The 57,671-nt window shown below is 69.6% G+C and carries 52 protein-coding genes and 3 rRNA genes (1 of these 55 only partly in view); 10 read left to right on the top strand and 45 right to left on the bottom strand.

Annotation, left to right across the window (positions count from 1 at the left end; translation table 11 throughout):
- Positions 1-306 precede the first annotated feature (306 nt).
- Positions 307-1,284, bottom strand: a complete 978-nt coding sequence (locus F4560_RS22345) for an ABC transporter substrate-binding protein (protein ID WP_312869417.1) — start codon at positions 1,282-1,284, stop codon at positions 307-309.
- A gap of 278 nt (positions 1,285-1,562) precedes the next feature.
- Here F4560_RS22345 and F4560_RS22350 point away from each other — a divergent pair, with 278 nt between their 5' ends.
- The gene (locus F4560_RS22350; RefSeq protein WP_312869862.1) at positions 1,563-2,720 is read left to right on the top strand and encodes a 4-hydroxybenzoate 3-monooxygenase; all 1,158 of its coding nucleotides are present in this window, start codon (positions 1,563-1,565) and stop codon (positions 2,718-2,720) included.
- Between the two features lie 544 nt (positions 2,721-3,264).
- On the opposite strand, the gene F4560_RS22355 is transcribed toward F4560_RS22350, so the two are convergent.
- The 11 genes from F4560_RS22355 to F4560_RS22405 form a co-directional block, all read right to left on the bottom strand.
- Positions 3,265-4,146, bottom strand: coding sequence for an ABC transporter ATP-binding protein (locus F4560_RS22355; protein ID WP_184922874.1), 882 nt, complete (start codon positions 4,144-4,146; stop codon positions 3,265-3,267).
- Positions 4,143-4,946: an ABC transporter permease gene (locus tag F4560_RS22360; protein ID WP_184922876.1), complete on the bottom strand. Its 804-nt coding sequence runs from the start codon at positions 4,944-4,946 to the stop codon at positions 4,143-4,145. The genes F4560_RS22355 and F4560_RS22360 overlap by 4 nt, the downstream gene beginning before the upstream one ends.
- Positions 4,943-5,710 carry an ABC transporter permease gene (locus F4560_RS22365; RefSeq protein ID WP_184929308.1) on the bottom strand — a complete coding sequence of 256 codons (768 nt, stop codon included), beginning with the start codon at positions 5,708-5,710 and terminating at the stop codon, positions 4,943-4,945. The genes F4560_RS22360 and F4560_RS22365 overlap by 4 nt, the downstream gene beginning before the upstream one ends.
- Positions 5,711-5,830: 120 nt before the next feature.
- Entirely contained in the window at positions 5,831-6,607 is a 777-nt protein-coding gene (locus F4560_RS22370) for a pseudouridine synthase (protein ID WP_246477869.1), read from the bottom strand.
- Positions 6,600-7,292 carry an SMC-Scp complex subunit ScpB gene (scpB, locus tag F4560_RS22375; protein WP_184929309.1) on the bottom strand — a complete coding sequence of 231 codons (693 nt, stop codon included), beginning with the start codon at positions 7,290-7,292 and terminating at the stop codon, positions 6,600-6,602. The genes F4560_RS22370 and scpB overlap by 8 nt, the downstream gene beginning before the upstream one ends.
- 308 nt (positions 7,293-7,600) lie before the next feature.
- Positions 7,601-8,428 (bottom strand): segregation and condensation protein A, encoded by an 828-nt coding sequence (locus tag F4560_RS22380; RefSeq protein ID WP_184929310.1) that lies wholly within the window; start codon positions 8,426-8,428, stop codon positions 7,601-7,603.
- A 47-nt stretch (positions 8,429-8,475) separates the two neighbouring features.
- Entirely contained in the window at positions 8,476-8,820 is a 345-nt protein-coding gene (locus F4560_RS22385; RefSeq protein ID WP_184922880.1) for a hypothetical protein, read from the bottom strand.
- Complete coding sequence (locus F4560_RS22390) at positions 8,817-9,641, bottom strand: ParA family protein (RefSeq protein WP_246478671.1); 825 nt, start codon at positions 9,639-9,641, stop codon at positions 8,817-8,819. The genes F4560_RS22385 and F4560_RS22390 overlap by 4 nt, the downstream gene beginning before the upstream one ends.
- A 246-nt stretch (positions 9,642-9,887) precedes the next feature.
- Positions 9,888-10,253, bottom strand: a complete 366-nt coding sequence (locus F4560_RS22395) for an ArsR/SmtB family transcription factor (RefSeq protein WP_184922885.1) — start codon at positions 10,251-10,253, stop codon at positions 9,888-9,890.
- Between the two features lie 100 nt (positions 10,254-10,353).
- A complete protein-coding gene (xerD, locus tag F4560_RS22400; RefSeq protein ID WP_184922887.1) occupies positions 10,354-11,235 on the bottom strand; it encodes a site-specific tyrosine recombinase XerD in 882 nt (293 codons plus the stop codon).
- Between the two features lie 86 nt (positions 11,236-11,321).
- On the bottom strand, positions 11,322-11,468 hold the full coding sequence (locus F4560_RS22405) for a hypothetical protein (protein ID WP_184922889.1): 147 nt from the start codon (positions 11,466-11,468) through the stop codon (positions 11,322-11,324).
- Between the two features lie 91 nt (positions 11,469-11,559).
- Here F4560_RS22405 and F4560_RS22410 point away from each other — a divergent pair, with 91 nt between their 5' ends.
- The gene (locus F4560_RS22410) at positions 11,560-12,198 is read left to right on the top strand and encodes a DUF1707 domain-containing protein (protein WP_184922891.1); all 639 of its coding nucleotides are present in this window, start codon (positions 11,560-11,562) and stop codon (positions 12,196-12,198) included.
- On the opposite strand, the gene F4560_RS22415 is transcribed toward F4560_RS22410, so the two are convergent.
- The 14 genes from F4560_RS22415 to F4560_RS22480 form a co-directional block, all read right to left on the bottom strand.
- Entirely contained in the window at positions 12,187-12,573 is a 387-nt protein-coding gene (locus F4560_RS22415) for a DUF2752 domain-containing protein (protein WP_312869419.1), read from the bottom strand. The genes F4560_RS22410 and F4560_RS22415 overlap by 12 nt on opposite strands.
- Before the next feature lie 268 nt (positions 12,574-12,841).
- The gene (locus tag F4560_RS22420) at positions 12,842-13,459 is read right to left on the bottom strand and encodes an NUDIX domain-containing protein (protein WP_312869420.1); all 618 of its coding nucleotides are present in this window, start codon (positions 13,457-13,459) and stop codon (positions 12,842-12,844) included.
- Positions 13,456-15,144 (bottom strand): CTP synthase, encoded by a 1,689-nt coding sequence (gene pyrG, locus F4560_RS22425; RefSeq protein ID WP_376775331.1) that lies wholly within the window; start codon positions 15,142-15,144, stop codon positions 13,456-13,458. The genes F4560_RS22420 and pyrG overlap by 4 nt, the downstream gene beginning before the upstream one ends.
- Before the next feature lie 416 nt (positions 15,145-15,560).
- On the bottom strand, positions 15,561-16,499 hold the full coding sequence (locus F4560_RS22430; RefSeq protein WP_184922895.1) for a copper transporter: 939 nt from the start codon (positions 16,497-16,499) through the stop codon (positions 15,561-15,563).
- Positions 16,496-17,680, bottom strand: a complete 1,185-nt coding sequence (gene steA / locus F4560_RS22435; RefSeq protein ID WP_184922897.1) for a putative cytokinetic ring protein SteA — start codon at positions 17,678-17,680, stop codon at positions 16,496-16,498. The genes F4560_RS22430 and steA overlap by 4 nt, the downstream gene beginning before the upstream one ends.
- A gap of 150 nt (positions 17,681-17,830) precedes the next feature.
- Positions 17,831-18,496, bottom strand: a complete 666-nt coding sequence (locus F4560_RS22440; RefSeq protein WP_184922899.1) for a hypothetical protein — start codon at positions 18,494-18,496, stop codon at positions 17,831-17,833.
- Positions 18,497-18,542: 46 nt separating this feature from the next.
- Positions 18,543-19,163, bottom strand: coding sequence for a hypothetical protein (locus F4560_RS22445; RefSeq protein WP_184922901.1), 621 nt, complete (start codon positions 19,161-19,163; stop codon positions 18,543-18,545).
- Positions 19,160-19,795 (bottom strand): hypothetical protein, encoded by a 636-nt coding sequence (locus tag F4560_RS22450; RefSeq protein WP_184922903.1) that lies wholly within the window; start codon positions 19,793-19,795, stop codon positions 19,160-19,162. Before F4560_RS22450 ends, F4560_RS22445 begins: the two co-directional genes overlap by 4 nt.
- Positions 19,792-21,573 carry a DNA repair protein RecN gene (recN, locus tag F4560_RS22455; RefSeq protein WP_184929313.1) on the bottom strand — a complete coding sequence of 594 codons (1,782 nt, stop codon included), beginning with the start codon at positions 21,571-21,573 and terminating at the stop codon, positions 19,792-19,794. Before recN ends, F4560_RS22450 begins: the two co-directional genes overlap by 4 nt.
- 79 nt (positions 21,574-21,652) lie before the next feature.
- Positions 21,653-22,534 (bottom strand): NAD kinase, encoded by an 882-nt coding sequence (locus tag F4560_RS22460; RefSeq protein WP_184929314.1) that lies wholly within the window; start codon positions 22,532-22,534, stop codon positions 21,653-21,655.
- 65 nt (positions 22,535-22,599) lie between these two features.
- Positions 22,600-23,406, bottom strand: coding sequence for a TlyA family RNA methyltransferase (locus F4560_RS22465; RefSeq protein WP_184922905.1), 807 nt, complete (start codon positions 23,404-23,406; stop codon positions 22,600-22,602).
- A 3-nt stretch (positions 23,407-23,409) separates the two neighbouring features.
- On the bottom strand, positions 23,410-23,583 hold the full coding sequence (locus F4560_RS22470; RefSeq protein WP_179118254.1) for a hypothetical protein: 174 nt from the start codon (positions 23,581-23,583) through the stop codon (positions 23,410-23,412).
- A 5-nt stretch (positions 23,584-23,588) separates the two neighbouring features.
- Positions 23,589-24,374: an HAD-IIA family hydrolase gene (locus tag F4560_RS22475; RefSeq protein WP_184922907.1), complete on the bottom strand. Its 786-nt coding sequence runs from the start codon at positions 24,372-24,374 to the stop codon at positions 23,589-23,591.
- 154 nt (positions 24,375-24,528) lie between these two features.
- Positions 24,529-25,392, bottom strand: coding sequence for a tetratricopeptide repeat protein (locus F4560_RS22480; RefSeq protein ID WP_246477870.1), 864 nt, complete (start codon positions 25,390-25,392; stop codon positions 24,529-24,531).
- Between the two features lie 192 nt (positions 25,393-25,584).
- Here F4560_RS22480 and F4560_RS22485 point away from each other — a divergent pair, with 192 nt between their 5' ends.
- A complete protein-coding gene (locus F4560_RS22485; protein WP_184922909.1) occupies positions 25,585-26,940 on the top strand; it encodes a hypothetical protein in 1,356 nt (451 codons plus the stop codon).
- Positions 26,941-27,029: 89 nt separating this feature from the next.
- Here the strand turns inward: F4560_RS22485 and rrf are convergent.
- The 4 genes from rrf to tyrS all read right to left on the bottom strand — a co-directional run bounded on the left by rrf (position 27,030) and on the right by tyrS (position 34,051).
- Positions 27,030-27,146, bottom strand: a 5S ribosomal RNA gene (gene rrf / locus F4560_RS22490).
- 106 nt (positions 27,147-27,252) lie between these two features.
- Positions 27,253-30,334 (bottom strand): 23S ribosomal RNA (locus tag F4560_RS22495).
- 356 nt (positions 30,335-30,690) lie between these two features.
- Positions 30,691-32,207 (bottom strand): 16S ribosomal RNA (locus F4560_RS22500).
- Together the 16S, 23S and 5S rRNA genes form the textbook arrangement of a ribosomal RNA operon.
- A 569-nt stretch (positions 32,208-32,776) precedes the next feature.
- Positions 32,777-34,051 carry a tyrosine--tRNA ligase gene (gene tyrS / locus F4560_RS22505; protein WP_184922911.1) on the bottom strand — a complete coding sequence of 425 codons (1,275 nt, stop codon included), beginning with the start codon at positions 34,049-34,051 and terminating at the stop codon, positions 32,777-32,779.
- 99 nt (positions 34,052-34,150) lie between these two features.
- On the opposite strand from tyrS, the gene F4560_RS22510 reads away from it, so the two are divergent.
- On the top strand, positions 34,151-34,603 hold the full coding sequence (locus F4560_RS22510) for a hypothetical protein (RefSeq protein ID WP_221483611.1): 453 nt from the start codon (positions 34,151-34,153) through the stop codon (positions 34,601-34,603).
- 205 nt (positions 34,604-34,808) lie between these two features.
- On the top strand, positions 34,809-35,330 hold the full coding sequence (locus F4560_RS22515; protein WP_184922913.1) for an EF-hand domain-containing protein: 522 nt from the start codon (positions 34,809-34,811) through the stop codon (positions 35,328-35,330).
- Between the two features lie 6 nt (positions 35,331-35,336).
- On the opposite strand, the gene F4560_RS22520 is transcribed toward F4560_RS22515, so the two are convergent.
- Genes F4560_RS22520 through F4560_RS22565 form a run of 10 tightly spaced genes read right to left on the bottom strand, consistent with a single transcriptional unit; the run spans position 35,337 to position 44,820 of the window.
- Positions 35,337-35,999: a DNA-3-methyladenine glycosylase gene (locus F4560_RS22520; RefSeq protein ID WP_184922915.1), complete on the bottom strand. Its 663-nt coding sequence runs from the start codon at positions 35,997-35,999 to the stop codon at positions 35,337-35,339.
- Positions 35,983-37,374, bottom strand: a complete 1,392-nt coding sequence (argH, locus tag F4560_RS22525) for an argininosuccinate lyase (RefSeq protein WP_184922917.1) — start codon at positions 37,372-37,374, stop codon at positions 35,983-35,985. The genes F4560_RS22520 and argH overlap by 17 nt, the downstream gene beginning before the upstream one ends.
- A complete protein-coding gene (locus tag F4560_RS22530; protein WP_184922919.1) occupies positions 37,371-38,567 on the bottom strand; it encodes an argininosuccinate synthase in 1,197 nt (398 codons plus the stop codon). The genes argH and F4560_RS22530 overlap by 4 nt, the downstream gene beginning before the upstream one ends.
- Positions 38,560-39,096: an arginine repressor gene (locus F4560_RS22535; protein WP_184922921.1), complete on the bottom strand. Its 537-nt coding sequence runs from the start codon at positions 39,094-39,096 to the stop codon at positions 38,560-38,562. Before F4560_RS22535 ends, F4560_RS22530 begins: the two co-directional genes overlap by 8 nt.
- A complete protein-coding gene (gene argF / locus F4560_RS22540) occupies positions 39,093-40,019 on the bottom strand; it encodes an ornithine carbamoyltransferase (RefSeq protein WP_184922923.1) in 927 nt (308 codons plus the stop codon). Before argF ends, F4560_RS22535 begins: the two co-directional genes overlap by 4 nt.
- Positions 40,019-41,194, bottom strand: coding sequence for an acetylornithine transaminase (locus F4560_RS22545; RefSeq protein WP_184922925.1), 1,176 nt, complete (start codon positions 41,192-41,194; stop codon positions 40,019-40,021). Before F4560_RS22545 ends, argF begins: the two co-directional genes overlap by 1 nt.
- Positions 41,191-42,066 (bottom strand): acetylglutamate kinase, encoded by an 876-nt coding sequence (gene argB / locus F4560_RS22550; protein ID WP_184922927.1) that lies wholly within the window; start codon positions 42,064-42,066, stop codon positions 41,191-41,193. Before argB ends, F4560_RS22545 begins: the two co-directional genes overlap by 4 nt.
- A complete protein-coding gene (gene argJ, locus F4560_RS22555; RefSeq protein WP_312869421.1) occupies positions 42,063-43,217 on the bottom strand; it encodes a bifunctional glutamate N-acetyltransferase/amino-acid acetyltransferase ArgJ in 1,155 nt (384 codons plus the stop codon). Before argJ ends, argB begins: the two co-directional genes overlap by 4 nt.
- Positions 43,218-43,231: 14 nt before the next feature.
- A complete protein-coding gene (gene argC, locus F4560_RS22560) occupies positions 43,232-44,248 on the bottom strand; it encodes an N-acetyl-gamma-glutamyl-phosphate reductase (RefSeq protein WP_184922931.1) in 1,017 nt (338 codons plus the stop codon).
- Positions 44,249-44,280: 32 nt separating this feature from the next.
- Complete coding sequence (locus F4560_RS22565; RefSeq protein ID WP_184922933.1) at positions 44,281-44,820, bottom strand: hypothetical protein; 540 nt, start codon at positions 44,818-44,820, stop codon at positions 44,281-44,283.
- An 88-nt stretch (positions 44,821-44,908) separates the two neighbouring features.
- Between F4560_RS22565 and F4560_RS22570 the strand changes: the two genes are divergently transcribed.
- A complete protein-coding gene (locus tag F4560_RS22570) occupies positions 44,909-45,556 on the top strand; it encodes a hypothetical protein (protein WP_184922935.1) in 648 nt (215 codons plus the stop codon).
- Between the two features lie 78 nt (positions 45,557-45,634).
- On the opposite strand, the gene F4560_RS22575 is transcribed toward F4560_RS22570, so the two are convergent.
- Positions 45,635-46,825, bottom strand: a complete 1,191-nt coding sequence (locus F4560_RS22575) for a cytochrome P450 (RefSeq protein WP_221483612.1) — start codon at positions 46,823-46,825, stop codon at positions 45,635-45,637.
- A 114-nt stretch (positions 46,826-46,939) separates the two neighbouring features.
- Between F4560_RS22575 and F4560_RS22580 the strand changes: the two genes are divergently transcribed.
- Together F4560_RS22580 and F4560_RS22585 are read left to right on the top strand one after the other, a co-directional pair.
- A complete protein-coding gene (locus F4560_RS22580; protein WP_246477871.1) occupies positions 46,940-47,578 on the top strand; it encodes an HAD family hydrolase in 639 nt (212 codons plus the stop codon).
- Positions 47,579-47,611: 33 nt separating this feature from the next.
- On the top strand, positions 47,612-48,457 hold the full coding sequence (locus F4560_RS22585) for an alpha/beta fold hydrolase (protein WP_184922937.1): 846 nt from the start codon (positions 47,612-47,614) through the stop codon (positions 48,455-48,457).
- Positions 48,458-48,466: 9 nt separating this feature from the next.
- On the opposite strand, the gene sthA is transcribed toward F4560_RS22585, so the two are convergent.
- The 4 genes from sthA to pheS form a co-directional block, all read right to left on the bottom strand.
- Positions 48,467-49,879 carry a Si-specific NAD(P)(+) transhydrogenase gene (gene sthA / locus F4560_RS22590; protein ID WP_184922939.1) on the bottom strand — a complete coding sequence of 471 codons (1,413 nt, stop codon included), beginning with the start codon at positions 49,877-49,879 and terminating at the stop codon, positions 48,467-48,469.
- A 76-nt stretch (positions 49,880-49,955) separates the two neighbouring features.
- Positions 49,956-50,447 carry a hypothetical protein gene (locus tag F4560_RS22595; RefSeq protein ID WP_184922941.1) on the bottom strand — a complete coding sequence of 164 codons (492 nt, stop codon included), beginning with the start codon at positions 50,445-50,447 and terminating at the stop codon, positions 49,956-49,958.
- Positions 50,448-50,753: 306 nt separating this feature from the next.
- Complete coding sequence (gene pheT / locus F4560_RS22600; RefSeq protein WP_184922943.1) at positions 50,754-53,231, bottom strand: phenylalanine--tRNA ligase subunit beta; 2,478 nt, start codon at positions 53,229-53,231, stop codon at positions 50,754-50,756.
- Between the two features lie 3 nt (positions 53,232-53,234).
- A complete protein-coding gene (pheS, locus tag F4560_RS22605) occupies positions 53,235-54,302 on the bottom strand; it encodes a phenylalanine--tRNA ligase subunit alpha (RefSeq protein WP_184922945.1) in 1,068 nt (355 codons plus the stop codon).
- A gap of 361 nt (positions 54,303-54,663) precedes the next feature.
- Between pheS and F4560_RS22610 the strand changes: the two genes are divergently transcribed.
- Both F4560_RS22610 and F4560_RS22615 read left to right on the top strand, forming a co-directional pair.
- Positions 54,664-56,421, top strand: coding sequence for an HSP90 family protein (locus F4560_RS22610; protein WP_184922947.1), 1,758 nt, complete (start codon positions 54,664-54,666; stop codon positions 56,419-56,421).
- 7 nt (positions 56,422-56,428) lie between these two features.
- Positions 56,429-57,671 carry the 5' portion of a hypothetical protein gene (locus F4560_RS22615; protein WP_184922949.1) on the top strand. The gene runs 1,595 nt beyond the window's last position, so the window shows 1,243 of its 2,838 coding nt (coding positions 1-1,243); it begins with the start codon at positions 56,429-56,431; its stop codon lies beyond the right edge, outside the window.

Raw genomic sequence — 57,671 nt, forward strand, 5'->3', positions numbered from 1 at the left:
TGAATCCGCTCCGGATCTCTCCCGGAGGCGTGGTCGTCATGACCGCGCACCGTCAGCACACTCCCCAGCCCCCCAGCCAGTGATATCGACACTTCCCTGCAAACCCGGTGGATCTTGGTGGAAATTTCCCCCGAGTCATACCGCCGTTCGGACGACTAAGCCGGTAGTTCGCAAATCAACCATTGTCGCGCACGCCACAGTCGGACGCGCTAAACGATCGCTAACCGGCGTTCACTGATTTGTCATGCGTCCGACCCGGACGGGAAACACCGGAGGGGGGAGCCCGACCGGACTCCCCCCGTCCGATCAGCTACCCGACGCCCCGACCAACATCGTCTTCACGTCGAACTCGTTCTCGAGCAGCTTGTAGGTTCGCATCAGGTCCGCGACGCGCTGCAACCGGGTGGCGTCCAGGGTCGTGGGGAACTCACCGAAGTGCACGAGGCTGGCGGTTTCCTTGTCGACCTTGGCGTACTCCACCAGCAGCGGCTCGACCGTGGGCCGGTCCGCCGCGTCGCGCTGGCCCTTCGCCATCGCGCGCTGGAACGCAGCGACGGTGTTGGGGTTCTCCTTCACGAACTTGCCGGTCGTGCCGTAGCCCGCGATCGGGATGCCGTCGGTCGGGCCGGACGCCGCGTCGAGCACCGTGATCTGGCCGCTGGCCCGCTGGGCGCGGCTGATGAACGGCTCCACCATGAAGGCCGCGTCGACCGTGCCGTTCTGGACCGCCGCTTCCATGTCCGGGAACGGGAACTCCTTGAACGTCACGTTGTCGGGGTTCACGTCGTTGGCTTCCAACGTGGCCTTCGCGGTGAGCTCGGCGATGTTCTTGAACGTGTTGATCGCGATGGTCTTGCCCTCGAGGTCCTTCGGCGACTTGATGGCCGAGTCGGACTTGGCGAGGATCAGGAACATCTCGGGCTTGGCCTGGTAGCCGTCGTTGATCAGCTTGAGGCCGTCGACGCCCTTCGCGGCGCCGTTGGTCTCGGCGGTGATGAACGAGACCCAGTTGCCGAAGGTGATGTCGAGGTCACCCTTGATCACAGCCGGGATGGCCGCGGCGCCACCCTGGACGATCTTGACCTCGACCTCCAGCCCTTCCTCCTTGAAGTACCCCTTCTTGATCGCGACGTGGACCGACGCGACGTCGAGGATGGGGAGGAGGCCGAGATTGATCTTGGCCTTTTCGAGCTTGCCCGCGGATGCGGTCTCGGCGGGCTTCTCCTCGGCTCCACCGAGCAGACCGCAGCCGGATACCACGGCGAGCATCGCGACAGCGGACACTGCGCCGAAGATCCTTCGGGCCGAGAGGCCGACTCTTCGAGTCATGGGGGGCATCTCCTGTTGGAGTGGCGACATGGCGGGGGCAGGATGCACGAGCGACCAGGGCGCTGCGGGACCACTCAACGTGACACGCGTGGTTCCGCAAGACCCCAGTCGACCGACACTCGAAGGCTGATCCACTACCTTCGGTGAGCATCTTTGCACAGGCTGTCCAGAGGGTGGGGTATGCGGTGAGCGATCTTGGCGCGGAATGGGCCGTACAGAGCAACCGGCGTCCCGTGGGCATCGTCGGAGCGGGTCCGGCGGGATTGACGTTGGGGAACCTGCTCCACGAGGCCGGAATCCCCTGCGTAGTGCTGGAAAAAGGCACTCGGGAGTACATCGAGACCCGGCCCCGTGCCGGGGTGTTGGAGCACCGGGCGGTGCAAATGTTGACAGAACACGGCCTCGCGGACCGGTTGCTCCAAGAGGCGGATAGGCATGGTGCTTGCGAATTCCGGGTGAACGGCAAGGCGTACGAGGTGGACTACGCCACCCTGTACGACGGCCAGACGCACTACATCTACCCGCAGCAGGAGGTCGTCCAGGACCTCGCCCGGGTCTACGTCGACGACCGCGGCGGTGACGTCCGGTGGTCCGTCACTGACGTCGAACTGCACGACATCGAGTCCACGGAACCCTCTCTGACCTGGAAGAACGCCGACGGCACGGAGGAGCGGCTCGACTGCTCGTTCATCGCCGGCGCGGACGGGTTCCACGGCGTGACGCGGCGCAGCATCCCGGCCGGCGCCGTCCAGGAGTTCAGCCACCAGCACGGCATCGAGTGGCTGAGCATCCTCGCCGAGGCGGCGCCATCCACCCATAAGGTGATCTACGCACTTCACCCGGATGGATTCGCGGGCCACATGCTCCGCAGCGCCACCGTCTCCCGCTACTACCTCCAGGTCCCGGTGGACGACACGGTGGACAACTGGCCGGACGAGCGGGTGTGGTCGGAGCTGCGCAAGCGGCTGGAACTGCGGGACTCCGACTGGAAGCTCGCCGAGGGCCGCATCGTCGAGAAGCGCATCCTGGACATGCGCAGCCACGTGGTCGAACCGATGAACCACGGCAACCTCTACCTGCTGGGGGACGCCGCGCACATCATCACGCCCGTGGGCGCAAAGGGAATGAACCTCGCATTGCACGACGCCGAGGTGCTCGCCGACGCACTGGTCCGCTACCACCGAACGGGTGATGAGACAGGCCTGCGGAGCTACTCCGAGATCTGCCTCCGGCGCGTGTGGCGTGCGCAGGAATTCTCGCAGTGGATGGTGTTCATGATCCACCGTTCGCCGGAGCCGTTCTTGAGCCGTTTGGGTCAAGCCAGACTCGAACACCTCATCGCCTCCGGCTCCTCCGCCGGCTATTTCGCGCAGAACTACGTTGGGCCTTGAGGTCGAGCGGGCGATTAACGGGACCGTTATTCCAGGAAACGGACCGTAAGGCGAGAGGACCATCGCCGCCTTGTTCTCCACCGAAGCCCATCGGTGTACTTCGCCCGGAGAACAAGGCGAGCGCGTCCCGTATTTTTCGCAACATTCGAAGTCTCGCTAAACGCGGCAATTCCGCCGGGCCACCGGGTATATCGGCCGCCGATTCCGGGTACTGGACGGTCGTGTGCACCCCTCACATCCCTCCGGGCAGCGCCGGCGACCCATCGGAATCATTAATGGGAATGTCTCGCCAGGTCCCGGAAAGACGCCGGACGCCTACCGTGCGTGACTATTCCACCACAGCGGTGAACTTTGGGACGGCCGCACGGCGACCATGCCGGGACGGTAACGATGTCGAATCGTTGCCAACGAGACCCGTCGAAGCCTCTTCGGTCCCGAGCCGTTCTCCGGACGTGACAACGGGCGACCCCCGGCGCCGCCCGCTACCGGGCATGCACAGCCGGAGATCGCCCGCTGGACGCTCCTAGAGCACTTCAGGGCTCTGTCAGGTGGTGGCGCGGTCCTCCGCCTCGACCCGCGAAACCTCCGCGCGCTCGGCCTCGGCCCACTTCGCCGCCTGCTGCTCGTTCTCCTTGCGCCGCGCCTTGACCTCCTCGGAGGTCTTGCCGACGTTCAGCAGCCGCGCCACCTCGGCCCGCAGCGCCACGAACGCCTCGGACTCGCGCGTGGTGATCTGGTCCCGCTGCCCGGGCAGGTCGACCTTCAGGTCCGCCACCACGGACGCGGGCGACGTGGAGAGCACCAGCACCCGGTCGCCCAGGTAGACGCTCTCGTCGATGTCGTGCGTCACCACGAGCACCGTGGTGTCCTGTTCGGTCCGCACCTTGAGCAGCAGGTCTTCCAGCTCGAACCGGGTCTGCGCGTCCACCGAGGCGAACGGCTCGTCCATCAGCAGCAAGGCGGGCCGGTAGGCCAGCGCCCGGGCGATCGCGACCCGCTGCTGCATGCCGCCCGACAGCTGCCACGGGTACTTGCGGCCGGCGTCGGACAGGCCCACCCACTCCAACGCCTCGGCGGCGCGCGCCCGGCGTTGCGAGCGGCCCAGGGTGCGGCGCAGCGGGAACTCCACGTTCTTCTGCACCGTCAGCCACGGGAACAGCGAACGGCTGTAGTCCTGGAACACCACGGCCAGGTCCTCGGGCACGCCGCGAACCTCGTTGCCGTGCAGGCTGATCTCGCCCTTGGTGGGGCGGATCAGCCCGGAGATCGTGCGCAGCAGTGTGGACTTGCCGCAGCCGGACGGGCCGACCACGCACACCAACTCGCCGGCGCCGACGGTGAACGACAGGTCGGCTATCGCGGTGTGCGCGCCGTCCTTCGCCTGATAGGTGTGGCCGAGGTCGGCCACTTCGAGCATCGCGGTCATGATTTTTCCTCCACCGTCGCGGGGGTGCGCTCCTGCTTCGGTTGCCACGCAAGGGCTTTGCGCTCGAAGCTGAGGAGCACGGTGTTGAGGGCGTAGCCGAGGACGCCCAGCAGGACGATCCCGGCCCACATGTCGGGGTAGTCGAACTGCCGCTGTGCGACGAGCAGTTGCGACCCGATCCCGTTGTCGGTGCCGACCAGTTCGGACACGACCATGAGCACCAGCGACAGCGACAGGGAGACCCGCAGCCCGGCGAAGATCTTCGGCGCCGCGGAAGGCAGGACGACGCCGAGGACCCATTGGACCTTGGGGATGCGGAACACCGCCGAGGTGTCGAACTTCGTGGCGTCGACGGAGCGGGCGCCGTCGACGCTGTTGAGCATGATGGGCCACAGGACGCCGAAGATGATCGTGGCGACCTGCATCTGCGTGCCGACGTTGAACACGAGCAGGAACACCGGCACCAGCAGCGGCGGCGGGATCGAGCGCATGAACGTCAGCAGCGGCCCGGCGTACTCCCTGGCCTTCTGGGAACGGCCGAGCGCCACGCCGAGCGAAACGCCGATCACGGCGGCGGCGGCCCACCCGCCGAGCAGCCGGCCGATGCTCGGCAGGACGTGCTCGAACACCGTGTCGGTGAGGAACAGGTCACCGACGTCACCGGAGAACCACAAATCCTGCGCCGCCAAGGCGATCTTGGACGGCCGCGGGAAGAACGGGTCGTCGGCGTACAAGGTGAGCAGTTCCCAGACCACGACCAGGCCGACGAACACCGCCCACCGCTGGACGAACCGGTTCACGACCTACCTCCGGTGACCGAGCTCCAGCCGACCCAGCGGCGCTGAGCGCGTTCCAGGCCTTCGTTGAGCAGGTAGCCGATCACGCCCGCGACGACCGTCCCGGCGAGGACGATGTCCATCCGCCCGGAGCCGCTGCGCGCGATGGCGATGAATTGGCCGAGTCCGCCGGAGCCGCCTTCCAGCAGCTCCACGCTGACCACCACGACCAGGCTCGTCGTGGCGGCGAGCCGGATGCCGGTGAGGACGAACGGCAACGCGCTCGGCAGTGCCACGGACACCAACACCCGCGCCCGGCCGGTGCCGAACGCACGCGCCGTCTCGACCAGCAGGGGGTCGAGTTCGTCCAGCGCGTAGATGGTGTTGAACAGGATGGGCCAGATCGCCGCGTACACCGCGAGGGTGATCTTGGTCTCCGGCCCGATGCCGAGCACCACGATCGCCAGCGGGATCATCGCCACCGACGGGATGGGACGCAGGAACTCGACCACGGCGCGGGTCGCGTGCCGTACCGACGCCACGCTGCCGAGCACCAGGCCGAGCGGGACGGCGATCCCGACCGACAGACCAACGGCGATGAGCAACGCGAGGACCGTCGCGATGACGTCCCTCAGGAAAGCCTCATCCCCCAACAACTTCACGAGTTCCACCGCGACCACGGACGGCGGTGGAAGGAACTCCGAGCGAACCAGTCCGGAGCGACCGAACAGCTCCCAGACTACGAGGAACCCGGCGACACCGAGCAGTCCTCGGGTGAGCGCACGCACGCGCAACGCCTCTTCCCAGTTGATCAACGCCAGCCGACTGGCTCAATCTAGAGAGTGAAAGGCGTCGCCACAACGAGTGGTGGGGAAACTTCAGGAAGTGATCTTCCCACCACAAGCCCGTTACAGGCCGACGGCCTTGTAGAGCGAGCCGACTTCCTGCCGGTTGAGGACCCGCATCGAGCCGGGGCGCTGGTTGCCCAGGCGCACCTCGCCGACGGCGGTGCGGACCAGGCCGAGCACCGGGTGGCCGACGTGGTCCAGCAGGCGGCGCACGATGTGCTTGCGGCCCTCGTGCAGGACCACCTCGACCAGCGCCTTGCCCGGCATCGCGGAGATCAGCTTGAACGAGTCGACCCGGATCGGGCCGTCCTCCAGCTCGATGCCCGCGCGCAGCCGCTTGCCCAGGTCCTTCGCGATCGGGCCGGGCACCTCGGCCAGGTACGTCTTGGAGATCTCGTAGGACGGGTGCATCAGCCGGTGCGACAGGTCGCCGTCGTTCGTCAGCAGCAGCAGGCCCTCGGTGTCGGCGTCCAGCCTGCCGACGTGGAACAGGCGCTCCTTGCGGTTGTGCAGGTAGTCGCCGACGCACGGGCGGTGCGAGTCGTCGTGCATGGTGGAGAGCACGCCGCGCGGCTTGTTGAACGCGATGGTGACCACGTCCTCCTTGAGGACCACGCGCACACCGTCCACGTGCACTACGGCGGTGTCCGGGTCGACGCGGCGGCCCTGCTCGGTGACCACCTCGCCGTCGACCTGCACGCGGCCGAGTTCGATCAGCTCCTCGGCGACCCGCCGCGAGGCGATGCCCGCCTTGGCGAGCACCTTCTGGAGCCGGATCCCCTCGGTGTGCTCCGAGGCGTTCGGACCCGAGGAATTCGGCACGGCACGGTCAGACATCGTCGATCGCATCCACTTCGGGCAACAGGGGGGCGATCGGCGGCAGGTCGCCCAATGACGACAGCCCCAACCGCTCCAGGAACAGTTCGGTCGTGCGGTAAAGGATGCCACCCGTGTCGGAGTCCGTGCCCGTCTCGGCGATCAGGCCGCGCGCGACGAGCGTGCGGATGACCCCGTCGACGTTCACCCCGCGCACCGCCGCGATGCGGGCCCTGGTCACGGGCTGCCGGTAGGCGATGACCGCGAGGGTTTCCAACGCGGCCCTGGTGAGCTTGGCGCGCTGCCCGTCGAGCAGCAGCTTCTCCACGAATGGCGCGAAGCGGTCCCGCGTGTAGAACCGCCAGCCGTCACCGATTCTACGCAGGTCGATACCGCTGCTCTGTTCGGTGTACCGGGCGGCCAGCCGGCGGAGGGTGGCGGTGACGCGCTTCACGGACTGTTCGAGGACGCCGGCGAGCTGTTCCTCGGAGATCGGGGAGTCCACCACGAGGAGGATGGACTCCAGCGCGCCCTCGAACTCGGCGTCCCCGGTGAGGTCCGGCAACCCGCCCGCCTCAGCCTCGTCCTCCGGCACTGCCTCGTGTTCCGGCGCTGTGGTGTCCGGCACGGCCTTCGCCGGCGCTGTGTCCGACACTGCCAGGTCAGGCACGGCCAGGTCAGGCACAGGCGCGCTCGGTCCAGGCATGACCGGCTCCGCATCCGCGACCGCCCCGGTCACATCGACTTCCGCGTCCGCGGCCGGTTCGTAGCCGGCCGCGAACGACTCCACCGCGACCTGCCCGACCGGCTCGACCCGCTCCACCGACTCTGCCTGCCCGACCGGCTCGGCCAAGCCCACCGGCTCCACTTGCGCGGCCTGCCCGACCGGCTCGACCCTGCCCACCGGCTCCACCTGCCCCTGCCCCACCGGCTCGGCGTGCCCCTGCCCCACCGCCTGAACCTGGCCGGTCGGCTCGTCGGCGGCGGGCTCGGGCCCGGTTGCTCGGTGGTCGCTCACCCGTACTCCTCGTCCTCGTCGCGGGCCTCCGCCTGCGCCTCCTCGATGGTCCCGCCGACCCACGTGATGCGCAGCTCGCCGAGCGGGTCCGGCTGTTCGAACGCCAGCGCCCGCTCCCGGTACAGCTCCAGCAGCGCCAGGAACCGCGCCACGACCTCCATCGTCTCCGTGCACCCGGCGATCAGCTCGGCGAACGTCGCCGTCCCCGCCTCCGACAGCAGCACCCGCAGCATCTCGGCGTGCTCCCGCACCGACACCCGGTGCTGGTGGATGTGCGACGTCGACACCGTCGGCGGCGGCTTGGGCCGGAACACGACCGCCGCGATCTCCGCGAACCGCTGGGCGTCCACCCCAAGCATCACCTCGGGCAGCAGCCCCTCGTACCGCTGCTCCAACGCCACCGACCTGGGGTAACGCCGGTAAGCACCCCGCTCCAGCTCCGCGAACAGCGCCGCGACCTGCTTGTACGCCCGGTACTGGAGCAGCCGCGCGAACAGCAGGTCCCGCGCCTCCAGCAACGCCAGGTCGTCCTCGTCCTCCACGTCACCCTGCGGCAGCAGCCGGGCCGCCTTGAGGTCGAGCAGGGTCGCCGCGATGACCAGGAACTCGGTCGTCTCGTCCAGGTCCCACTGGTCGCCCAACGCCCGGATGTACGCGATGAAGTCGTCCGTGACCGTGTGCAACGCCACCTCGGTCACATCCAACGTGTGCTGCGAGATCAGCTGGAGCAGCAGGTCGAACGGGCCCTCGAAGTTGGTCAGCTTGACCTTGAACCGGCCGTCGCCGACCGCCACGGGCTCCGGTTCCACGGGCTCGACCGGCACGTCCGCTCCGACCGGCACCTCGGGTTCCGCTCCGGGTGCGTCACCGCTCACCGCTCGCGCAACCTACGCACCAGCAGCGAGTCCTCGCCGTGTCCTTCGAGGTCGTCCAGCACGATCGCGATGGCCTCACGCACCACGCGCCCCCGGTCCACCGCCAAGCCGTGCTCACCGCGCAACGCCAACCGCGCGTGCTCCAGCGCCAGCAGCTCCTCGTCGGACACGTACACGGTGATCTTCGTGGAGTGCTTCTGCCGACCCGTGCCGCGCCGCTGCGCCGACTGCTCCTGCTCCGGCACCTCGGCAGGCGAGGGAGGCGCGGGAGGCGCGGGAGCGGAAGCGGTCGTGAGGCGGAACAGCTCGGACGCGCCCGGCAGTGATGGGCGTCGGGTCACCGGGCGATCACCTCGCGCGCCAACGCGCGGTAGGCCTTCGCGCCGGCCGAGCGCGGCGCCCAGCTGGTGATCGGCTCGCCGGCGACGGTCGTCTCCGGGAACCGGACCGTGCGGTTGATCACCGTGTCGAACACGACGTCGCCGAACGCCTCGACCACGCGCGCCATCACCTCGCGGGAGTGCAGGGTGCGCGGGTCGTACATGGTGGCGAGGATTCCGGTGATCTCCAGCTTCGGGTTCAACCGCTCCCTGACCTTCTCGATGGTGTCTATCAACAGGGCGACCCCGCGCAGGCTGAAGAACTCGCACTCCAGCGGGATGAGGACGCCGTCCGCCGCCGCGAGGGCGTTGACCGTGAGGAGGCCGAGCGACGGCTGGCAGTCCACCAGCACGTAGTCGTAGTGCTCGATGACGGGCCGCAGCGTGCGCACCAGCGTGTGCTCGCGGCCCACCTCGGACACCAGCTGGATCTCCGCGGCGGACAGGTCGATGTTGCTGGGCAGCAGGTCCATGCCCTCGACCGGCGTCCGCATGATCACGTCGTCGACGGCGACGTTGCGCTCCATGATCACGTTGTAGATCGTCTGGTCGAGCTGGTGCGGGTGCACGCCGAGGCCCACGGACAGCGCGCCCTGCGGGTCGAAGTCGACCAGCAGCACCCGCCGGCCGTACTCGGTGAGCGCCGCGCCGAGGTTGATCGTGGACGTGGTCTTGCCGACCCCGCCCTTCTGGTTGCACACCGCGAGGATCTTCGCCGGCCCGTGACGGGCGACGAGCGGCGGATCGGCGATCTTGCGCAGCGGGCGGCCGGTCGGCCCCATGTCGCCCGCTACCTGCTCGGTGTGGTCCTCGTCCGCGGGTGCGGCGTGCGGGGCGAGGCTCAGCTCGACCGAGGCGCGCGGCACACCGGACGGTGAACGGGGCGGTGGGGGTGGTGCGCCCCACGTCTGGCCCGCGTGCTCCGGTGTCGACATCGCCTTCCCGATTCCTAGTCCTCTGCCTGGGCGCAGCCTAGGCACACCGGGGTCCACCGGCAACGCGCCTCGCCGAAGCGCGCGCAACCGTTCTCAGCGCGTTGTGCCTTGTCCGCCCGCGCCGGCGGTGGCCCGTTCGGCCGGTCGGCCACCCATCCGGTCGGCCGCGCGGAGCACCACGTCGAGCAGTCCGGGGAACAGGTCGTCCAAGTCGTCGCGGCGCAGCGACACCCACCGCTGGTTGCCCCGCGCCCTGGTCCGGGTGATGCCCGCCTCCCGCAGCACGCGCAGGTGCTGCGACAGCGTGGACTTGGCGACGTCCACCATCAGCGCGCCGCACAGGCGCTCGCCGTCGGCCTCGATCTGGCGCACCACCGCCAGCCGGGTGGGATCGCTCAACGCGTGCAGCACCGCGCCCAGCTCGATCGCCCGGCGCTCGGGCTCGTCCAAGTTCGGCACCTGGTCGGCACCTCCAGCTCGTCGGACTCTGTGCTTCGTCGGACTCTGTGCTCGTGGGTGGCGTACCCGGTCAGGTGCGCACACGGTACCTGTGGAGCACTCATATTCCACCCGATGCGCGAGGATGGGCGGTCGCGTAGACCTCGCGCAAGGTGTTGACCGTGACCAGCGTGTACACCTGCGTCGTGGTGACGGAGGCGTGGCCCAGCAGCTCCTGCACGACCCGCACGTCGGCGCCGCCTTCCATCAGGTGGGTGGCGAACGAGTGGCGCAGCGTGTGCGGGGAGACCTGGGCCTCGATGCCCGCGCGTTCGGCGGCGGTCTTGAGCACGTGCCACGCCGTCTGCCGGGACAGCCGGCCGCCTCGCGCGTTGAGGAACAGCGCGGGCGTGCCGCGTTTGGCCAGGGTCGGGCGGGCGCGCACCAGGTAGGCGTCCAGGGCCTGGAGGGCGGGGCGGCCGACGGGCACGACCCGCTGCTTGCCGCCCTTGCCGTCGAGCAGCACTGTGCGTTCGGTGGCGTCGACGTCGTCCACGTCCAGCCCGACGACCTCGGAGATCCGGGCGCCGCTGGAGTACAGCAGTTCCAGCAGGGCGCGGTCGCGGAGCTGCGCGGGGGTGTCGCCGGGGCCGTCGAGGAGCTTCAGCACGTCGTCCACGGGCAGTGCCTTGGGCAGTCGGCGTGGAGGGGTCGGCGGGCGGACGGCGCGGGCCGGGTCGTGCGGCGTGAGGCCTTCGCGGTGGGCGAAGCGGTGCAGGCCGCGCACGGCGACCAGGGTGCGTGCGGCGGACGAGGCGGCCAGTCCGGATTCGCGCAGCGTCGCCAGGAAGTCGCCCACCAGCGGCTCGGTGACGTCGGTCAGGTCCGCGACGTTCTTGCCGGCCAGGTGCGCGGCATACCGTCGAAGGTCACGGCCGTAGGAGTCGAGCGTGTTGCGCGCCGTGCCCCGCTCCACCGCCAGGTGGTCCAGGTAGGCCCTCATCGCACGCCCCGCAGGGGTCCCCGCCAGGGGGTCCCCTGCTTTCACCTTACCTTCGGGGTCCGACAATTCCGCCGCCTCGCCGCCGTTCACCGCTGGTCCGGCACGCTGATCGCCGATCCGAAACCCTTGTCCGCCAACGCTGTCACGCACGGCAGTGTGAACTTCCCGAGCGCCCGAGTCGAGCCGGGCGGCGCCGTGCCCGCGCCGATCACCACCCGGACCTCGGGCTTCACGTCTCGGATCGTTCGGGCCGGCACCACCGAAGCGTAGGTCGACAAGCGGGTTCCGGCTCGATCGGGCCTGACGGCTGTTAGCGTTTTGACCGTGTCGGAACCACACCAGGTGCGCATCGGCGACCAGCAGCGTGAAGAGGCGATCAGCGCGCTGAACGACCACTTCGCGGCCGGCCGGCTGGAGATCGGCGAGTACGAGCAGCGCGTCGGTTACGCGTCGGCGGCCCAGACGGCGCAGGAGCTGGCCGCCCTGTTCCAGGACCTGCCGCAGCCGCACCCGGTGTTCCTGCCGCCCACGTACCCGCCGACCAACCCGCCGTCCGGCTCGCACCCCGGCTACGCCACACCCGGCTACCCGACACCCGGCTACCCGACGCCGGGCTACGCCGCGCCCGGCTACCCGCCCCCCGGTTACGCGGACATGAACCAGATCCACGGGTCGCCGTACGGCTACCAGCCCGGCTACGGCTACCCGGGCTTCTCCCCGGACGCCCCGTTCGGCGTGGACCCGTTCACCGGCGAGCCGCTGTCGGACAAGTCGCGCGTCGCGGCGGGCGTGCTGCAACTGGTGCTGCCGTTCGGCATCGGCCGGTTCTACATCGGCGACACCGCGATCGGCATCGCGCAGCTGCTGACGTGCGGCGGCTGCGGCATCTGGTCGCTGGTCGACGGGATCATCCTGCTGGTCAACGGCGGCACGGACGGCGAAGGCCGCAAGCTACGCGACTAGGTTCCGCACGAGCATCCACGTGACGGCCAGTGCCACCACCGGCACGCCGACCTTCCGCGACACCGGCGGCGCGGGCCGTCCGGCCCTGGCCGCCCGGAACCACCGCACCCACAGCCACGCCAGCAACGGCAGCCCGGCGACCAGCATCACGGCGTTGAACTGCCAGGCCGCGACCGGATCACCGTGCAGCAACGCGTGCACCATCCGCGTGGAACCGCAGGCCGGGCACTGGATCCCCGTCAACGCGAACAGCGGACAGGGCGGCAGCAACGCCCCCTGCTCGTTGGGGTCCACGAACATCAACACCGCACACCCGCCAACGGCCGCTCCCACCACCGCCAGCGGCCCCCGCACCCCACTCAACCTCACACTCACACCCCCATCCTCCCGCGTGTCGAACCTCCAGCGCCCGCGTGTCGAACACTCAGACCCCGTGAGTCCTACGTTCAGAACGCGTGAGTCCTACGTTCAGGACCCCCGAATTCAACGCTCAGAACAGCTCGGACCGGCCGACCACTGTTCTGAGCGTTGAATTCAGGTGTTCCGAACGTAGGACTCACGGGACGCGAACGTAGGACTCACGGGGTCTGGAGGTTCGACACGCGGGGTCCGGAGGTTCGACTCGCGCGGTGAAAGGAGTGGGCTAGCGGGAGGCGAAGCGGGTGGGGCGGTCGGGGAAGGGGGCGTCGGACGGGCGGCCGGAGGCGCCGCCGGTGACCACGGTGTGTGCGGCGAGCAGGCCGGACACGGCGGGGCCGTTCACGATCTCCCCGGCCAGGACCATGTCCACCGCCTCGGCCAACGGGAAGCTGTGCGCCTCCAAGTCGGCCTCTTCCTCACCCTGCACCTCGCGGTCCACCACGGTCAGCCCACGGGCCAGGAACACCCGCACCACCTCGTCGGTGAACCCCGGCGACACGGCGACGTCCACCAACGTCACCCACTCCGACGCCGCCAGCCCTACCTCCTCGGCCAACTCACGGCGCGCGGCGGCCAGCGGCGTCTCGTCACCCCCGTCCAGCAACCCGGCGGGCAGCTCCCACAGCCGACGCCCCAAGGGGTGCCGGTACTGGTGGATCAACGTCACCGCGCCGGTCTCGTCCAACGCCACCACCGCCACCGCACCGAGGTGTTCCACCACCTCGCGCGACGCCGTCCCACCACCGGGCATGGCGACCTCGTCAACACGCAACGCGACCACCCGCCCCACGTGCACGTCCTGCGACGACACCGTCGAGAACGCATGCCTGGGAGAAGTCACTGCGCCGCCCCAGCCGGTTCGGACAACGGCAGCCGGTCGGCCAGCCGGTAGTCCAACGCCGCCTTCACGAACGCCGCGAACAGCGGGTGCGGACGGGTCGGACGCGACTTCAGCTCCGGGTGCGCCTGCGTGCCCACGAAGAACGGGTGCACGTCGGCCGGCAGCTCCACGAACTCCACCAGCCGCCCGTCCGGCGACGTGCCGGAGAACACCATCCCCGCCGAGCCCAGCTGCGAGCGGTACGCGTTGTTCACCTCGTACCGGTGCCGGTGCCGCTCGGACACCTCGACCGACCCGTAGGCCGCGGCCACCTGCGACCCCGCCGCCAGCGACGCCGGGTAGGCGCCGAGCCGCATGGTGCCGCCCATGTCCCGCTGCCCGGAGACGACGTCCTCCTGGTCGGCCATGGTGCTGATGACCGGCGTGCCGGTGTCCTCGAACTCGGACGAGTTCGCGTCCGCGATCCCGGCCAGGTTCCGCGCCGCCTCGATCACCATGCACTGCAACCCCAGGCACAGCCCCAACAACGGGATGCCACGGGTCCGCGCGTACGTGATCGCGCCGATCTTGCCCTCGATGCCGCGCACCCCGAAACCACCGGGGATGAGGATCGCGTCGAGCCCGCCCAACGCGTGCGCCGCGCCGGAAGGCGTCTGGCACTCGTCCGACGGCACCCACACGATCTCGACCTTGGTGCGGTGCGCGAACCCGCCCGCGCGCAGCGCCTCGGTCACCGACAGGTAGGCGTCCGGCAGGTCGACGTACTTGCCGACCAGCGCGATGCGGACCTTCTCGGACGGGTTGTGCACCCGCTCCAGCAGGTCGCCCCACACGGTCCAGTCGACGTCGCGGAACGGCAGCCCGAGCCGCCGCACCACGTACGCGTCCAGACCTTCGCCGTGCAGCACCTTGGGGATGTCGTAGATGGACCGCGCGTCCACCGCCGCCACCACCGCGTCGAGGTCCACGTCGCACATGAGGCCGATCTTGCGCTTCAACGCGTCCGGGATCTCCCGGTCCGCCCGGCACACGATCGCGTCGGGCTGGATGCCGATGTTGCGCAACGCCGCGACCGAGTGCTGCGTCGGCTTGGTCTTCAGCTCGCCCGACGGCGCCAGGTACGGCACCAGCGAGACGTGCAGGAAGAAGACGTTGTCGCGGCCGACGTCGTGGCGCACCTGTCGGCACGCCTCCAGAAACGGCAGCGACTCGATGTCGCCGACCGTGCCGCCGACCTCGGTGATCACCACGTGCGGGGTGACGCCGTCGGAGCCCGGCTCGGCCATGGCGCGGATGCGCCGCTTGATCTCGTCGGTGATGTGCGGGATCACCTGGACCGTGTCGCCCAGGTACTCGCCGCGCCGCTCCTTCGCGATGACCTCGGAGTACACCTGCCCGGTGGTGACGTTCGCGTCACCGGACAGATCACGCGCGAGGAACCGCTCGTAGTGGCCGATGTCGAGGTCGGTCTCCGCGCCGTCGTCGGTGACGAACACCTCGCCGTGCTGGAACGGGTTCATCGTGCCCGGGTCCACGTTGAGGTACGGGTCCAGCTTCTGCATGGTCACGCGGAGTCCACGTGCGGTGAGCAGCTGTCCGAGGCTCGACGCGGTCAACCCCTTGCCGAGGGACGACGCCACACCCCCGGTGACGAAAACGTGCTTGGTCGTACGTGCCTGCTGCACCAAAGAGGCTCCCCGTGGTCTGGATGTCCGCAAGGGGACCGGCTGCGGTGGTTCCGCACAGCTCAGCGCCCTGTCCACGGGCCCTAACGCTAACACGCCGCCGGTCACCCAGCGCGCCGGCAGGCCCGGTGGCGTGTCACTCGGATGGCCTACGGCCGTCCGGACCGGGCGCCGGGGGCCGGTGAACCACGCGGAAACACCCGGGAACATCCCGGAACGCCCTGGAACGTGCCCGGAACGCCGGTGCCGGCCAGGGATCGGCCAACGGTCGGCCCAGTGGGCCCGCAGCCCTCGGCGCGGCACCCGGAGCGCTGCCCGCCACCCGGAGGCAGACGGGTCTGCCAACCCCACCGCCGCGCCGCCACCCCAGGCAGGTCTGCCAACCCCGGCGCCGCGCCGCCACCCCGGCCAGGGGGTCAGCCCACCGCCCCCGGAGCGGTGCCCTCCGCGTTGCCCGCCACCCCGTACCGCCCGGACCGGCCCTCCAGCTGCTCCCGCAACGCCAGCACGGTCACCACCCGCCCAGCCGCCGTGTCCACGTTGTCCACGGTGGACAGCACCGACGTGGCCGCCGTGTCAGCCCGTGCCACGCCGACCGCGCCGGTCCCATCAGCCGAACCCGAACCGCCCGCCAACACCGTCCCCGCACCGGACCGGTCGAGCTGGCTCGCGAACCGCGCCACCGTCGCCGCCCGGTCCGCCGCCGAGTCACCCCGCACCGCGCCACCCGTCAACACCACCGCGAGCTGCGCCGGCCGCACGTTCTCGCCCGGCTTGACGAAACCGGCGCTCGCCAGCCCACCCAACGCCGCCGCCGTCTCGTCCGGCGTGGCCTGCGGCTGGTTGTCGTCCTTGCCGATCAGCAGCAGCGTGCCGAGCAACGCTCCCGCCCGAGTCCCGGGGTCCGCGCCGGTGGGCAGCTGCGTGCCCGCGGGCTGGAGCCGGGCGACCAGGTTCAGCAGCTGGTCGGCCTTGTCCGGGTCGGCGAACGACTCCGTCAGCTGCACCTCGCCGGTGACCGTCGCGCCCGACGCCCGCAGCAGCTCGGTCAGCGCGTCCCGGTCGTTCGGCTTGGCGTCGGCGGTGGTGACGACCACGATGGTGCGCTCCGCCAGCTGCCCCTTCACGGCGAGCGGGCCGACGGAGGTGGCGAACCGGTCCGAGTCGGCGACCCGGGCGTCCAACGCGTTGCGCTCGGCCTGCAACGTGGAGACCTCTTGGCCCAACGCGCTCTTGTCGTCGTTGAGCCCGGACAGCAGCCGGCCGCTGATGGCGGTGGAGCCGAGCACCACCCCGACGGCGAGCGCCAGGAACACCGCGGTGATCGAGACGATGTGGTAGCGCAGCGAGATCACGCGAACAACCCCCTGAACCAGTCGACGACGGATCGGAACGCGTCGGCCGCCATGTCCACGTAGACCTGGCCGACCCCGGACACCGCCAGCGCGGCGACCATCACCACGACCGCGGACAGCACCAGCAAGGCGATCACACCGAGCGACACGCGGCTGCGGTGCAGCGCGGCGACGGCGTGCCCGTCCACGAGCTTGTTGCCCAGCTTCAGCCGGGTGAGGAACGTCGACGGGTTGGACCCGGAGTGCCCCCGGTCCAGGAACTCGCGCAGGCCCGCCTGGAGGCCGACGGTCACCACCAGCGACGCGCCGTGGGCGTCGGCCAGCAGCAGGGCCAGGTCCTCGGCGTTGCCCGTCGCGGGGAACGTCACCGCGCCGATCCCCAGGTCCTGGATGCGTTCCAGGCCCGGCGCGTGGCCGTCGACCTGCGCCGGCACCACGACCTCGGAGCCCGACCTCAGCGTCTCGGTGCTGATGGCGTCCGGGTCGCCGACGATGACGTCCGGCTTGAACCCGGCGGCGTGCAGGGTGTCCGCGCCCGCGTCGACGCCGATCAGCACCGGCCGGTACTCCCGGATGTACTTGCGGAGTTTGCGCAGCTCCTCGGCGTGCGTGGGGCCGCCCGCGACGACCAGCACCTGCCGGTCGCGGATCGGCACGAACAGCTCGGGCACGCCCACGCCGTCGAGGATCAGCGCGCGTTCCCGGCGCAGGAACTCGATGGTGTTCGCGGAGAACGCCTCCAGCTGCGCGGCCATGCCCGCCTTGGCCTCGATCATCGCGTCGGCGATCGACTCGGCGGTCTGCTCGGCGCCGCGCGCGACCTCCTTGTCGCCGACGAAGATGGCGCCCTCGTGCAGGCGCAGCTTCGTGCCGTCCTTCAGGTCGCGCAGCACCGACGTGCCGACGCCGTCGACCAGCGGGATGCCGGCCTCGACCAGCAGCTCCGGGCCCAGGTTCGGGAACCGGCCGGAGATGGACGACGACGCGTTGACCACGCCCACCACCCCGGCGTGCACGAGGGCCTCGGCCGTGCGGCGGTCGATGTCGACGTGGTCGAGGACCGCGACGTCACCGGGACTCAGCCGGCGCAGCAAGTCGCCCGAACGACGATCGACCCGCGCCACGCCGACGACCCCTGGCAGTTCGCGGTTCGTGCGGCCGAGCAACCCGGAGAGCTTCATGAACCGATGGTGACTCACATCGCGCGCGGTTCGGCTGCCAACACGCCGAACGAATCCGGGCTGGTCAGTGCCGTCACCATTCCACAGTGGACTGATTAACCCGGTAGAGTGACGTGGATCGGCGCACCGCCGTCGCGTCGACTCGCGGTGCTACCTCGGGTGGTCCGGCCCCTCGGCGGGCCGCTCGTACCCAGTCTCGGGGATCTGCGCCACCTCGACCACCGGGATCTCCGCCACCGGGATCTCTGACACCGGAATCCCGAACGGCGGCGTGTCCATGTCCTCGTCGCCGTCGTCGTCCACCCGGTACACCACCGTCCCGGCGACGGGGACCACGCGCCGGCTGTGGATCAGCACCACGCCGACGACCGCGCCCACCGCCGCCGCGACCAACATCCAGGTGCCCTCGCCCACGTCCTCGACGTAGGCCCCGGGGTCCTCGGGCGGACGCGTCCTGCCGAGCAGGGACGCCACGTACGAACCCGTCGCCGCGACCGAACCGACCAGCACACCCGTCGCGCCCACCCCGAGGTAGCGGGCCGCCAGCCGTTGCGACTCCGGCAAGAACACCAACGCCGCCGCGACCACCAACAACACCCCCGCCACCACGATCGGCACCCCGAACCGAGGGCTCTGGAAGGCATCGAGATCGAGTCCCTGCGGGACGTTCAAGTACGCCGTCCGCCACGACGACACGACGGCCATGAACCCGCCGTCCCCGGCATGGCCCTGTCGGAACAACGGCAGGAACGTGCCCAACACCGCCGCGACACCGGCCACCAGCAGCAAGACCGCACCTAACAGCCGCCGGCTCACGTCGCTGTCTCCTTGTGCCACACCGGGAAAACGCTCGCGTAGGGCATCACTTGGCGCGATCCTCCCCGTCCGTGGTCCGCTCGTGCCCGCTCTCGGGGATCTGGGCGATCTCGACCACCGGTATGCCGAACGGCGGGGTGTCCACGTCCTCGTCCGCGTCGTCGTCCACCCGGTACACCGCCGGCCCCTCGGGACGCGGCTCGGCACGGCGGCTGTGAATCAGCACCACACCGGCCACCGCGACCACCGCCGCCGCGACCAACATCCACGTGCCCTCGCCCAGTCCCCCGGCGAAGTGCTCGTAGCCGACGGCCGACGCCACGAACGAACCCGTCGCCGCCACCGAACCGATCAGCAGACCCGTCGCGGCCACCCCGAGGTAGCGGGCCGCCAGCCGTTGCGACTCCGGCAGGAGCACCAACGCCGCCGCGACTGCCAACAACACCGCCGCCAGCACGATCGGCACCCCGAACTGGGGGCTCTGCCAGGGTTCGCCGTCCACTTCCGGGGTGGTGTACGCGAACTCGAGCTTCCACGACGACATGACGGCCTGCCGCCGGCCGTCCCCGTTGTAGCTGCCCTCCCAGTACAACGGCAGGAACGTGCCGACCACCGCCACGACACCGGCCACCAGCAGCAAGACCGCGCCTAACAGCCGCCGGCTCACTTCTCCTCCACCACGACCGTCTCGGGGATCGGCGCGATCTCGACCACCGGCAGCTCCGCCACCGGAATCCCGAACGGCGGGGTGTCCATGTCGTCGTCCCCGTCCACCCGGTGCACCACCGCCCCCTCGGGACGCGGCTCGGCGCGCCGGCTGTGGATCAGCACCGCGCCGACCACCGCGACCACCGCCGCCGCGACCAACACCCAGGTGCCCGCACGGACTTCCTCCGTGTAGCTGCTCAACGTGGACTCGTCCTCGTGCGACACCGCGGCCATGACCACCATTGCCGTCACCGACACCGCCCCGACGAGCAGACCAGCGCCGCCTACCGCCGTGTACCGGGCCGCCAACCGCTGGTGCTCCGGCAGGAACACGAGCGTCGCCGCGACCACCAGCAGCACCGCCGCCAGCACGATCGGCACCCCGAACTGAGGGCTCGACCCCAGCATGAGGTCGATGTCCATCTGCTTCGAATCCGTGGTCACGCGCCACGACGTCGTGGTGAACCCGATCCGCACGTCCTGGCGGGCGCCGAAAACGCTGCCCTCCCAGTACAACGGCAGGAACGTGCCGACCACGGCCGTCGCGGCGGACGCCACGAGCAGCAGCACCCCGAGAAGCCTCCGGCTCACTTCTTCCGCGCCTTGCGGCGTACCACCGGCACGCTCTCCTTGTCCGCCTTCGCCGCCGCCAACAACTCCTCCGCGTGCGCACGACCGGTGTCGGTGGAGTCCATGCCCGCGAGCATCCGGGCCAGCTCGACCACCCGCTGCGACTCGTCCAACCTCCGCACACCACTGCGCGTCAGCACGCCGTCCGCCGTCTTGTCGACCACCAGGTGACGGTCCGCGAACGCCGCCACCTGCGGCAGGTGCGTCACCACGATGACCTGGTGGCTGCGCGCCAACCGGGCCAGCCGACGGCCGACCTCCACCGCCGCCCGACCGCCGACACCCGCGTCGACCTCGTCGAACACCAGCGTCGGCACCGGGTCGGAGTGCGACAGCACGACCTCCAGCGCCAGCATCACCCGGGACAGCTCGCCACCGGACGCGCCCTTGTGCACCGGAAGGGCGGGCGCGCCGGGGTGCGCGATCAAGCGCAGCTCCACGTCGTCCACACCGCCCGTGCCCGCGTGCAACCGCTGCCCGTCCACGTCCACAGCCTGCGGATCGCCCGGCTCCGCCACCCGTGGCCGCACCGCGACCTCGACCGTGGCGTGCGGCATGGCCAGCCCGGTCAACTCCTCGGACACCGCGCGGCCCAACTCCTCCGCCGCCGAGACCCGCTCGGTCGTCACCTGCTTCGCGTACCCGGCCAGCTCCACGGCCAGCTCGTCACGCCGCGCGGCCAACGCCGCCAACGCCTCGTCCGACGTGTCGAGCCCGGACAGCCGCGACGACGCGTCCTGCGCCCACGCGATCACACCGTCCACGTCCGCCGCGTACTTGCGCGTCAACGACTTCAGCTCGGCCTGACGGGCGAGCACCTGCTCCAGCCGCGCCGGGTCGGCGTCCAAGTGCTCCAGGTACGACACGATCTCCGTGCCCACATCGGCCAGCAGCGTCTCCGCCTCCACCAGCCGCGACTCCATCCCGCGCAGCTGGGGGTCGTCGGAGGCCGCCAGCCGCCGCCGGGCCTCCCCGATCAGCCCCAACGCGCCGGGCACGTCCGGGTCGCCGTCCGGCGAGCCCGCCACCGCGTACTGCGCGCCGGTCGCGGACTCCCGCAACTGGTCGGCGTCGGCGAGCCGGCGCGCCTCGGCGACCAGCTCCTCGTCCTCACCGGGCTTCGGGTCGACCGAGGTGATCTCGGCCAGGCCGTGCCGCAGCATCTCGGCCTCGCGGGCCAGCTCGTGCGACCGCGCGGTGCGCTCGGTCAGCTCCGTCGCCACCCGCAGCCACTCGTCGCGGATCTTCCGGTACGCGCGCAGCGGCTCGCCCACGTCGTCACCGGCGAACCGGTCCAGCACGGCGCGCTGCTCGGTGGGCCGCAGCAGCCGCAGCTGGTCGTTCTGCCCGTGCACGGCGAGCAGCTGCTCGGCCAGCTCGGCCAGCACCCCGACCGGCACGGAACGACCGCCAAGGTGGGCACGGGAACGGCCGTCGGCGCCGACGGTGCGGATCGCGATCACGCTGCCGTCGTCGTCCGGCTCACCGCCGACCTCCTCGGCGACCTTCGCCGCCGGGCTGCCCGCGGGCGCGTGGAACCGCCCCTCCACCACCGCTTTGTCCGCGCCGTTGCGCACGCGGGACGCCTCGGCCCGACCACCGCCCAAGAGGTGGAGCCCGGTCACGACCATCGTCTTGCCCGCACCGGTCTCGCCCGTCACCACGGTGAAACCGGCGTCGAGCTCAAGGGTGGCCTCGTCGATCACACCGAGGCCCTGGATGCGCATCTCGGCCAGCACGTGCCGAACACTACTGGGCGACACGGACAAAGCGTGTGCTCGGGGGCCGGTGCGCCTTACTTGATCTTCACCTCGATCGTCAGCCGGCGGACGGGCCGCGCCACCCCTGCACCGGCAGCCCGAACTTCTCCACCAGCCGGTCCGTGAACGGTCCCGGCCGCAGCCTGATCAGCCGCAACGGGGTCCGCCCGCCGACCACCTCGACCCGCGCGCCGGGCGGCAGGTTCACCGTGCGGCGACCGTCCGCGCACAGCACCGCCGGATGCCCCCCCGGGTCGACCTCCAACGCCACCACGGACCCCGGCGACACGACCAACGGGCGTGCGAAGAGGGCGTGCGCGTTGCTCGGCACCACCAGCAGCGCCTGCACGTCCGGCCACACCACCGGCCCGCCCGCGGAGAACGCGTACGCCGTCGACCCGGTCGGGGTGGCCACCAGCACGCCGTCGCAGCCGAACGCCGACACCGGCCGCCCGTCCACCTCCACCACCACGTCCAGGATGCGTTCCCGCGTGCTCTTCTCCACGCTGGCCTCGTTGAGCGCCCACGTGCTCTCCAGCACGTCGCCGTTCACCGACGCCGTGATGTCGACCGTCATCCGCTCCTCGACCTCGTAGTCGCGGTCGATGACGTGCGTGATCGCCTCGTACAGCGCGTCGGAGTCCGCCTCGGCCAGGAACCCGACCCGGCCCAGGTTCACCCCGAGCACCGGCACACCCGCCGCCCGCGCCAACTCGGCCGCGCGCAGCAGCGTGCCGTCACCACCGAGCACGAACACCAGTTCGGTGCCCTCGGCGGCCTTCTCATCGGCCAGCACGACCTGCGTGAAGCACGACGGGTCCAGCTCGGGCGCCTCGTCCTCCAGCACCCGCAGCCGCACCCCGCCCGCCGCGAACCGCGCCGCGACCTCCTGGGCCACCAGCACGTTGCTGCGCCGTCCGGTGTGGACGACCAGCAGGATCTCCCTGGTCGCCGGAGCACTGGCCCCGTCGGCGTTCGCCGGGCCGGAGTTCACTGGGGGGGCGTTCACTGGGGCCCTTCCGCTACGGCGGCGCGCACGAGCGCGGTGGCGTCCGCGGCGTCCAGGGGTTCGCCCCGGCGCAGCCAGACGAAGAACTCGACGTTGCCCGACGGTCCGGGCAGAGGGCTGGCGGTGGCGCCGTGCAGCCGCAGGCCGAGCCCGGCCGCGGACGCGACCACGTCCAGCACCGCCTCGGCGCGCAACTCCGGATCCCGCACCACACCGCCCGAACCGAGCCGGTCCTTGCCCACCTCGAACTGGGGTTTCACCATCGGGATCAGGTCGCCCTCCCCGTCGAGGCACGCGGTCAGCGCGGGCAGCACCAGCCGCAACGAGATGAACGACAGGTCGGCCACGACGAGGTCGACCGGACCGCCGATGTCCTCCGGGGTCAACGACCGGACGTTCGTCTTGTCCTTGACCACGACCCGGTCGTCGGTGCGCAACCGCCAGTCCAGCAGCCCCCGGCCGACATCGGCCGCGACGACCTCCCGAGCCCTCGCGCGCAACAGCACGTCGGTGAACCCACCGGTCGACGCGCCCGCGTCCAGGCAGCGCCTGCCCTTGACGTCCACCGCCTCGAACGCCTCCAGCGCGCCGACCAGCTTGTGCGCGCCCCGCGAGGCGTAGTTCGGGTCGTCGGTCTCACGGACCACCAACGCGGTGTCCAGTTCGACGGCGGTCGCGGGTTTCGTGGCCACCGTGCCCCGCACGGTCACCTTGCCCTCGGCGACGAGTTGGCTCGCGTGCTCCCGTGACCTGGCCAGCCCGCGGCGGACCAGTTCGGCGTCCAGCCGAGCCCTGCGCGGCACCGGTCAGACCTTGTCGATGGTGGACAACGCGGCGGTCAACGCCGTGTGCGCGTCGTCGAACCGGGCCACGTGCTCGACCACGTCGAGCTGATCCAGCCCGTCGAGACCGGCCAGGGCGTCGTCGATCCCGGCCACGGGATCACGCGGCGGGCCGGGAAGGGGAACCTCGAAGCTCACGGGATTCAAGGTAGCCGAAAGAGCACCGAGAGGTCGGCAGCCACGTAGGTAGGACGCAGGTCCTCCGGCAGGCTCTCCGCCTCCGCCTCCGTGGACACGCCGGTGAGCACCAGCAACGAGTCCATGCCCGCGTTCACCGCGCCCGCGATGTCGGTGTCCAGCCGGTCGCCCACGACCAGCGGCCGTTGCGCGCCCGCGGACTTCGCCGCCTGCTCCAGCAACGGCGTCGCCGGCTTGCCCGCCACCAGCGGTTCCACGCCGGTGGCCGTCTTCAGGGCGGCGACCAGCGAGCCGTTGCCGGGCAGCAGACCGCGTTCGGTGGGCAGCGTCGCGTCCACGTTGCAGGCGACCCAGTGCGCGCCGTTCCGGATCGCGACGCACGCCTCGGCCAGCTCACGCCAACCCAGGTCCTGCGACAGGCCCTGCACCACGGCCGTGGCGCCGTCGGCGCGGTCGGTGGGCTCGAACCCGCGCAGCCGCACCTGCTCTGCCAACGCGTCCGTGCCGAGGACGAGCACGGTGCTGCCGGCCGGCACCAGGTCGAGCAGCATCGCCGCGCCCGCCTGGGCACTCGTGCTCACCTCGTCCAGCGCGGCGTGGAAGCCCAGTTCGTTCAGGTGCTCGGCGACGGTTTCCGGCGACCGGGACGCGTTGTTCGTGACGAACCGGATGCCGGTGCCGTGCTCACGGGCGGCGGCGACCGCCTCCACCGCGCCCGGGACGACTTCCCGGCCCCGGTAGACCGTGCCGTCGAGGTCCAGCAGCAGGGCGTCGTAGCGGGCCAGCAGCACAGGCGTCTCCGTTCGCGGTGTCCTACGGACAGTCTGAAGGCTCGGCGCCGGGTGGCGCCGAGCCTTCAGGTGTGACTTGTGTTGCGCCTTCGGGGTTCACGCCGTTCGGCGCTCACCCCAGCCGGTTCACTCCAGCCGGTTCACTTCTACGAGCTCACTCCTGCGGGCTCAGGTCGAACGCCCGCTCGGCGGCATCGGTCTCGTTGTCGTCGTCCGCCTGGGCCGCGTTGAGGAACCACTTGACGGCCTCGTCGGTGCGGCCCGCGGCTTCGAGGTTGTCCGCGTAGGCGTAGAACAGCCGGGCGCTCCACGGCTCACGCCGCTTCTCGTCCAGGTCGTCGCCCTGGAGGGCCACCACGGCCGCGTCCAGCTGACCCATGTCCCGACGAGCGCCGGCCGCCACGATCCGCAGCTCCACCGCCTCTTCGGGGGCCAGCGTCGCCACCTGCGCCTCACGTGCCAGCTCGATCGCCCGCTCCGGACGCCCCAGCGCCCGCTCGCAGTCGGCCATCACCGCGACGTGCCCGGTGCTGCTCGACATGCGACGTGCGGCCCGAAGCTCGGACAACGCCTCGGCCCACTCACCGGCGTGGTAGGCGGTCAGCCCGGCGGCTTCACGAACCACCGCGACCCGCGCCGCCTTCGACCGCGCGTACCGCGCGTGCTCCAACGCCAGCTCGGGCTCGCTGTCGATCAGCATGCCCGCTGCGGCCAGGTGCCGACCGACGATGTCGGCCAGACCCTTGGGCAGCCCGCGCAGCTCCTGCTTGACCTCGGGGTCGAGCGCGGAGATGTCGGCGCCCTCAGGAACCTCAGGCGTGCGAGCCCGCACGTACACCGGCTCGTCCGCCACAGCCGTCTCGGCCACAGCAGCCGCCTCGCCCACAGCAGGCTCGGCAGCAGCAGGCGCTTCCAGCTCGCCGGCCTCAGCCTCGACGTCTGCCTCGACCTCTACTTCGCCGTCAGCCTCAGCATCGTCCTGGTCGGCGTCGGCCTGGTCGTCAGCAACGACCGGCACCGCCTCGACCTCAACCGCGTCGACGACAACTGCGTCAACCTCGGCTGCGTCAACCACAGCGTCGTCGGCAGCGGTGTCCTCGGTGACCTGCGAGCCGTCGGTCTGCGCGACCCGGTCCTGGAACCTCGCGGCCCGATCACGGCTCCGCGCGTCCCGACGGTCGTCACTCGGCTTGTCGTGCGCAGGCCGGTCATGCGAGGGCTTGTCGTAACGAGGCTTGTCCTGCCGCGGCTTGCTGCCGTGGCTGGGCTTCTCGTAACGAGGCCGGTCGTCCCGACGCGGGTAGCTGCTGCGCTCCCCACTGGGACGGTCACTGCTCGACCGGTCACTGCTGGAACGGTCATCACGACGCGGGTAACCACCGGTGCGCTCGCCACCACGGTCATCACGACGCGGGTAGCTGGGACGCTCACCGCTGGGCTTGTCGTCCCGGCGGGGGTAGCTCGGGCGGTCACCGCTGGGTCGGTCGTCCCGACGCGGGTAACCACCACGCTCACCACTGGGCTTGTCGTCCCGACGCGGGTAGCTGGGACGGTCGCCACTCGGCCGGTCATCACGACGGGGGTAGCTCGGGCGGTCGCCACTCGGCCGGTCATCCCGACGCGGGTAACCACCACGCTCACCACTGGGCTTGTCATCCCGACGCGGGTAGCTCGGACGGTCGCCACTGGGACGGTCGTCCCTGCGCGGGTAACCACCGCGGTCACCGCTCGGCTTGTCGTCCCGACGCGGGTAACCGCCACCGCTGCTGGGACGGCCACTGCCCGCACGGTCATCACGACGCGGGTAGCTGCTGCGCTCACCACTGGGCTTGTCATCGCGGCGGGGGTAGCTCGGGCGGTCACCGCTGGACCGGTCATCACGACGCGGGTAGCTGCTGCGCTCACCACCGCGGTCGACCTTGCGGAACCCACCACGGTCACCACTCGGCCGGTCATCCCGACGGGGGTAGCTGCTGCGCTCACCACTGGGCTTGTCATCGCGGCGCTGGTAACCGCCACTGGGCCGGTCGTCCCTACGCGGGTAGCTGGGTCGCTCACCGCGGTCAGCCCCACGGGGCGCACCGCGATCGGAAGAGCCACGGTCGTAACGAGGCCGCTCACCACGGCTGTCATCGCGCCGGAACCCGCCCCGGTCACCGGTGCGGTCGTCGCGCCGCGGCGCGCTGCCGCGATCGTCACGAGGCTTGTCATAGCGGGGCCGCTCACCGGAATCCCGGCGCGGAGCGGCGCCACGGTTGTCGTCCCGGCGCGGAGCGGCGCCACGGTCGTCACGAGGCTTGTCATAACGAGGCCGCTCGCCTCGGTTGTCATCTCGCCGGTCGCCACCGCGAGGCTTGTCACCACTGGTGTACCGGTCGTTGCCGGGCCGGTCATCCCGACGCGGGCCACCGGTCGACCGTTCACCCGAACCACGGGCGTCACGGCCACCACTGCTGGTGGTCGGCTTACGAAATCCCTGGGCACGGCCACCGTCGTCGGATCGGCGCGGTCGGTCTCCCTGGCCACGCTGACGGTCGCCGGGTCGATCCCCGAACCTGGGCACTAGCTCCTCCTACTGGTGGACACGCCGAAAGGGCTTGCGGTTTGGAGCACAAATCAATGTGCCCCCAACCACAAGCCCTTTCAGGGAAGAATGTTCGGCGGCGTCCTACTCTCCCACACCCTCACGAGTGCAGTACCATCGGCGCTGGAAGGCTTAACTACCGGGTTCGGAATGGGACCGGGTGTTCCCCCACCGCTATGACCACCGAAACACTATGAAATTACCAACCCGTAGGCACCCGACCCAGACACAATGTCTGGACCAGATGGTCCGGTTCGGTTCTTTCAGAACCGCACAGTGGATGCGTAGCGTCTTCATGACAAGTCCTCGGCCTATTAGTACCGGTCAACTCCAGCCGTTACCGACCTTCCATCTCCGGCCTATCAACCCAATGGTCTGTTGGGGGCCTTAACCCACAAAGGGGTGGGATACCTCATCTAGGAACAGGCTTCCCGCTTAGATGCTTTCAGCGGTTATCCCTTCCGAACGTAGCCAACCAGCAATGCCCTTGGCAGGACAACTGGCACACCAGAGGTCCGTCCGTCCCGGTCCTCTCGTACTAGGGACAGCCTTCCGCAAGTATCCTACGCGCGCGGCGGATAGGGACCGAACTGTCTCACGACGTTCTAAACCCAGCTCGCGTACCGCTTTAATGGGCGAACAGCCCAACCCTTGGGACCTACTCCAGCCCCAGGATGCGACGAGCCGACATCGAGGTGCCAAACCATGCCGTCGATATGGACTCTTGGGCAAGATCAGCCTGTTATCCCCGGGGTACCTTTTATCCGTTGAGCGACCACGCTTCCACAAGCCATGGCCGGATCACTAGTTCCGACTTTCGTCCCTGCTCGACCTGTCGGTCTCACAGTCAAGCTCCCTTGTGCACTTGCACTCGACACCTGATTGCCAACCAGGCTGAGGGAACCTTTGAGCGCCTCCGTTACTCTTTGGGAGGCAACCGCCCCAGTTAAACTACCCACCAGGCACTGTCCCTGATCCGGATCACGGACCGAGGTTAGACATCCAGTACGACCAGAGTGGTATTTCAACGACGACTCCACACTGACTGGCGTCAGCGCTTCACAGTCTCCCACCTATCCTACACAAGCCGAACCGAACACCAATACCAAGCTATAGTAAAGGTCCCGGGGTCTTTCCGTCCTGCCGCGCGTAACGAGCATCTTTACTCGTAATGCAATTTCGCCGGGCCTGTGGTTGAGACAGTCGAGAAGTCGTTACGCCATTCGTGCAGGTCGGAACTTACCCGACAAGGAATTTCGCTACCTTAGGATGGTTATAGTTACCACCGCCGTTTACTGGCGCTTAAGTTCTCAGCTTCGCCCCGAAAGACTAACCGGTCCCCTTAACGTTCCAGCACCGGGCAGGCGTCAGTCCGTATACATCGTCTTGCGACTTCGCACGGACCTGTGTTTTTAGTAAACAGTCGCTTCTCGCTGGTCTCTGCGGCCGAAAAATCCTAGCCCGCAAGGGGCTTCAAATCCCTCGGCCCCCCTTCTCCCGAAGTTACGGGGGCATTTTGCCGAGTTCCTTAACCACAGTTCGCCCGATCGCCTCGGTATTCTCTACCTGACCACCTGTGTCGGTTTGGGGTACGGGCCGCATGAACACTCACTAGAGGCTTTTCTCGGCAGCATGGGATCACTCTACTTCGCCTCAATCGGCTATGCATCACGTCTCAGCCTTAATGCAGCACGGATTTGCCTATGCTACGGCCTACACGCTTACACCAGTACTACCACTCACTGGCGGAGCTACCCTCCTGCGTCACCCCATCGCTTGACTACTACAAGTTCAGGTCCCGCGCTCCACGTCGAAGGTCATCCGAAGACAACCCCCGGGCTTCGGGCGGTTAGTATCACAAGGTTCGCCATGGGCGCGTTCACACGGGTACGGGAATATCAACCCGTTGTCCATCGACTACGCCTGTCGGCCTCGCCTTAGGTCCCGACTTACCCTGGGCGGATTAGCCTGGCCCAGGAACCCTTGGTCATCCGGCGGACGAGTTTCTCACTCGTCTTTCGCTACTCATGCCTGCATTCTCACTCGTCCAGCCTCCACACCTGGATCACTCCGGCGCTTCAATGGCTGAACGACGCTCCCCTACCCATCCCAGCGTTACACTGAAATGACACGGCTTCGGCGGTGTGCTTGAGCCCCGCTACATTGTCGGCGCAGGACCACTTGACCAGTGAGCTATTACGCACTCTTTAAAGGGTGGCTGCTTCTAAGCCAACCTCCTGGTTGTCTGGGCGACCCCACATCCTTTCCCACTTAGCACACACTTAGGGGCCTTAGCCGGCGTTCTGGGCTGTTTCCCTCTCGACTACGAAGCTTATCCCCCGCAGTCTCACTGCCGCGCTCTCACGTACCGGCATTCGGAGTTTGGTTGATTTCGGTAAGCTTGTGGGCCCCCTAGACCATCCAGTGCTCTACCTCCGGCACGAAACACACGACGCTGCACCTAAATGCATTTCGGGGAGAACCAGCTATCACGGAGTTTGATTGGCCTTTCACCCCTAACCACAGCTCATCCCCCAGGTTTTCAACCCTGGTGGGTTCGGGCCTCCACGTAGTCTTACCCACGCTTCACCCTGGCCATGGCTAGATCACTCCGCTTCGGGTCTAGACCACGCGACTCAAACGCCCTATTCGGACTCGCTTTCGCTACGGCTACCCCACACGGGTTAACCTCGCCACGCAGCACTAACTCGCAGGCTCATTCTTCAAAAGGCACGCCGTCACCCCTAAAGGCTCCGACGGATTGTAGGCACACGGTTTCAGGTACTATTTCACTCCCCTCCCGGGGTACTTTTCACCTTTCCCTCACGGTACTAGTCCGCTATCGGTCACCAGGTAGTATTTAGGCTTAGCGGGTGGTCCCGCCAGATTCACAGCGAATTTCACGAGTACGCTGCTACTTGGGAACACTGTAAGAAGACGGTGAGTTTTCGCGTACGGGACTTTCACCCTCTACGGCCACGCTTTCCAGACGCGTTCCGCTAACGACACCGTTTTATGACTTCTTGTCAGCTCGGCAGAACTGACGAACAGGTCCCACGACCCCGCACACGCAACCCCTGCCGGGTATCACACGAATACGGTTTAGCCTCTTCCGCTTTCGCTCGCCACTACTCACGGAATCACGGTTGTTTTCTCTTCCTGCGGGTACTGAGATGTTTCACTTCCCCGCGTTCCCTCCACACGCCCTATGTGTTCAGGCGTGGGTGACCCCACATGACTGGGGCCGGGTTTCCCCATTCGGATACCCTTGGATCTCAGCTCGGTTGACAGCTCCCCAAGGCTTTTCGCAGTCTCCTACGTCCTTCATCGGCTCCTGGTGCCAAGGCATCCACCGTGTGCCCTTAATAACTTGCCACAAAGATGCTCGCATCCACTGTGCAGTTCTCAAAGAACAACCAGACACCATCCCACGATGCCCACGCCTGCCAACCGGAGCTGGCGGTTCGCGGACGGAGACCGTCCTGTCGCTTCCTCGCTGAGCAAAACACTGTGCGTGTTCCCTCAGGACCCAACAGCGTGCCGAACAGAAGTCTCGAACCCTCTGGAGACCCTTCCATGTTCCCGAAGGAACCGTACTAACTCTCCAAACAACCCAGGATTCTGTATATAGCCAGCATCCACATCATTGAGCGACCATCCGACGATCATTCGCCGCCGGCATGGCTCTCCACAGGCCCTCTCGAAAGAAGACCGGTGAGGAATGCTCCTTAGAAAGGAGGTGATCCAGCCGCACCTTCCGGTACGGCTACCTTGTTACGACTTCGTCCCAATCGCCAGTCCCACCTTCGACCGCTCCCCCCCTTACGGGTTGGGCCACGGGCTTCGGGTGTTACCGACTTTCGTGACGTGACGGGCGGTGTGTACAAGGCCCGGGAACGTATTCACCGCAGCGTTGCTGATCTGCGATTACTAGCGACTCCGACTTCACGGGGTCGAGTTGCAGACCCCGATCCGAACTGAGACCGGCTTTGTGGGATTCGCTCCACCTCACGGCTTAGCAGCCCTCTGTACCGGCCATTGTAGCATGTGTGAAGCCCTGGACATAAGGGGCATGATGACTTGACGTCATCCCCACCTTCCTCCGAGTTGACCCCGGCAGTCTCCCATGAGTCCCCGCCATTACGCGCTGGCAACATGGAACGAGGGTTGCGCTCGTTGCGGGACTTAACCCAACATCTCACGACACGAGCTGACGACAGCCATGCACCACCTGTACACCGGCCACAAGGGGGGCCGTATCTCTACGGCTTTCCAGTGCATGTCAAGCCCAGGTAAGGTTCTTCGCGTTGCATCGAATTAATCCACATGCTCCGCCGCTTGTGCGGGCCCCCGTCAATTCCTTTGAGTTTTAGCCTTGCGGCCGTACTCCCCAGGCGGGGTGCTTAATGCGTTAGCTGCGGCACGGAGGACGTGGAAGTCCCCCACACCTAGCACCCACCGTTTACGGCGTGGACTACCAGGGTATCTAATCCTGTTCGCTCCCCACGCTTTCGCTCCTCAGCGTCAGTATCGGCCCAGAGACCCGCCTTCGCCACCGGTGTTCCTCCTGATATCTGCGCATTTCACCGCTACACCAGGAATTCCAGTCTCCCCTGCCGAACTCAAGTCTGCCCGTATCGACTGCAGGCTCCACGTTAAGCGTGAAGTTTTCACAGCCGACGCAACAAACCGCCTACGAGCTCTTTACGCCCAATAATTCCGGACAACGCTCGCACCCTACGTATTACCGCGGCTGCTGGCACGTAGTTAGCCGGTGCTTCTTCTGCGGGTACCGTCAGTTGCCCTTCGTCCCCGCTGAAAGAGGTTTACAACCCGAAGGCCGTCATCCCTCACGCGGCGTCGCTGCATCAGGCTTTCGCCCATTGTGCAATATTCCCCACTGCTGCCTCCCGTAGGAGTCTGGGCCGTGTCTCAGTCCCAGTGTGGCCGGTCACCCTCTCAGGCCGGCTACCCGTCGTCGCCTTGGTAGGCCATTACCCCACCAACAAGCTGATAGGCCGCGGGTCCATCCTGTACCGCCGGAACTTTCCACCCACCACCATGCGGAGGCAGGTCATATCCGGTATTAGACCTAGTTTCCCAGGCTTATCCCAGAGTACAGGGCAGGTTACCCACGTGTTACTCACCCGTTCGCCGCTCGTGTACCCCGAAGGGCCTTACCGCTCGACTTGCATGTGTTAAGCACGCCGCCAGCGTTCGTCCTGAGCCAGGATCAAACTCTCCAATAAGGAATGTTTGATCGCTCCGAACAACACTGACATTAATGTCAGTTGTCCAGTAACAATCTCAAAGGAAACCTCTTGACAGAGGTTCATAAATTTACTGGCTATTCGGCACGCTGTTGAGTTCTCAAAGAACACGCGCTCATCATCACTCACCGCTCGCGCGGCTCGGTCCGAGGCATGTGATTCAGAAATGCTGTGGTGAAACTAGACGCCCTGGCCGCAACGGCTCAGACGAGCCGGGACTGGGTCTTCCGTTTCCAGATCACCCACTCTACCACGCTAGCGGGAGCTTGGTTCGTGACCTGCAGCGCTCCGTTCCGGTTTTCCCGGCCCGTTCCGCGCTGACATGGAGAAAGTTACACGCACCCGAACCGGAGGTCAAATCGGGGGCGCAGCACCACACCACTGGCTGAAACCGCAGGTCAGCAGCCCGTGGTGCACTCGACTCCACGCTATCCGACCCGATCCGACTGCAACAGTGTGACCGCGATCACATCGACGAACGTCGAAGGCCGCCGGTCCACGGGGGACCGACGGCCTTCGTACCGGCTCTTCGAACGCCTTCGCGCAGGTCAGAGCTGCACCCGCACGCCGGCGGTGTTGCGCTTGCCGCGCCGGACGACCAGCCACGTCCCGTGGAGCAGGTCTTCCTTGGCGGGCACCCACTCCTCGTCGGCGACCTTCGCGTTGTTCACGTAGGCGCCGCCTTCCTTCACGGTGCGCCGCGCCGCGCCCTTGCTCTCCGCCAGCCCGGAGCTGACCAGCAGGTCCACGATGGTCGGCGCGTCGGCCAGGCGCACCTCGCCGGTCGGCGCCTCGGCCATCGCGGCCTCGATCGTGGAGAGGTCCAGCTCGCGCAGCTCGCCGCGGCCGAACAGGGCCTGGCTGGCCGCGATGACCTGCGTGGTCTCGTGCTCGCCGTGGACCAGGTTGGTGAACTCCTCCGCCAGCTTCTTCTGCGCGGCGCGCAGGTGCGGCGTCTCGGTGGTCTGCCGCTCCAGCTCGGCCAGCTCCTCCTTGGACAGGAACGTGAACAGCCGCAGGTAGCGGAGCACGTCGGCGTCGCCCACGTTCACGAAGTACTGGTACCAGGCGTACGGGGAGGTCATCTCCGGGTCCAGCCACACGTTGCCGCCGCCGGTGGACTTGCCGAACTTGCGGCCCTCGGCGTCGGTGACCAGGGGGGCGGTCAGCGCGTGGACGGGCTTGCCGTCGACCTTCCGGACCAGGTCGACGCCGCCGACGATGTTGCCCCACTGGTCGGAGCCGCCCACCTGGAGCCTGGTCCCGTACTTCCGGTTGAGCTGGAGGTAGTCGTGCGACTGGAGCAGGAGGTAGCTGAACTCGGTGTACGACATGCCGTCGCCTTCGAGGCGGCGCTTGACCGTGTCCCGGGCCAGCATGACGTTGACCGAGAAGTGCTTGCCGACGTCGCGGAGGAACTCCAGCACCGAGACGTTGCCGGTCCAGTCCAGGTTGTTGACCACGATCGCGCCGGTGGGGCTGTCGTCGAACTCGACGAACCGCTCCAGCTGGCCGCGGATGCGCCCGGCCCACTCGGCGACGGTGTCCAGCGTGTTGAGCGCGCGCTCGGCGCTGTCACGCGGGTCGCCGATCATGCCGGTGGCGCCGCCCGCGAGGACGATCGGCCGGTGCCCGGCGCGCTGGAAGCGGCGCAGCATGAGCAGCGGGACGAGGTTGCCGGCGTGCAGGCTGGGCGCGGTCGGGTCGAACCCGCAATAGAGGGTGAGCGGGCCCGCGTCGAGATCCTTCCGCAGCGCGTCGAGGTCGGTGGACTGCGCGATCAGGCCGCGCCAGGACAGCTCATCGAGGATGTGCTCGCTCACGGGACGCCATTCTCCCCCACCTGGTCAAACCGGTTTGAGCCGGTGCCCGTGCGGGGTAGTCGGCGAGGGGGCCCCGATGTAGTGGAGAGGACCGCGGCGATGACCTACCCGGATCGCGACCCACGTCCCGCTGACCGTCCTGTCAACCGCCCTACCGAGTACATCCCCCCGACGGAGGCGGCGTACCCGTCGCGGGAGGAGGTCGTCGAGCGGACCGACGGCCGAGTGCGCACCGTGCGCGTGGTGTGCGCCGTGATCGACCTGTTGTGCTGGCTGTTCGCCATCGTGCTGGCGATCCACATCTTCCTGGTGATCGGCGGCGCCAACCCGGCGAACGGGTTCGCCCAGCTGATCGACTCGTGGTCGGCGGCGGTGTCGCTGGGCCTGCGCGACCTGTTCACGCCGGCGGATCCCGGTGTGCGGACCCTGTTCAACGACGGTCTGGCCGCGTTGTTGTGGTTGGTGATCGGCGCGGTGCTGACGAACATCATCAGCCGGATCGCGCTGCCCGCGGGTGAGCGGCGGACGTGGTACCGGAGGACGGTGCGCTGAGGGCGGGGCCACTGAGGGCGGGGTGCTGGAGGTTCGGCGCTGAAGGGCGGACGCGGACGGGCGGACGCGGAGGGTCCAGGCGCTGTGGTCCGGGGCTGAAGACCGGGGCGCTACCGAGGGTCACCGAGTTGTTCACTCTCGCGCACACGGGTTTGCCCCGGCTGGTCAATTGTCCTGGCCGCGTTCCCCCGCCAGGTTTGCTTGCGTGGCCAGCGACTTGCAGCGGAAGAAGACCTCCATCGTGTTCACCGCGATGGACGTGAACGGCGACGGGTTCCTCGAGCGGGCCGATTTCGAGGCGTTGACGGACCGGTGGGTGGACATCCGGGGCGCCGACGAGCACGAGCGGCTGCGGGAGATCATGATGGGCTGGTGGGACGCGCTGCGCGCGGCGTCCGACCAGGACCGCGACGACAAGGTCACGGTGGACGAGGTGCTGTCCGTGGTGAGCAACTTGGGCACCATGCTCGACCTGGTGGTGGCCACGGCCGAGTCGATGTTCGAGGCGGTGGACGAGGACGGCGACGGCGCGGTGTCCGCGCCCGAGTACGCCCGGATGATCCACGCCTGGATCGGGGACGACACGCCGACGGACGCCGTGTTCGCCCGGCTCGACCTGGACGGCGACGGGTCGATCTCCAAGTCGGAGTTCGTCGGCCACTGGGTGGAGTTCTGGGCCGGTGACGACGCGGGCGCCCCCGGCACGCACGTGTTCGGCGTGGTCTGACGCGGGTCAGGCGTCCGGAACGGACGACCCGAGGTGTGGCACGGCGGCGATGCGGGTGCGGCGGGTGCCCCGGCGGTAGGTGCTGACGGCCGGTGAGTCGATCCAGAACCGCCACGGGACGTCCACCGCGACGGCCACGCCCACGCGCGGGCCGGTGCGGATGTCGGACGGCTGGAGCGGGTCGCCGGCCAGGAGCCGCACGGACGCGTCGGACGACGTGAGGTTCACGCCGTTGTGCTCGCGGTCCAGGCCGAGGACGCCGGTCAGCCTGGCCGGGCCCTTGGCCAGTTCGGCGTGGCTGCGGGCGGACGGGCGGCGGGTGTGGGCCAGGGCGTTGCCGGTCACCACCTCGCCGGCACGCAGCAGCACGGCTCCCGGCACGCCGTCGGTCAGCGACACGACGTTCGCGCAGAAGTGCATGCCGTAGACGAAGTACACGTAGAGCCGCCCGGCCGGGCCGAACATCACGTCGTTGCGCGGTGTCCGGCCGCGGTAGCAGTGGGACGCCGGGTCGTCGCCGCCCCGGTACGCCTCGACCTCCACGATCCGCACCCCGACCACGCCCTCGGGGGTGGTCGACTCGATGACGCTCCCGAGCAGGAGCCGCGCGGCGTCGATCGGGTCGACGGCGAGCTCCTGCTCGGTGAACTGCCTAGGCGTTGCGGGCAACGGACACCTTGTCGCGCAACCTCTTCAACTGCTCGGCGACCCGGTCGGGCGCGGTGCCGCCGTAGGCGTCGCGTGACGCGATGGAACCTTCCACGGTCAACACGCTACGCACGTCCGGCGTCAACGCGGGCGAGATCGTGGCGAACTCCTCATCGGTCAGCTCCTCCAGGCCCACGCCGCGCGTCTCCGCGACCCGGACGCACTCGCCCGCCGCCTCGTGCGCGACCCGGAACGGCACGCCCTGCCGCACCAGCCACTCGGCGATGTCGGTGGCGAGGGTGAACCCGGCGGGCGCGAGGGACGCCATCCGCTCGGTGTCGAACCGCATGGTCGAGATCATCCCGGCCAACGCGGGCAGCAGCAGCTCCAGCTGCTCGACCGAGTCGAACAGCGGCTCCTTGTCCTCCTGGAGGTCCCGGTTGTAGGCCAGCGGCTGGGCCTTCAACGTGGCCAGCAGGCCGGTCAGGTTGCCGATGAGCCGGCCGGACTTGCCGCGGGTCAGCTCGGCGACGTCCGGGTTCTTCTTCTGCGGCATGATCGAGCTGCCGGTGGCCCACGCGTCGTCCAGCACCGCGAAGCGGAACTCGGCGGTCGTCCAGATGATCACCTCTTCGGCGATCCGGGACAGGTCGACGCCGATCATGGCCAGCACGAACGCGATCTCGGCGGCGAAGTCGCGGGACGCGGTGCCGTCGATCGAGTTCTCCACCGGGCCGTCGAAGCCCAGTTCCGCCGCGACCGCCGCCGGGTCGAGCCCGAGCGACGAGCCCGCCAGCGCGCCCGACCCGTAGGGCGACACGGCGGTGCGCTTGTCCCAGTCGTGCAGGCGGTCGACGTCACGCAGCAACGCCTGCCCGTGGGCGAGCAGGTGGTGTGCGAGCAGCACGGGCTGCGCGGACTGGAGGTGCGTGCGGCCGGGCATGACGGTGGCGGCGTGCGCCGTCGCCTGGTCCGCCAACGCCTCGACCACGTCGAGCACGCCCGCCGACACGCGCCGTGCCGCGTCACGCAGCCACATCCGGAACAGCGTGGCCACCTGGTCGTTGCGGGACCGGCCGGCGCGGAGCTTGCCGCCCAGCTCGGGCCCGGCCCGTTCGATCAGGCCGCGTTCCAGCGCGGTGTGCACGTCCTCGTCGGCGAGCGTCGGTGTGAAGACCCCGGCGGCGACGTCGGCCTCCAGCGCGTCCAGCGCCGCCAGCATCCGGTCCAGTTCGTCGGCGGTCAGCAGGTCCGCGCGGTGCAGCACGCGGGCGTGCGCCCGTGATCCCCTGATGTCGTACGGGGCCAGTCTCCAGTCGAAGTGCGTCGACGCCGACAGCAACGCCATCGCGTCCGCCGGACCACTGGCGAACCGGCCACCCCACAGTGCGCTCACTTGCCCAAATCCCTCTTCGCGGCGATCTTGCTCGGCAGGCCCCACAGTTGCACGAAGCCCTTGGCCAGACTCTGGTCGAACGTGTCGCCCTCGTCGTACGTGGCGAGGGCGAAGTCGTACAGCGACTCGTCGCTGCGCCGCCCGGTGACGACCGCGCGGCCACCGTGCAGCACCATCCGGATCTCGCCGGTGACGTGCCGCTGGGTGTTGTCGATGAAGCTGTCGAGCGCGTACTTGAGCGGCGAGAACCACAGGCCGTCGTACACCAGCTCGGCCCAGCGCTGCTCGACCTGCCGCTTGAAGCGGGCCAGGTCGCGTTCCAGGGTGACGTTCTCGAGCTCCTGGTGCGCGGTGATCAGCGCGATCGCGCCGGGCGCCTCGTAGACCTCGCGTGACTTGATGCCGACCAGCCGGTCCTCGACGATGTCCAGCCGGCCGACGCCCTGCGCGCCGGCCCGCCGGTTCAGCTCCTGGACGGCTTGCAGCGCCGTCACGGTCTCGCCGTCGATGGCGACCGGGACGCCCTTGTCGAAGGTGATGACCAGCTCGTCCGGGTCACGGGGTTCGGCCGGGTCCTGCGTGTACGAGTAGACGTCCTCGATCGGCGCGTTCCAGATGTCCTCCAGGAACCCGGTCTCCACCGCGCGGCCCCACACGTTCTGGTCCACGGAGTAGGGCGACTTCTTCGACACGTCGATCGGCAGGTTCCGGTCTTCGGCCCACGCGATGGCCTTCTCCCGGGTCCACGCGTAGTCGCGGACCGGCGCGATGACCTTCAGGTCGGGCGCGAGGGCGCCGATGCCGACCTCGAAGCGCACCTGGTCGTTGCCCTTGCCGGTGCAGCCGTGGGACACGGTCGTCGCGCCGTGGTACTTCGCGGCCTCGGCCAGGTGCTTGACGATCAGCGGCCGGGACAGCGCGGACACCAGCGGGTAGCGGTCCATGTAGAGGGCGTTGGCCTGGAGCGCGGGCAGGCAGTACCGCTCGGCGAACTCGTCACGGGCGTCGGCGACGACGGCTTCGACGGCGCCGCACTCCAGCGCGCGTTGGCGGATGGTGTCCATGTCCTCGCCGCCCTGGCCGAGGTCCACCGCGACCGCGACGACCTCCGCGCCGGTCTCCTCGGCGATCCAGCCGATGGCGACGGAGGTGTCGAGCCCGCCGGAGTACGCGAGAACCACCCGCTCACTCATGGTTTTCTCCTTGGTGTCGGTCTTCTCCCTGGCCTTCTCCTGGTTGGGGCTGGTCCTGGCCCGCGGCGAGCGCGGTCACCCTGGCCGCCAGGTCCGCTCCGGTGAGCGGTTCCCTCGCCACGGCGAGGATGGTGTCGTCACCCGCGATGGTGCCGACGATGTCGTTGAGCGCGGCCCGGTCCAGCGCGCTGGCCAGGAACTGGGCCGCGCCGGGCGGGGTGCGCAGGACGGCGAGGTTGCCGGAGTGGTCCACCGACACGAGCAGTTCGCCGAGCACGCGGGTGAGGCGGGACGTGCCGCCCTGCACGCCGCGCACGGGGCTGCCGTCCTCGGGGATGACGTAGACGGGCGCGCCCCCGTCGGGACCGCGCAGCTTGACCGCGCCGAGCTCGTCCAGGTCGCGTGACAGCGTGGCCTGGGTGACCTCGATGCCTTCCACCGCCAGCGTTTTCGCCAGTTCGGACTGGCTGCGGATGGCGCGCTGGGCGACCAGTTCGACGATGCGGGCCTGCCGCGCGGTCCTGGTCATCGTGACTGCTCCAGCAACCACACGAGCAGCGCCTTCTGGGCGTGGAGGCGGTTCTCGGCCTCGTCCCACACGGCGCTGTCCGGGCCGTCCAGCACCTCGTCGGTGATCTCCTGGCCGCGGTGCGCGGGCAGGCAGTGGAGCACGGTCGTCTTCACGCCGGTGGCGGCGACGAGGTCGGCGTTGAGCTGGTAGGGCCGGAACGGGCGCGTCCGGTCGCGGCCGTCGTTCTCCTGGCCCATCGACGTCCACGTGTCGGTGACGAGCACGTCGGAGCCGTCGACGGCCTCACGCGGGTCCTCGATCACCTGGATCGAGCCGCCGGTCTCCACGGCGCGCTTGCGGGCGTCGTCCAGCACCCACGGCAGCGGCTGGAACAGCTCGGGCGCGGCGATCCGCACGTGCATGCCCGCCGTGACGCCGCCGAGCAGCATCGAGTGGGACATGTTGTTCGCGCCGTCGCCGAGGTAGGTGACGGTGAGGCCGGCGAGCTTGCCGTGCACGCGGCGGATGGTCTGGAGGTCGGCCAGCACCTGGCACGGGTGGAACTCGTCGGTCAGCGCGTTGATCACCGGGACGCGGGACACGGCCGCCATCGCGTCGATGCGCTTCTGCGCGAACGTCCGCCAGACCACGGCGTCCACGTACCCGGACAGTATGCGGGAGGTGTCCTCGATGGTCTCCTCGCGGCCGAGCTGCATGGAGCGGCCGTCGATGATCACCGGGTTGCCGCCGAGCTGGGCGATGCCCACCTCGAACGACAGGCGGGTGCGGGTGGAGTTCTTCTCGAAGATCACCGCGATGGACTTCGGCCCGGCGAGCGGCTTGGCGGCCAGCCGGTCGGCCTTGTACTCGTCCGCGAGGTCGAGGACGGCGGTCTGCTCGTCGGGGGTCAGGTCGTCGTCACGCAGGAAGTGGCGCACCATCACGACTCCTCGGGCGAAGGCAGGAACGACGGGAGGTCGGCGACCAACCGGTGGGCGTCGGCTTCGTCCAGCACCAGCGGCGGGGCGAGCCGGATCACGTCGGGCTGGATCGGGTTGATCAGGTAGCCGGCCGACTGCGCCGCCGCCGCGGCCTTCGCCGAGACCGCCTCGCGCAGCATGATGCCGATCAGCAGGCCCGCGCCGCGCACACCGGCGATGAGCGGGTGGTCCAGCGCCTCGACGCCGGTCGCGATCTCCTTGCCGACCGCGGCGGTGTGCTCCAGCAGGCCGTCGGCGGCGATCGTGTCCAGCACCGCGAGCGCGGCGGCGCAGCACACGGGGTTGCCGCCGAACGTGGTGCCGTGCTGGCCCGGCTCGAACAGGTCCTTGGCCGCGCCGACCGCGATGCACGCGCCCAGCGGCAGCCCGCCGCCGAGGCCCTTGGCCAGCGTGATCACGTCCGGCACGATCCCGGCCTGGTGGAACGCGAACCAGGTGCCGAGGCGGCCGACGCCGGTCTGCACCTCGTCCAGGATGAGCAGCGCGCCGTGCTCGGCAGTGATCCGGCGGGCGGCATGGAGGTAGCCCTCAGGCGGCACGACCACGCCGTTCTCGCCCTGGATGGGCTCCACGATGAACGCGGCCGTGTCGTCGTCGACGGCGGCTTCGAGGGCCGCCACGTCGCCGTACGGGATGTGCACGACGCCGGGCACGAGCGGTTCGAACGGCTCGCGCTTCTTGGGCTGGCCGGTCAGGGCCAGCGCGCCCATCGTGCGGCCGTGGAACCCGCCGTCGGTCGCCACGACCTTGGTCCGGCCGGTGCGGCGGCTCAGCTTGAACGCGGCCTCGTTGGCCTCCGCGCCGGAGTTGCAGAACAGCACGCGGCCGTCGCCGTCCACACCGGACAGGTCCAGCAGGCGTTCGGCGAGCTTCAGCGCGGGCTCGTTGATGTAGAGGTTCGACGTGTGGCCGATCTTGCCGATCTGCTCGGTGACGGCCGCGACGATGGCCGGGTGCGCGTGGCCGAGCGCGTTGACCGCGATACCCGTGAGCAGGTCGAGGTACCGGTTGCCGTCAGCATCCCAGACGTGCGCGCCCTCACCGCGGGTCAGCGTCAGGCCCGGTGTGCCGTAGTTGTTCATCATCGCGGCTTGCCACCGCTGCTGGTCGCTCATGCCTCGCTGTCCCCCAACACCATTGTCCCGACACCCTCCGAGGTGAAAACCTCCAGCAAGACCGAATGCGCGAGCCTGCCGTCGATCACGTGCGCCTCCGGGACGCCGCCGCGCACCGCGCGCAGGCAGGCCTCCATCTTCGGCACCATGCCGCTGTCCAGGTCCGGCAGCATCTTCTCCAGCTGGTCGGCGCGCACCTGGTGCAGCAGCGAGCTCTTGTCCGGCCAGTCCGCGTACAGGCCTTCCACGTCGGTCAGCACGACCAGCTTCTCGGCCTTCAGCGCCACCGCCACCGCGCCCGCCGCCGTGTCGGCGTTGACGTTGTGGACGACGCCGTCGACGTCCGGCGCGACCGTGGAGACGACCGGGATGCGGCCCGCGTGGACGATGTCCAGCACAGCCTCCGGGTTGACGTCCACGATGTCGCCGACCAGGCCGATGTCCACCGGCTCGCCGTCCACCATGGCCGGTCGGCGTGCGGCGGTCAGCAGGTGGGCGTCCTCACCGGACAGGCCGACCGCGAACGGGCCGTGCTCGTTGATCAGGCCGACCAGTTCCCGCTGGACCTGGCCGACGAGCACCATCCGGACGACGTCCATCGCCTCCGGCGTGGTGACCCGCAGGCCGCCGCGGAACTCGCTCTCGATGCCCAGCCGCTTCAGCATCGCCGCGATCTGGGGGCCGCCGCCGTGCACGACGACCGGGTGCAGGCCGGCGAGCTTCAGGAACACCATGTCCTGGGCGAACGCGCGCTTCAGCTCGTCGTCGACCATCGCGTTGCCGCCGTACTTGACGACGACGGTCGCGCCCCGGAAGCGCTGCAACCAGGGCAGCGCCTCGATCAGGACGCCGGCTTTCTCGTGGGCGTTCACGAGCTGTACGCGCTGTTCTCTTCGACGTAGGCGTGCGACAGGTCGGTGGTGAGCACGGTGGCCGTGCCGTCGCCGACGTTCAGGTCGATCACGATGTCGACGTCGCGGCCGGACAGGTCGGCCTCGCTCCGGTCGGCCGCCTTGTGGCCGTGCTCGAACAGCGTCACGCCGTTGATCGTGATGCCCAGCTCGTGCTGGTCCACGGTGGCCGGCGCGCGGCCGACGGCCATCGCGATCCGGCCCCAGTTCGGGTCGGAGCCGAACAGCGCGGTCTTGACCAGGTTGTCCTCGGCGACGGTCTTGGCGACGACGACCGCCTCGGCCTCGGTGAGCGCGCCGTTCACCGTGATGGAGACCTCCTTGGTCACGCCCTCCGCGTCCTGCTGGAGCTGCTTGACCAGGTCTTTCGCCACCGCGGTGAGGATTTCGGCGAACTCGTCGGCGGTCGGCGTGACGCCGGAGGCGCCCGAGGCGAGGACCAGCACGGTGTCGTTGGTGGACGTGCCGCCGTCGACGTCGATCCGGTCGTAGGTCTTGGCGGTCACCGCGCGCAGGGCGGCGTCGAGGGCGTCGCCGTCGATCACCGCGTCGGTGGTGATGACGCTGAGCATCGTGGCCATGTTCGGGTTCAGCATGCCCGCGCCCTTGACGAACCCGCCCGCGGACCAGCCGTCCGGGTGACTCGCCCAGGACTGCTTCGGGTGCGTGTCGGTGGTCATCACGGCGGTGGCGGCGTTCAGCCCGGCCTGGTCGGTGCCGTCCAGCTCCTGGACCGCCTTCTCGACGCCCGCCTTGAGGTTGTCCATCGGCAGGCGCTCGCCGATGAGGCCGGTGGAGCACACCGCGACCTCGATCGCGCCGACGTCCAGCACCTCGGCGACCTTCTCGGCGGTGGCGTGGGTGTCCTGGAAGCCCTCGGGGCCGGTGCACGCGTTCGCGCCGCCGGAGTTCAGCACGACGGCGTGGAGCTTGCGCTCCTTGATCACCTGCTGGGTCCAGAGGACGGGCGCGGCCTTGACCTGGTTGGTGGTGAAGACGCCCGCGGCGGCCTGGCCCGGCCCCTCGTTGACGACGAGCGCCAGGTCCAGCGCGCCGGACTCCTTGATGCCGGCGGCGACACCGGCGGCTTTGAAGCCCTTCGGTCCGGTCACGCCTCTATTGCGGTTCACGGTGCGACTCCCACGGTGGACAGGCCGGTGGTCTCCGGCAGGCCGAGTGCCAGGTTCATGCACTGCACCGCGGCGCCCGCGGTGCCTTTCGCCAGGTTGTCGATGGCGGCGACCACCACGAGCCGGTCCAGGTCGCGGTCCACGGCCACCTGGAGCTGGACGGCGTTCGAGCCGAGCACCGCGCCCGTCGTCGGCCAGTGGCCTTCGGGCAGCAGGTGCACGAACGGCTCGTCCGCGTACGCCTTCTCGTAGACCGCGCGGACGTCCGTGTCACCGTCCTTGAGGGTCGCCGAGCAGGTGGCGAGGATGCCGCGCGGCAGCGGGGCCAGGACCGGCGTGAACGAGACCTTGACCTGCTCCTGGGCGACCTTGGACAGGTTCTGCGCGATCTCGGGGGTGTGCCGGTGCGCGCCGCCGACGCCGTACGCGCTGAGCGAGCCCATGACCTCGGAGCCGAGGAGGTTGGCCTTGAGCGACTTGCCCGCGCCGGACGTGCCGGAGACCGCCACCACCGTCACCTCGGGCTCGACCAGTCCCATCGCGGGGGCCAGGGCCAGCGAGGACACGGTCGGATAGCAGCCGGGGACGGCGATCCGGCGGGCGTCACGCAGCTCGTCGCGGTGGCCGGGGAGTTCAGGGAGGCCGTAGGGCCAGCTGCCGGCGTGCGTGCCGCCGTACCATCGGTCCCAGGCGACGGGGTCGGTGAGCCGGTGGTCCGCGCCGCAGTCGATGACCAGCGTGTCTTCGCCGAGTTGCGCGGCGATCTCGGCGGAGTGGCCGTGCGGCAGGGCGAGGAAGACGATGTCGTGGCCCTTGAGGGTGTCGGCGGTCGTCTCCTCCAGCACCCGGTCGGCCAGCGGCAGCAGGTGCGGCTGGTGGGCGAACAGCTTGCTGCCCGCGTTGCCGCCGGCGGTGAGCGCGCCGATCTCCACGTCCGGGTGGCCGAGGAGGAGCCGGAGCACCTCACCCCCGGCGTACCCGCTGGCCCCGGCGACCGCGATGCGTACCGTCATGCGGATAAGTATGCACGCTGATGCAAAGTCACTCAACCCGGATTCGGTCGCTCGACCTCATTCTGGAACCGGCGGGTCACTGGAAGTGCCAGGAGGACGAGCGCGCCGACCGCGCCAACGAACCCCAACGGGATCATGGCGACGTCCGCGATCTGCACGACGAGTGGCGTGACGGCGGGGTCGTAGTAGGGGGCGTGGTCCTGCGGGCTCGGGGAGGATCGGGTCCGCCAGCCGACGGTCGGCAGCGCACACGCCGTGAACGCCGCGTGCGGCATCATCACCACCAGGGTCAGCGGGTAGCCCCACCACCGGCGGCGCAGCAGTGCCGAGGCGGCGAGCACGAGCAGCAGCGCGCTCACACCCATGATCACCAACGACGCCATCCACGCCAGATAGGTGAACCCCTCGGCCACCGGCCCGTTCATCGACGTGTCGGTGTCCGTGTGGGCGAGCGCGAAGACCCGGTCGACGTGCTCGAAGCTGTAGAGGATGGTGGCCACGTCGAGCGCGAACGCCACGAGCAGTAACGACACCGCGACAAGAAGCAACTTGACAGCTCGGGGCAGCGCCATGGCGCCACCCTAGTGATCAGCGAAAGCGGCATCGCGGACGGTCGGACCGTGCTATCCCTGCCGCACAAGGGGATCAGGGGGAACACCGATGAGCGACGATTCGCACGACAGCTCCAGTAGCAGCTCCACCGACAGCTCCAGTAGCTCCGACTACGGTTTCGACGGCGGCTCCTACGACGCCGGTCCATACGATGGCGGTTCCGGCAGCGACTGGGACCACAGCCACGGGTCGCACTACTCCCACCACCACGATCGCCGCTTCCGGCACGGCCGAAAGCGGCGCGGCCATCTCGACCTGTCGACGGCGCCGCCATGGGTCAAGGTGCTCACGTGGGTCGGCTCTCTCACCCTGATCGCGGGGTTCGTGATCATCGGCCTGGGGATCATCGACTCCGCCGGTGGAGTGAGCGGCGGGGGCGCTACAGCGGGGCCCCATCCGTTCCCGGGCGGCGGGATTGCCGGCGATCCGTTTCCCGGCGAAGCGTTTCCCGGTGGCGGGATTCCCGGCGATCCGTTTCCCGGCGGTATCCCCGAGAACGAGCGACTGATCACCGTCGACGGCCACGTGGTCGACCTCGACAGCGGCACGTTCGTCGACCCCGGCGCGCGCAGCAGCCGAGCGGCCGGTCCGGTCGAGGCGACGAACTACATCGGCCTCGGCATCGGGCTGTTCGTCGTCGGACTACTCCTATCGGCCGTCGCCGCCCTCGGCCACAGCACCTCCAGGAGGCGTTGAGAGTGCGCACGTCGAACCGGCTCCGGGCCGTGAGCTCGACTGGCGGGGCGCCCTAGTGGTCAACCGTGGTGTGCCGGTTCACCACGTGACGGGCAGCGACGCCAGCCCGTAGACGACCTGCTGCGCCCGGTATTCCGGTTCCCGCTCCACGGCCCGGAGCGTGGGGAACCGGCGCAGCAGCGCCGGGAACGCGATCCGCATCTCCATCCTGGCCAGCGGCGCTCCCAGGCAGTGGTGCACGCCGTGCCCGAACGCCACGTGCCCGCCCGCGTCACGGGTGATGTCCAGCCCATCCGGGTCGCGCACCAAGCGGGGGTCGCGGTTGGCGGCCGGCAGGGAGCAGACGACCAGCTCACCGGGACCGAGCGTGTGACCGCCCAGCTCGACCTCCGCGGTGGTCACCCTCGGCACGCCGGTGTGGACGACGGTCAGCCAGCGCAGCAGCTCCTCCACGGCGGCGTCGACGCGGTCCGCTTCGTCGCGCAGCAGCCGCAACTGGTCCGGGTGGCGCAGCAGCGCGAGCACACCGAGGCCGAGCATGTTGGCCGTGGTCTCGTGGCCGGCCAGCAGCAACAGGTCCGCGATGCCGACCAGCTCCCGGTCGTCAAGACCGGCGGACTCGTCACGGACGAGCATGCCCAGCAGGTCGTCCCCCGGTTCGACCCGCGCCCGCGCGACCAGCTCGGCCAGGTACGCCTTCGCCTCGGCCTGCACGGCGTACCGCTCGGCCATGGACAGCGACACGTCGAAGAACCGGGTGTACCGGCTCTGGAAGTCGTCCCGGTCCTCGAACGGCACGCCGAGCAGCTCGCAGATCACCAGGGCCGGGATCGGCAGGGCGAAGTCGGCGACCAGCTCGGCGGGCGGCCCCTCGCGCTCGATCGCGTCGAGGTGGTCGTTCACGATCTCGTGAATCCGCGGCTCGATCCGGCGCATCCGGCGGACGGTGAACTCCGGCATCAGCAGCCTGCGCAGCCGGGTGTGCTCGGGCGGGTCGAACCCGAGCAGGTTGCCCGGCAGCATGGCGGCCAGTTCCTCCTCGGTCATCGCGGGCGCGCCGGGCACCAGGTGGTGCCGGGAGTTGCCGAACCGCACCGGATCGCCGAGAACCTGCCGGACGTCCGCGATCCGGGTGACCAGCCACGCCGGCCCGCCCAGCAGCGAATCGACCCGGCGGACGCCGTCCTCCTCCCGCAGCACGGCCAGCCCGGGATCGGGGTCGAACCCGATCCGGCGCATGTACAGGGGCGTCGTCGGTATCGCGGCCATGGCGGCCTCCCACGGTTCGGGTCCTGTGAAAAAACCTAGTCACCGGCGGGAGTGGTGCGGGAGCCTTCACACGAGTGAGTCGGGAACTACTCACCGTGACGACAGGGAGCGTGCATGTCGGACCGGCTGCGGGCCGTGATCTTCGACTGGCGGGGCACGTTGGTGCTCGCGCCGACCTTCCGGGGATGGGTGGCGGAGGCGTTGCGGCGGATCGGGCGCGACGTCGGGCAGACCGCCGAGGTGATCGGGAGGCTGGACGTGCGCCGACTGGACGCGCCGGGCATGGACACCGACGCCGACCTGCACCGGGAGACGTGTCACGCGGCATTCCGGGCGGCCGGGTTCGATCGGGAGCTGGCCGACTCGCTGTACGCGGTGGAGTGCGACCTGGCGTTCAACCCGTTCGCGGTGGACGCCGCGCCGACGTTGCGGAAGCTGCACGAGCACGGCGTGCGGATCGGGGTGCTGAGCGACATCCACTTCGACATCCGACCGGCGTTCGAAGGTCTGCCGGTCGACTCGTTCGTGTTGTCGTTCGAGCACGGTCTGGTGAAGCCCGATCCGGCGATCTTCCGGCTCGCGCTGGACGAACTCGGCGCCGCGCCGGAGGAGACCTTGATGGTCGGCGACCGCTCCACCCGCGACGGGGCGGGCGTGGAGGCCGGGATGCCGACGCTCCTCGTCCCTCCCCTGCGGCACGTCGACGACGCGCGACTGCACCTCGTCACCGCACTACTCGAATCTAATGGTTGATACCGGGTCAAACCATTAGGTACAGTCGGCCGCATGATCCCCAACGTGTTCCACCGGCATGTGGACGTCGACGGCGTCCGGGTCTTCTACCGCGAAGCCGGCCCGGTCGCCGCGCCCACGCTGCTGCTCCTGCACGGCTTCCCCAGCGCCTCGCACCAGTTCCGCCGGCTGATCGACGCGCTGGGCGACCGCTTCCACCTCGTCGCGCCCGACTACCCGGGCTTCGGCCACAGCGGCGACCTCGACGGCCCGCACACGTTCGACCGCCTCGCCGACACCGTCGAGAAGTTCGTGGACGCGGTCGGCCTGCGCCGGTTCGCCCTCTACGCGTTCGACTTCGGCGGCCCGGTCGGCTTCCGACTGGCCGTGCGACGGCCCGAGCTGATCACCGGCCTGGTCGTGCAGAACGCCAACGCCTACACCGACGGACTGTCCGAGAACGCGCGCGCGTTCATCGCCAACGACGACCGCGAAGTGGCGGCCGGGTTCATGACGCTCGCGTTCACCAAGAGCCAGTACGAGGACGGCGCCACCGACCCGGCGCTGCTCTCCCCCGACGGCTGGACGCTCGACCAGCACTTCCTGGACCTGCCCGGCCGCCAGGACATCCAGGTCGACCTCGCCCTCGACTACCGCTCCAACGTCGCCCGGTACCCGGAGTGGCAGGAGTGGCTGCGCACGGCGAAGCCGCCGACGCTCATCGTCTGGGGCCGCGGTGACGCGATCTTCACCGAGGACGGCGCGAAGGCGTACCTGCGCGACGTGCCCGACGCCGAACTGCACGTGTTCGACACCGGGCACTTCGCGTTGGAGGAGAAGCTGCCGGAGATCGCGCCGCTGATCGCCGCGTTCCTCGGCCGGTTGCCGGAAAACGCCTAGGCGAACCGACTAGGCGCCGAAGCGCTCCAGGGCGCGGATCTTGTTCGTGGCGTCCAGCGCGGCCACCTTGTACGCCTCGGACAGCGTCGGGTAGTTGAAGACGGTGTCCACCAGGTAGTCCACCGTGCCGCCGCACGCCATGACCGCCTGCCCGATGTGGACGAGGTCGGTCGCGCCGGTGCCGAACAGGTGCACGCCCAGCAGCTTGCGGTCCACAGTGGACACGAGCAGCTTGAGCATCCCGTAGGCGTCGCCGACGATCGAGCCGCGGGCCAGCTCCCGGTACCGCGCCAGGCCCACCTCGTACGGCACGGCGGACGACGTCAGCTCGGCTTCCGTGGCGCCGCAGTAGGAGATCTCCGGGATGGTGTAGATCCCGATCGGCTGGAGCGCGGACAGCTCACGCGCCTTCTCGCCGAACGCGTGGTACGCGGCGAGGCGGCCCTGGTCCATCGACGTGGCGGCCAGCGCCGGGAAGCCGATGACGTCGCCGACCGCGTAGATGTGCTCGACGGGCGTGCGGTAGTGCTCGTCCACGGACAGCCGGCCGCGGTTGTCCGCCTCCAGGCCCGCGAGCTGGAGGTCCAGCGCCTCGGTGTTGCCCTGCCGTCCCGCCGAGTACATCACCGCGGCGGCCGGGATGCGCTTGCCGCTGGCCAGCGTGGTCACCGTGCCGGACTCGGACACGTCGACGTTGACGACCTTCTCGCCGAACCGGAACGTCACCGCGAGGTCGCGCAGGTGGAACTTCAGCGACTCAACGATCTCCGGGTCGCAGAAGTCGAGCATCCGGTCGCGCTGCTCGACCACCGTCACCCGGCTGCCCAGCGCGGCGAACATGGACGCGTATTCGATGCCGATCACGCCCGCGCCGACCACGACGAGGGACGCCGGGATCTCCTCCAGCGCCAGCACCTCGTCCGAGTCGAGGACCCGCTCCTCGTCGAAGTCCACCTGGCTGGGCCGGGCGGGACGGGTGCCGGTGGCGATCACGATCTTCTCGCCGCTGACCGCGTGGTGCTCGCCGCGGTGCGCGCCGTCCACGGCGATCGTGTGCGGGTCGAGGAACCGGGCGGTGCCGCTGAGCAGGTCGACGTGGTTGCGGTGCAGCTGCGCGCGCACGACCTGGACCTCGCGGCCGATCACGTGCTGCGCGCGGGAGAGCAGGTCGGAGATGGTGATGTCCTCCTTGACCCGGTAGCTCGCGCCGTACAGCTCGCGCTGGCTCATCCCGGTCAGGTACATCACCGCCTCGCGCAGCGTCTTCGACGGGATGGTGCCGGTGTTGACGCACACGCCGCCCACCATGTCCGGCCGGTCCACGATCGCGACCCGCTTGCCGAGCTTGGCGCCCGCGATGGCGGCCTTCTGCCCGCCGGGGCCGGACCCGATGACGACCAGGTCGTAGTCGTACTCGCTCATGCGGAAAGCCTTGCACACCGGAGCGGCGCGCGGTGTCATGCCGAGCGGACTCGTGGCGGTGATCCGGCGCCGGGCCTCAGCCGCGCGCCGCCCGGCCCGAGTACGTCAACGGGAAGACCAGGTCACGGCACGCGGCGGGCAGGTCGTGCGCGATCTGCACGACCATCTCGACCTCGACCGACCCGGCGGGCGGGATGACGACCGGCTCGGGCATCGGCACCACGGTCAGCACGTCGGCCGGGCAGTCCGGCACGCGGTTGTGCGCCTCGTCCATCGGCTGGCCGGGCACGGCCTGGAGCGTCAGCACGACGATGTCCACGCTGTTCGGGTTGGACAGCCGCACCAGGCGGAAGCCCTCGCTGCCCGGCGTCAGCTCGACCGCGCCGCCGGAGACGTCGTTGATCTCGAACGGCTTCAGGTCGGACACCTCACCGCCGCTGACCGCGTACGCCATGGCGGGAAGTTCGGGTTCGGGCCAGGTCAGGTGCATGGCGGCCACCACGGCGGCGCCCACACCGAGGATGCTCATGGCGACGGCGACTTCCATCCGCGGACCCAAGCTGCGCATGAGTCAACCTCACTCGATTGCTGCCCCAGGCGGTGGGTTCGCCGCTAGCTCCCCGTCGGACCGGCGACCAGACTCGCCCGGCGGTTCATCGCTTCGCCCCTCGGCCCAGCGGGCCGCGGAACCAATCTTGGAGAACGTTCAACCTGCGCGCAAGGACCAACGCGGCCCGGATAAACGGGTCTTTGGACCTCTTGACACGCACGGTGACGACCACTGACCAGGGCGTTCACCCTCACCCGATAATGGAGGGGTTCACCCGTCCGGCCCAGTCCTGGACCCGCACCAGTGCGGGTCCAGGACCGTTCCTCAGCCTCTCAGCACCGCGCCGAAGCGCTCCGCCGCGGCGGCCACGGCCGCGTCACGTGCCGCCGTCGCCTCCTCCACGGTGAGCGTGCGGTCGGGCGCGCGGAACCTCAGCGAGTACGCCAGCGACCGCTTGCCCTCGCCGACCTGGTCGCCGGTGTAGACGTCGAACAGCCGGATGTCCTCCAGCAACGCCCCACCGCCGCCGCGCAGCACCCGCGCCACCTGATCGGCGGGCACCTCCAGCGACACGACCACGGCCACGTCCAGCAGCACCGGCGGGTAGGCCGACACGATCGGGGCGGGCCGGTCGTCCGTCAACGGCATCGCGTCGAGGTCCAGCTCCAGCGCCACGGTCCGCTTCGGCAGGCCCAGCGCTTCCACGACCTTCGGGTGCAGCTCACCCGCGTGGCCCACCGGCCAGTCACCGACGCGCAGCTCCGCGCACCGGCCCGGGTGCCACGGCGCCAGGTCGGAGGCGACCACGGTCAGCTCCACCCCGTACGCCTGGCCGACCAGCCGCGCGGCCTGCACCGCGTCCGCCCAGTCCGCCGGACGGCCCTTGCCCCACCAACCGGCCTGCTCGCGGTTGCCCGCCAGCACGGCCGCCACGTGCACCGGCTGCTGCGGCAACGCGGCCAGCAACGACGCCACCTGCGCGTCCGACGGCCGCTCGCCCACGCCCACCTCGGGCACCGGCACCTGCTGCGTGCGCGGCAACGTCACCTGCGCGATCGTGTAGACGGCGAGGTCCTTCTGGCCGCGCGCCAGGTTCCGCTGCACGGTCTCCAGCAGCCCCGGCACCAGCGTGGTGGCCAGCGCGTGCTTGTCCGACTCCAGCGGGTTCAGCACGGTCACCGTGTTCCGCCGCACGTCGTCCGCGGGCAGCCCGAGCGCGTCGAACACCGTCGGCGCGATGAACGGGAACGGCTTGACCTCGACGAACCCGTTCTCCGCCAGCGCGCGCGACACCGTGCGGCGACGGCGCTGCTGCTCGGTCAGCCCGCGACCGGCCGGGGCGGGCGGCAGCGTGGACGGGATCGTGTCGTACCCCTCCAGCCGCAGCACCTCCTCCACCAGGTCGGCGGGCTGGGTCAGGTCCGTGCGCCACGTCGGCGGCACGGCGGTGACCATGGTCGCGCCGTCGTCGCCGGTGGTGACCTCGACCTGGCAGCCGATCTGGCCCAGCCGACGGGCCGTGACGCCCCGCGCGTAGCGGACGCCGGCGACCCGGTCGGGCAGGTCGATCGGCATCGTCACCGGCTCGGGCAGCGTGGGCGCGCCCACGTCCGTGCGGCCCGGCTTGATGCTGCCGTCGGCGAACATGTCCAGCAGGCGTGCCGCGCGCTCCAGCGCGACCGGCGCCAACGCCGCGTCCACCGTGCGCTCGAACCGCTTCGCCGCCTCGCTGGGCAGCTTGTGCCGCCGCACGGTGCGGGCGATGGACGCCGGGTCCCAGTTCGCCGCCTCCAGCAGGATGTCCGTGCTGCCCGTGCCGACCTCGGTGCTCGCGCCGCCCATCACACCGGCCAGCGAGATCACGCCGCTGTCGTCGGCGATCACGATGTCGTCCGGGTCCAGCGCGCGGACCTGCTCGTCCAGCGTGGTCAGCTTCTCGCCGGCCACCGCGCGCCGCACCACCAGGCCGCCCTTGACCGACGACGCGTCGAACGCGTGCAGCGGCTGGCCCAGCTCCAGCATCACGTAGTTCGTGACGTCCACCGGCAGCGAGATCGACCGGATCCCGGCCAGCATCAGCCGCCGCCGCATCCACCACGGGGTGGGCGCGGTCGGGTCGACACCGCTGACGCGGCGGGCCACGAAGCGGGAGCACGCCGTCCGGTCCTCGATGTGGACGGGCAGCACCTCGCCCTCGCCCTCGGGCACCTCGGCCGTGCCGGGGTCGCGGTAGGGCACGTCGAACGCGCAGGCGATCTCGCGGGCCAGGCCGCGCACCGAGAACGCGTAACCGCGGTCCGGCGTCGGCGCGACCTCGATCACCGTGTCGCCCAGGCCGAGCAGCTCGAGCGCGTCGTCACCGGGCTGCGCGGTGCCGCTGGGCAGCACCATGATCCCCGCGTGGTCGTCGCCCAGGCCCAGCTCGCGGGCCGAGCAGATCATGCCGTCGCTCGTCCTGCCGTAGGTCTTGCGGGCGGCGATGGTGAAGTCGCCCGGCAGCACCGCGCCGGGCAGCGCCACCACGACCGTGTCGCCCTCGCGGAAGTTCGTCGCGCCGCAGACGATGCCGTTGACCTGGTCCGGGCCGACCTCCACCTGGCAGTAGCGGATCGGCTTCTTGAACTCGGTCAGCTCCTCGATCTCCACCACGCGACCCGCCACGAGCGGGCCCGTGACGCCGTCCAGCTGGTGGACGTCCTCGACCTCGATGCCGATCCGCACGAACGCCTCGGCGAGCTGGTCGGGGGTGGGGTTCTCGGCGAACTCCAGGTTCTCGACCAGCCAGGTAACCGGAATGCGCACCGGTCAGGCCTCCGTTCCGAATGGCTGGGTGAAGCGGACATCGCCTTCGACCATGTCGCGCATGTCGGGCAGACCGTTGCGGAACTGGAGCGTGCGCTCCAGGCCCATGCCGAACGCGAACCCCGAGTACACGTCCGGGTCGACGCCGCAGTTGCGCAGCACGTTGGGGTTGACCATGCCGCAGCCGCCCCACTCGACCCAGCCCGCGCCGCCCTTCTTCTCCGGGAACCACACGTCCACCTCGGCGGACGGCTCGGTGAACGGGAAGAAGCTCGGCCGCAGGCGGGTCTTGGAGTCCTCGCCGAACATGGCGCGGGCGAACGCGTCGAGCGTGCCCTTCAGGTGCGCCATGGTCAGCCCCTTGTCCACGGCCAGGCCTTCGACCTGGTGGAAGACGGGGGTGTGGGTGGCGTCCAGCTCGTCGGTGCGGAACGTGCGACCGGGGCACACCACGTAGAGGGGCGGCTCGCGGTCGAGCAGCACCCGCGCCTGCACCGGGCTGGTGTGCGTGCGCAGCACCAGGCCCGAGTCTGCGGGGCCCACGTAGAACGTGTCCTGCATGGAGCGCGCCGGGTGGTCCTTGCCGAAGTTCAACGCGTCGAAGTTGAACCACTCGGTCTCCAGCTCCGGGCCCTCGGCGACCTCGTAGCCCATGGCCACGAACACGTCGGCGATGCGCTCGGCGAGCGTCGAGATCGGGTGCCGGGCGCCGCGGGGCACCCGGTCCCACGGCAGCGTGACGTCGACCGTCTCGTCGCGCAGCACCCGTTCGTCGCGCTCGGTCTGCAACCGGGCGCGGCGCTCCTCGAACGCGAGCTTGACCGCGTTCTGCGCCTCGTTCACCCTCTTGCCCGCGTCCGACTTGGCGGCCGGCGGCAGCGCGCCGATCTCGCGGCGGGCCAGCAGGACCGGCGAGCGGTCGCCCAGGTGGCTCGGTTTCACGGCGGCCAGCTCGTCGAGGTCGGCCGCCTTCGCGAACGCCTCACGAGCCTGCGCGACCGCCGCTTCGAGCGCTTCCGGGGAGAGCGCCGCGACCTGCTTGGGGTCGTACGGGTCGTTGGCTCCGGACATGGTTGGTGGACAGCTCCCGTCACGGACACAGGTGGTCAGCCCTCCGCACGGCATGCGGAGCAGCGGGTCGATCCTAGGTGATCGGACGGACACCGACCGCACCACCGCCCACAGGGCCCACTCAGCGTGATAGCGCACTCACGGAACGACGCGCGGATTCGTCCGCCCGCCCGCGCCACCGGCCCGGGTTCCGCCGCCCGGAATCGCACCGCGGCCGGAATTGTCGGTGGGCCGTGGCAGTCTTGACGACGCGAGCAGGACCCCGGCGGGCGATCAGCGGAAAACCGGGTCACAAGCCGCCGGCAAGCCCCTTAGAATCGTCCGTCCTACATGACCTTGACCCGAGGTGACCTCCACTCCCATGGCACACACCTTCGGTGTCGACCTGCGCGGGATCATCGACCTGCTCAGCCACCACCTCTACAGCAGCCCCCGCGTGTACGCGCGAGAGCTGCTGCAGAACGCGGTGGACGCGATCACCGCCCGCCGCGCGCTCCAGCCGGACGCGCCGGGCGAGGTCGTGATCGAGCCGGTCGGGTCCTCCGGCGGCACCCTCCGCATCTCCGACACCGGCATCGGCCTCACCGAGCGCGAAGTGCACGACCTGCTCTCCACGCTCGGCCGCACGTCCAAGCGGGACGACCTCGGCTTCGCCCGCCAGGGGTTCCTCGGCCAGTTCGGCGTGGGCCTGCTGTCCGCGTTCCTGGTCGCCGAACGCATCCGGCTCGTCAGCCGTTCCGCGCGCGGCGGGCCCGCGGTGCGGTGGACGGCCGACGCCGCCGGCAACTACGAGGTGGAAGTCGACGACGACGCCCGCGTCGAGGTCGGCACCACCATCGAGCTGGTGCCGCACCGCGACTCCGAGCACTGGCTGGAGCTGGACGTGGTGCGCGCGCTGGTCGCGGAGTACGGCGAGCTGCTGCCGGTGAAGGTCAGCATCGGCGACGAGGTGATCACGCACGGCGAGCTGCCGTGGACCGAGGACCCGTTGGCGTACGGCGAGAAAGTGCTGGGCGTGCGGCCGTTCGACGCGATCCCGGTCGAAGTGCCGACGGTGGGCCTGAAGGGCGTCGCGTACGTGCTGCCGCGCGGCGTGCACCCCGGCGCCCGCCAGTCGCACCGCGTCTACCTGAAGCGGATGCTCGTCGGCGACTCCATCGAAGGCCTGCTCCCGGAGTGGGCGTACTTCGTGCGCTGCGTGGTCGACACGACGTCACTGCGGCCGACCGCGAGCCGTGAGGCGCTCTACCAGGACGAGACGCTGCTGGCCGTGCGCGAGGAGCTGGGTCGTCAGGTCCGCGACTGGCTGGTCCGGCTCGACGCGACGAGCCCCGAGCGCACCCAGGCCCTGCTGGACGCGCACCACCTGGGCATCAAGTCGCTGGCCAGGGTGGACGACGAGATGCTGCGCCTGGTCGAGCGGTGGCTGCCGTTCGAGACCACCGACGGCCCGCAGTCGCTGCGCCAGTTCCGCCGCAAGCACGGCGTGATCGCGCACGTGCCGGAGGTGGACGAGTTCCGCCAGCTCGCGCCGGTCGCGCACGCCCAGGGCATGGGCCTGGTCAACGCGGGCTACGCCTACGACGTGGAGATCATGGAGCGCCTGGTCGCGCTGGACGGCCCGACGGCCGCGCGCCGGGTCGCGCCGAGCGAGGTGCTGGCCGCGCTGGACGACCCGGACGCCGACCTGGAGCGCGCGCTGCGCGAGCGTCTGGTGCAGGCGAAGGACGTGCTGGAGCGGCACGACTGCGAGGTCGTGCCACGTGACTTCGACCCCGGCTCACTGCCCGCGTTGCTGGTGACGAACGTGGAAGCCGAGCGCAAGCGGGACGCCGAGCAGGTCGGCGAGCAGGCCGACCCGCTGTGGGCGGAGCTGCTGGGCAGCCTGGTGGAGTCCACTTCCGACGCGTCGCAGCGGCTCGTGCTCAACTGCCGCAACCCGTTGGTGAAGCGACTGGCGGGGCTGGACGACCCGGCGCTGGTCGAGCTGACCGTGGAGTCCCTGTACGTGCACGCCCTGCTGCAAGCACGGCGTCCGATGCGCCCCAAGGACACCGCGGCGCTGAACCGTTCGTTCCTGGAACTGCTGGACCGCGCTGTGGATGGGCAAAAGGGATGATGTTGCGGTGAACGAGGACAAGGAAGCCGCCGAGCGCCAGTTCGTGGAGGCGTACCACCTGCCCGAGGGCATGGCACGGCACGAGGCGCTCGAACGCGCGGCGCGGGCCGCGGACGCCCTCGACCACCTGCCGCTGGCGGTGAGCTGCCGGATCGCGCTGATCCGCTCGGCGTACGACCTGGGCCGCTACGACCTGATGCTGGCCCCATTCGCGTGGTGCGGCACGGCGGAGCAGCGTGACGCCACGGCGTTCGACGAGTGGGAGACGCACAGCTTCGACTGGGCGCACAAGTGGATCGTCAGCGGCCTGATCGCCGACCACCGGTTCACGTTGGCGCAGATCGGCTCGTTCGTGGACCAGCTCGCGGCCCGCTACCAGCGGCTCGGGTACTCGATGCAGCCGGTGCACGGCGCGCGCGCCGACCTGGCCGCGCACGTCGGCGACGACGAGGCGTACCGGGAGCACTTCGCCCGCTACCTCGCGATGGACCGCGGTCCGATGAGCGACTGCGAGGCGTGCGTCATCGAGGAGCAGGCCGGGCACCTGATCCGGCAGGGCAGGCACGCCGAGGCGGTCGCGCACGCGGAGCACCAGTTGGCGCAGGAGACGGGGTGCGCGACGCAGCCGCAGGGCATCCTGACCACGTTGACGCCAGCGTTCGTGGCGCTCGGGGAGCTGGACCGGGCGCGGCAGGCGCACGTGGTGGCGTACCGGCTGGTGCGTGACGACATGGTCGGCGGCTACCTGGACGACCACCTGGAGTTCTGCGCGACGTCCGGGAACGTGCGGCGCGGGGTCGAGCTGCTGCGCGGCCACCTGCACCGGGTGCACCACTCGACCAGCCCGTCACGGGCCATGCACTTCGCGGCGGGTGCGGCGTTGCTGCTGAGCCGGGTGTCGGCCGACGAGGAGTTCGCCGTGCCGCGGGACGGGCGGACGACGGTGCTGTCGGCGCCGGAGCTGCGGGAGTTGCTGGAGGCGCAGGCCCTGGAGATCGCGGGCCGGTTCGACCAGCGCAACGGCACCGCCGCGGTGAGCACCCGGATCAAGGCGACGCTGGCCGCCCAGGACACCATCCCGGTGCCGCTGGCCGTGCCCGTCGCCGCGCCCCCGGTGCCCATGGTCGAGGAGCCGATCACGGTCGCCGACCCGGTGGAGTTGGCGCAGCGGATGTGCGACGCGTTCGACCAGGGCGAGTTCATCGTCGGCATGCGGCTGCTGCGGTCGCTGCCCGAGGACATGGACCCGT

The organism is Saccharothrix ecbatanensis (genome assembly GCF_014205015.1).
GTDB classification, from domain to species: Bacteria; Actinomycetota; Actinomycetes; order Mycobacteriales; family Pseudonocardiaceae; genus Actinosynnema; species Actinosynnema ecbatanense.

Bases quoted from the DNA above. Each gene is read 5' to 3' on its own strand.
- F4560_RS22575 (WP_221483612.1), bottom strand. From the start codon at position 46,825: ATGGCCGCGATACCGACGACGCCCCTGTACATGCGCCGGATCGGGTTC.
- F4560_RS22570 (WP_184922935.1), top strand. From the start codon at position 44,909: ATGAGCGACGATTCGCACGACAGCTCCAGTAGCAGCTCCACCGACAGC.
- F4560_RS22355 (WP_184922874.1), bottom strand. From the start codon at position 4,146: ATGACCGCGATGCTCGAAGTGGCCGACCTCGGCCACACCTATCAGGCG.
- F4560_RS22545 (WP_184922925.1), bottom strand. From the start codon at position 41,194: ATGAGCGACCAGCAGCGGTGGCAAGCCGCGATGATGAACAACTACGGC.
- F4560_RS22610 (WP_184922947.1), top strand. From the start codon at position 54,664: ATGGCACACACCTTCGGTGTCGACCTGCGCGGGATCATCGACCTGCTC.
- scpB (WP_184929309.1), bottom strand. From the start codon at position 7,292: ATGCCTGGACCGAGCGCGCCTGTGCCTGACCTGGCCGTGCCTGACCTG.
- F4560_RS22580 (WP_246477871.1), top strand. From the start codon at position 46,940: ATGTCGGACCGGCTGCGGGCCGTGATCTTCGACTGGCGGGGCACGTTG.
- steA (WP_184922897.1), bottom strand. From the start codon at position 17,680: ATGAAGCTCTCCGGGTTGCTCGGCCGCACGAACCGCGAACTGCCAGGG.
- F4560_RS22585 (WP_184922937.1), top strand. From the start codon at position 47,612: ATGATCCCCAACGTGTTCCACCGGCATGTGGACGTCGACGGCGTCCGG.
- F4560_RS22565 (WP_184922933.1), bottom strand. From the start codon at position 44,820: ATGGCGCTGCCCCGAGCTGTCAAGTTGCTTCTTGTCGCGGTGTCGTTA.
- F4560_RS22530 (WP_184922919.1), bottom strand. From the start codon at position 38,567: ATGAGTGAGCGGGTGGTTCTCGCGTACTCCGGCGGGCTCGACACCTCC.
- F4560_RS22510 (WP_221483611.1), top strand. From the start codon at position 34,151: ATGACCTACCCGGATCGCGACCCACGTCCCGCTGACCGTCCTGTCAAC.
- F4560_RS22535 (WP_184922921.1), bottom strand. From the start codon at position 39,096: ATGACCAGGACCGCGCGGCAGGCCCGCATCGTCGAACTGGTCGCCCAG.
- F4560_RS22390 (WP_246478671.1), bottom strand. From the start codon at position 9,641: ATGGGGCCGACCGGCCGCCCGCTGCGCAAGATCGCCGATCCGCCGCTC.
- F4560_RS22485 (WP_184922909.1), top strand. From the start codon at position 25,585: ATGCGAGGGCTTGTCGTAACGAGGCTTGTCCTGCCGCGGCTTGCTGCC.
- xerD (WP_184922887.1), bottom strand. From the start codon at position 11,235: ATGAGGGCCTACCTGGACCACCTGGCGGTGGAGCGGGGCACGGCGCGC.
- pheS (WP_184922945.1), bottom strand. From the start codon at position 54,302: ATGTCCGGAGCCAACGACCCGTACGACCCCAAGCAGGTCGCGGCGCTC.
- argF (WP_184922923.1), bottom strand. From the start codon at position 40,019: ATGGTGCGCCACTTCCTGCGTGACGACGACCTGACCCCCGACGAGCAG.
- sthA (WP_184922939.1), bottom strand. From the start codon at position 49,879: ATGAGCGAGTACGACTACGACCTGGTCGTCATCGGGTCCGGCCCCGGC.
- F4560_RS22595 (WP_184922941.1), bottom strand. From the start codon at position 50,447: ATGCGCAGCTTGGGTCCGCGGATGGAAGTCGCCGTCGCCATGAGCATC.
- argC (WP_184922931.1), bottom strand. From the start codon at position 44,248: ATGACGGTACGCATCGCGGTCGCCGGGGCCAGCGGGTACGCCGGGGGT.
- F4560_RS22370 (WP_246477869.1), bottom strand. From the start codon at position 6,607: ATGTCTGACCGTGCCGTGCCGAATTCCTCGGGTCCGAACGCCTCGGAG.